Origin of the sequence: Aquabacterium sp. G14 (assembly GCF_037482285.1) — a bacterium.
GTDB lineage: Bacteria > Pseudomonadota > Gammaproteobacteria > Burkholderiales > Burkholderiaceae_C > Aquabacterium.
Genome location: NZ_JBBEYB010000007.1, coordinates 1 through 55,437 on the forward strand (window position 1 = coordinate 1; position 55,437 = coordinate 55,437).

54 protein-coding genes and 3 pseudogenes (1 of these 57 only partly in view) are annotated in these 55,437 nt (G+C 62.7%); 36 read left to right on the forward strand and 21 right to left on the reverse strand.

Annotated elements, in window-relative coordinates; genetic code table 11:
* The first annotated feature begins 86 nt into the window (after positions 1-86).
* Together WIT60_RS09070 and WIT60_RS09075 are read left to right on the forward strand one after the other, a co-directional pair.
* The gene (locus WIT60_RS09070; RefSeq protein WP_103826989.1) at positions 87-1,043 is read left to right on the forward strand and encodes an IS1595 family transposase; all 957 of its coding nucleotides are present in this window, start codon (positions 87-89) and stop codon (positions 1,041-1,043) included.
* A 155-nt stretch (positions 1,044-1,198) separates the two neighbouring features.
* Positions 1,199-2,245 carry an integron integrase gene (locus WIT60_RS09075; protein WP_339583624.1) on the forward strand — a complete coding sequence of 349 codons (1,047 nt, stop codon included), beginning with the start codon at positions 1,199-1,201 and terminating at the stop codon, positions 2,243-2,245.
* A gap of 21 nt (positions 2,246-2,266) precedes the next feature.
* On the opposite strand, the gene ybiB is transcribed toward WIT60_RS09075, so the two are convergent.
* The 3 genes and pseudogenes from ybiB to WIT60_RS09090 all read right to left on the reverse strand — a co-directional run.
* On the reverse strand, positions 2,267-3,238 hold the full coding sequence (ybiB, locus tag WIT60_RS09080) for a DNA-binding protein YbiB (protein WP_339583625.1): 972 nt from the start codon (positions 3,236-3,238) through the stop codon (positions 2,267-2,269).
* 56 nt (positions 3,239-3,294) lie between these two features.
* A complete protein-coding gene (locus WIT60_RS09085) occupies positions 3,295-6,168 on the reverse strand; it encodes a nitrate reductase (protein WP_339583626.1) in 2,874 nt (957 codons plus the stop codon).
* A gap of 485 nt (positions 6,169-6,653) precedes the next feature.
* A pseudogene (locus WIT60_RS09090) lies at positions 6,654-7,853 on the reverse strand (NAD(P)/FAD-dependent oxidoreductase); the annotation flags it as partial.
* Positions 7,854-8,031: 178 nt separating this feature from the next.
* Here WIT60_RS09090 and dcd point away from each other — a divergent pair.
* From dcd to WIT60_RS09110, 4 genes are all read left to right on the forward strand, one after another.
* Entirely contained in the window at positions 8,032-8,601 is a 570-nt protein-coding gene (gene dcd, locus WIT60_RS09095; RefSeq protein ID WP_339583628.1) for a dCTP deaminase, read from the forward strand.
* Positions 8,602-8,838: 237 nt separating this feature from the next.
* Positions 8,839-9,234 carry a DUF1801 domain-containing protein gene (locus tag WIT60_RS09100; RefSeq protein WP_339583629.1) on the forward strand — a complete coding sequence of 132 codons (396 nt, stop codon included), beginning with the start codon at positions 8,839-8,841 and terminating at the stop codon, positions 9,232-9,234.
* Positions 9,235-9,281: 47 nt separating this feature from the next.
* Complete coding sequence (locus WIT60_RS09105; protein ID WP_339583630.1) at positions 9,282-10,139, forward strand: 3',5'-nucleoside bisphosphate phosphatase; 858 nt, start codon at positions 9,282-9,284, stop codon at positions 10,137-10,139.
* A gap of 63 nt (positions 10,140-10,202) precedes the next feature.
* Complete coding sequence (locus tag WIT60_RS09110) at positions 10,203-10,832, forward strand: L-threonylcarbamoyladenylate synthase (protein ID WP_339583631.1); 630 nt, start codon at positions 10,203-10,205, stop codon at positions 10,830-10,832.
* Here WIT60_RS09110 and WIT60_RS16885 read toward each other — a convergent pair.
* Positions 10,793-11,209: a glutaredoxin family protein gene (locus WIT60_RS16885; RefSeq protein WP_445207681.1), complete on the reverse strand. Its 417-nt coding sequence runs from the start codon at positions 11,207-11,209 to the stop codon at positions 10,793-10,795. The two genes, WIT60_RS09110 and WIT60_RS16885, sit on opposite strands and share 40 nt — an antisense overlap.
* A complete protein-coding gene (gene plsY / locus WIT60_RS09115) occupies positions 11,206-11,850 on the reverse strand; it encodes a glycerol-3-phosphate 1-O-acyltransferase PlsY (protein WP_339583632.1) in 645 nt (214 codons plus the stop codon). The genes WIT60_RS16885 and plsY overlap by 4 nt, the downstream gene beginning before the upstream one ends.
* 162 nt (positions 11,851-12,012) lie before the next feature.
* Between plsY and WIT60_RS09120 the strand changes: the two genes are divergently transcribed.
* The 9 genes from WIT60_RS09120 (at position 12,013) to WIT60_RS09160 (ending at position 19,143) form a co-directional block, all read left to right on the forward strand.
* Complete coding sequence (locus WIT60_RS09120; RefSeq protein WP_339583633.1) at positions 12,013-12,759, forward strand: hypothetical protein; 747 nt, start codon at positions 12,013-12,015, stop codon at positions 12,757-12,759.
* 148 nt (positions 12,760-12,907) lie between these two features.
* Positions 12,908-13,945: an AI-2E family transporter gene (locus WIT60_RS09125; protein WP_339583634.1), complete on the forward strand. Its 1,038-nt coding sequence runs from the start codon at positions 12,908-12,910 to the stop codon at positions 13,943-13,945.
* Positions 13,946-14,007: 62 nt separating this feature from the next.
* Entirely contained in the window at positions 14,008-14,775 is a 768-nt protein-coding gene (locus WIT60_RS09130) for an HdaA/DnaA family protein (protein ID WP_339583635.1), read from the forward strand.
* Positions 14,772-15,440, forward strand: coding sequence for an HAD family hydrolase (locus WIT60_RS09135; protein WP_339583636.1), 669 nt, complete (start codon positions 14,772-14,774; stop codon positions 15,438-15,440). The genes WIT60_RS09130 and WIT60_RS09135 overlap by 4 nt, the downstream gene beginning before the upstream one ends.
* A complete protein-coding gene (gene pcnB, locus WIT60_RS09140; RefSeq protein WP_339583637.1) occupies positions 15,437-17,017 on the forward strand; it encodes a polynucleotide adenylyltransferase PcnB in 1,581 nt (526 codons plus the stop codon). The genes WIT60_RS09135 and pcnB overlap by 4 nt, the downstream gene beginning before the upstream one ends.
* Positions 17,014-17,598: a 2-amino-4-hydroxy-6-hydroxymethyldihydropteridine diphosphokinase gene (gene folK, locus WIT60_RS09145; protein ID WP_339583638.1), complete on the forward strand. Its 585-nt coding sequence runs from the start codon at positions 17,014-17,016 to the stop codon at positions 17,596-17,598. Before pcnB ends, folK begins: the two co-directional genes overlap by 4 nt.
* A gap of 331 nt (positions 17,599-17,929) precedes the next feature.
* Positions 17,930-18,142 carry a 30S ribosomal protein S21 gene (gene rpsU / locus WIT60_RS09150; protein WP_007833691.1) on the forward strand — a complete coding sequence of 71 codons (213 nt, stop codon included), beginning with the start codon at positions 17,930-17,932 and terminating at the stop codon, positions 18,140-18,142.
* A gap of 134 nt (positions 18,143-18,276) precedes the next feature.
* Entirely contained in the window at positions 18,277-18,723 is a 447-nt protein-coding gene (locus WIT60_RS09155) for a GatB/YqeY domain-containing protein (protein WP_339583639.1), read from the forward strand.
* A 66-nt stretch (positions 18,724-18,789) separates the two neighbouring features.
* The gene (locus WIT60_RS09160) at positions 18,790-19,143 is read left to right on the forward strand and encodes a protein tyrosine phosphatase family protein (RefSeq protein WP_339583640.1); all 354 of its coding nucleotides are present in this window, start codon (positions 18,790-18,792) and stop codon (positions 19,141-19,143) included.
* Positions 19,144-19,216: 73 nt separating this feature from the next.
* Here the strand turns inward: WIT60_RS09160 and WIT60_RS09165 are convergent, their stop codons facing one another.
* A complete protein-coding gene (locus WIT60_RS09165; RefSeq protein WP_339583641.1) occupies positions 19,217-19,711 on the reverse strand; it encodes a YbaN family protein in 495 nt (164 codons plus the stop codon).
* 97 nt (positions 19,712-19,808) lie between these two features.
* The gene (pmbA, locus tag WIT60_RS09170) at positions 19,809-21,197 is read right to left on the reverse strand and encodes a metalloprotease PmbA (RefSeq protein WP_339583642.1); all 1,389 of its coding nucleotides are present in this window, start codon (positions 21,195-21,197) and stop codon (positions 19,809-19,811) included.
* Positions 21,198-21,239: 42 nt separating this feature from the next.
* On the opposite strand from pmbA, the gene yjgA reads away from it, so the two are divergent.
* The 4 genes from yjgA to WIT60_RS09190 all read left to right on the forward strand — a co-directional run bounded on the left by yjgA (position 21,240) and on the right by WIT60_RS09190 (position 24,424).
* On the forward strand, positions 21,240-21,827 hold the full coding sequence (gene yjgA, locus WIT60_RS09175) for a ribosome biogenesis factor YjgA (RefSeq protein WP_339583643.1): 588 nt from the start codon (positions 21,240-21,242) through the stop codon (positions 21,825-21,827).
* Positions 21,824-22,447, forward strand: a complete 624-nt coding sequence (mog, locus tag WIT60_RS09180; RefSeq protein ID WP_339583644.1) for a molybdopterin adenylyltransferase — start codon at positions 21,824-21,826, stop codon at positions 22,445-22,447. The genes yjgA and mog overlap by 4 nt, the downstream gene beginning before the upstream one ends.
* A 78-nt stretch (positions 22,448-22,525) precedes the next feature.
* Positions 22,526-23,611, forward strand: coding sequence for a phosphotransferase family protein (locus tag WIT60_RS09185; RefSeq protein WP_339583645.1), 1,086 nt, complete (start codon positions 22,526-22,528; stop codon positions 23,609-23,611).
* Positions 23,612-23,653: 42 nt separating this feature from the next.
* Positions 23,654-24,424, forward strand: coding sequence for an SDR family oxidoreductase (locus WIT60_RS09190; RefSeq protein WP_339583646.1), 771 nt, complete (start codon positions 23,654-23,656; stop codon positions 24,422-24,424).
* Between the two features lie 114 nt (positions 24,425-24,538).
* On the opposite strand, the gene cysE is transcribed toward WIT60_RS09190, so the two are convergent.
* Both cysE and WIT60_RS09200 read right to left on the reverse strand, forming a co-directional pair.
* Positions 24,539-25,333 carry a serine O-acetyltransferase gene (cysE, locus tag WIT60_RS09195; protein ID WP_339583647.1) on the reverse strand — a complete coding sequence of 265 codons (795 nt, stop codon included), beginning with the start codon at positions 25,331-25,333 and terminating at the stop codon, positions 24,539-24,541.
* Positions 25,334-25,464: 131 nt separating this feature from the next.
* A complete protein-coding gene (locus WIT60_RS09200) occupies positions 25,465-26,205 on the reverse strand; it encodes an RNA methyltransferase (protein WP_339583648.1) in 741 nt (246 codons plus the stop codon).
* Positions 26,206-26,384: 179 nt separating this feature from the next.
* Between WIT60_RS09200 and WIT60_RS09205 the strand changes: the two genes are divergently transcribed.
* From WIT60_RS09205 to WIT60_RS09215, 3 genes are all read left to right on the forward strand, one after another.
* Positions 26,385-27,407 carry an inositol monophosphatase family protein gene (locus WIT60_RS09205; protein ID WP_339583649.1) on the forward strand — a complete coding sequence of 341 codons (1,023 nt, stop codon included), beginning with the start codon at positions 26,385-26,387 and terminating at the stop codon, positions 27,405-27,407.
* Between the two features lie 118 nt (positions 27,408-27,525).
* On the forward strand, positions 27,526-30,240 hold the full coding sequence (gene mutS, locus WIT60_RS09210) for a DNA mismatch repair protein MutS (protein WP_339583650.1): 2,715 nt from the start codon (positions 27,526-27,528) through the stop codon (positions 30,238-30,240).
* Positions 30,237-31,064, forward strand: coding sequence for a proteasome-type protease (locus WIT60_RS09215; protein ID WP_339583651.1), 828 nt, complete (start codon positions 30,237-30,239; stop codon positions 31,062-31,064). The genes mutS and WIT60_RS09215 overlap by 4 nt, the downstream gene beginning before the upstream one ends.
* Before the next feature lie 19 nt (positions 31,065-31,083).
* On the opposite strand, the gene WIT60_RS09220 is transcribed toward WIT60_RS09215, so the two are convergent.
* On the reverse strand, positions 31,084-31,812 hold the full coding sequence (locus tag WIT60_RS09220) for a lysophospholipid acyltransferase family protein (protein WP_339583652.1): 729 nt from the start codon (positions 31,810-31,812) through the stop codon (positions 31,084-31,086).
* A 176-nt stretch (positions 31,813-31,988) separates the two neighbouring features.
* On the opposite strand from WIT60_RS09220, the gene pyrG reads away from it, so the two are divergent.
* The 4 genes and pseudogenes from pyrG to WIT60_RS09240 all read left to right on the forward strand — a co-directional run.
* Entirely contained in the window at positions 31,989-33,644 is a 1,656-nt protein-coding gene (gene pyrG, locus WIT60_RS09225) for a CTP synthase (protein WP_339583653.1), read from the forward strand.
* Between the two features lie 41 nt (positions 33,645-33,685).
* Entirely contained in the window at positions 33,686-34,540 is an 855-nt protein-coding gene (kdsA, locus tag WIT60_RS09230) for a 3-deoxy-8-phosphooctulonate synthase (protein ID WP_339583654.1), read from the forward strand.
* A gap of 76 nt (positions 34,541-34,616) precedes the next feature.
* Positions 34,617-35,900, forward strand: coding sequence for a phosphopyruvate hydratase (gene eno, locus WIT60_RS09235; protein ID WP_339583655.1), 1,284 nt, complete (start codon positions 34,617-34,619; stop codon positions 35,898-35,900).
* Between the two features lie 122 nt (positions 35,901-36,022).
* Positions 36,023-36,493, forward strand: a pseudogene (locus WIT60_RS09240) (transposase); the annotation flags it as partial.
* A gap of 29 nt (positions 36,494-36,522) precedes the next feature.
* On the opposite strand, the gene WIT60_RS09245 reads toward WIT60_RS09240, so the two are convergent.
* The 8 genes from WIT60_RS09245 to merT all read right to left on the reverse strand — a co-directional run bounded on the left by WIT60_RS09245 (position 36,523) and on the right by merT (position 44,180).
* The gene (locus WIT60_RS09245) at positions 36,523-39,489 is read right to left on the reverse strand and encodes a Tn3 family transposase (protein ID WP_001138070.1); all 2,967 of its coding nucleotides are present in this window, start codon (positions 39,487-39,489) and stop codon (positions 36,523-36,525) included.
* Positions 39,490-39,491: 2 nt separating this feature from the next.
* The gene (locus WIT60_RS09250; RefSeq protein WP_003124096.1) at positions 39,492-40,052 is read right to left on the reverse strand and encodes a recombinase family protein; all 561 of its coding nucleotides are present in this window, start codon (positions 40,050-40,052) and stop codon (positions 39,492-39,494) included.
* Positions 40,053-40,182: 130 nt separating this feature from the next.
* Complete coding sequence (locus WIT60_RS09260) at positions 40,183-41,172, reverse strand: DUF3330 domain-containing protein (RefSeq protein ID WP_003132006.1); 990 nt, start codon at positions 41,170-41,172, stop codon at positions 40,183-40,185.
* Complete coding sequence (gene merE, locus WIT60_RS09265; RefSeq protein WP_003132004.1) at positions 41,169-41,405, reverse strand: broad-spectrum mercury transporter MerE; 237 nt, start codon at positions 41,403-41,405, stop codon at positions 41,169-41,171. The genes WIT60_RS09260 and merE overlap by 4 nt, the downstream gene beginning before the upstream one ends.
* Positions 41,402-41,767: a mercury resistance co-regulator MerD gene (gene merD / locus WIT60_RS09270; RefSeq protein WP_000995360.1), complete on the reverse strand. Its 366-nt coding sequence runs from the start codon at positions 41,765-41,767 to the stop codon at positions 41,402-41,404. Before merD ends, merE begins: the two co-directional genes overlap by 4 nt.
* Before the next feature lie 17 nt (positions 41,768-41,784).
* Entirely contained in the window at positions 41,785-43,470 is a 1,686-nt protein-coding gene (gene merA, locus WIT60_RS09275) for a mercury(II) reductase (RefSeq protein ID WP_003156770.1), read from the reverse strand.
* Between the two features lie 71 nt (positions 43,471-43,541).
* On the reverse strand, positions 43,542-43,817 hold the full coding sequence (gene merP / locus WIT60_RS09280) for a mercury resistance system periplasmic binding protein MerP (RefSeq protein ID WP_003131987.1): 276 nt from the start codon (positions 43,815-43,817) through the stop codon (positions 43,542-43,544).
* 12 nt (positions 43,818-43,829) lie between these two features.
* Positions 43,830-44,180 (reverse strand): mercuric ion transporter MerT, encoded by a 351-nt coding sequence (merT, locus tag WIT60_RS09285; RefSeq protein ID WP_003131974.1) that lies wholly within the window; start codon positions 44,178-44,180, stop codon positions 43,830-43,832.
* A gap of 71 nt (positions 44,181-44,251) precedes the next feature.
* Between merT and merR the strand changes: the two genes are divergently transcribed.
* The 6 genes and pseudogenes from merR to WIT60_RS09315 all read left to right on the forward strand — a co-directional run bounded on the left by merR (position 44,252) and on the right by WIT60_RS09315 (position 48,194).
* On the forward strand, positions 44,252-44,686 hold the full coding sequence (gene merR, locus WIT60_RS09290) for a mercury resistance transcriptional regulator MerR (RefSeq protein WP_003131969.1): 435 nt from the start codon (positions 44,252-44,254) through the stop codon (positions 44,684-44,686).
* 33 nt (positions 44,687-44,719) lie between these two features.
* A pseudogene (locus tag WIT60_RS09295) lies at positions 44,720-45,727 on the forward strand (IS1182 family transposase); the annotation flags it as partial.
* Between the two features lie 95 nt (positions 45,728-45,822).
* The gene (gene ftsB, locus WIT60_RS09300; protein WP_339583656.1) at positions 45,823-46,134 is read left to right on the forward strand and encodes a cell division protein FtsB; all 312 of its coding nucleotides are present in this window, start codon (positions 45,823-45,825) and stop codon (positions 46,132-46,134) included.
* Positions 46,134-46,793 carry a nicotinamide riboside transporter PnuC gene (pnuC, locus tag WIT60_RS09305; RefSeq protein WP_339583657.1) on the forward strand — a complete coding sequence of 220 codons (660 nt, stop codon included), beginning with the start codon at positions 46,134-46,136 and terminating at the stop codon, positions 46,791-46,793. Before ftsB ends, pnuC begins: the two co-directional genes overlap by 1 nt.
* Positions 46,790-47,431, forward strand: coding sequence for an AAA family ATPase (locus tag WIT60_RS09310; protein ID WP_339583658.1), 642 nt, complete (start codon positions 46,790-46,792; stop codon positions 47,429-47,431). Before pnuC ends, WIT60_RS09310 begins: the two co-directional genes overlap by 4 nt.
* On the forward strand, positions 47,418-48,194 hold the full coding sequence (locus tag WIT60_RS09315) for a pseudouridine synthase (RefSeq protein ID WP_339583659.1): 777 nt from the start codon (positions 47,418-47,420) through the stop codon (positions 48,192-48,194). Before WIT60_RS09310 ends, WIT60_RS09315 begins: the two co-directional genes overlap by 14 nt.
* Positions 48,195-48,198: 4 nt before the next feature.
* Here WIT60_RS09315 and hslO read toward each other — a convergent pair whose 3' ends face one another.
* Entirely contained in the window at positions 48,199-49,182 is a 984-nt protein-coding gene (gene hslO / locus WIT60_RS09320) for an Hsp33 family molecular chaperone HslO (protein ID WP_339583660.1), read from the reverse strand.
* A gap of 6 nt (positions 49,183-49,188) precedes the next feature.
* On the reverse strand, positions 49,189-49,725 hold the full coding sequence (locus WIT60_RS09325; RefSeq protein WP_339583661.1) for a gamma carbonic anhydrase family protein: 537 nt from the start codon (positions 49,723-49,725) through the stop codon (positions 49,189-49,191).
* A 193-nt stretch (positions 49,726-49,918) separates the two neighbouring features.
* On the opposite strand from WIT60_RS09325, the gene yaaA reads away from it, so the two are divergent.
* Positions 49,919-50,695, forward strand: a complete 777-nt coding sequence (gene yaaA, locus WIT60_RS09330) for a peroxide stress protein YaaA (protein WP_339583662.1) — start codon at positions 49,919-49,921, stop codon at positions 50,693-50,695.
* A 111-nt stretch (positions 50,696-50,806) separates the two neighbouring features.
* Here the strand turns inward: yaaA and WIT60_RS09335 are convergent, their stop codons facing one another.
* Positions 50,807-52,210, reverse strand: a complete 1,404-nt coding sequence (locus tag WIT60_RS09335) for a DEAD/DEAH box helicase (RefSeq protein WP_339583663.1) — start codon at positions 52,208-52,210, stop codon at positions 50,807-50,809.
* Positions 52,211-52,495: 285 nt separating this feature from the next.
* Between WIT60_RS09335 and dnaX the strand changes: the two genes are divergently transcribed.
* The 3 genes in view from dnaX to recR are tightly spaced (at most 39 nt apart) and all read left to right on the forward strand, a layout consistent with a single transcriptional unit that may run on beyond the window.
* Positions 52,496-54,592 carry a DNA polymerase III subunit gamma/tau gene (gene dnaX, locus WIT60_RS09340; RefSeq protein ID WP_339583664.1) on the forward strand — a complete coding sequence of 699 codons (2,097 nt, stop codon included), beginning with the start codon at positions 52,496-52,498 and terminating at the stop codon, positions 54,590-54,592.
* 39 nt (positions 54,593-54,631) lie between these two features.
* On the forward strand, positions 54,632-54,958 hold the full coding sequence (locus WIT60_RS09345) for a YbaB/EbfC family nucleoid-associated protein (protein WP_339583665.1): 327 nt from the start codon (positions 54,632-54,634) through the stop codon (positions 54,956-54,958).
* Positions 54,959-54,971: 13 nt separating this feature from the next.
* A protein-coding gene (recR, locus tag WIT60_RS09350) for a recombination mediator RecR (protein ID WP_339583666.1) crosses the window boundary here: on the forward strand, positions 54,972-55,437 show its 5' portion. The gene runs 122 nt beyond the window's last position; the window shows 466 of its 588 coding nt (coding positions 1-466); it begins with the start codon at positions 54,972-54,974; the stop codon falls past the right edge of the window.

The following is a 55,437-nucleotide window of genomic DNA, read 5'->3' on the forward strand; positions in this document are numbered from 1 at the left end:
CCTGATTAGAAACCTGCCTCAGCGAGGCTCACCCCATGAGCTTGTGACTCACTAATCTGTGGTCTTCTTACAGTGGGGTGAGCACCATGGCCTTCAACCAGATTCAGTTCCAGCACGGCATGTCGATTCCGGAATTCCTTCGTAGCTTTGGCACCGAGGCACAGTGCGCCGAAGCGATCAAGGCCGCGCGCTGGCCTGAGGGATTTCGCTGTCCGCGCTGCTCCAGCAGTGATCACTATGTGGTCGGCCACGGTGTCCGTAAGCTCTTCCAGTGCAATGGCTGTCGGCATCAGACCTCCCTGACCGCAGGCAGTCTCATGGCACACACCAAACTGCCCCTGACGACCTGGTTCTTGGCCATCTACCTCATCAGTCAGGCCAAAACCGGCCTGTCTGCCCTGGCGCTCAAGCGTCAGCTTGGCGTGAGCTATCCCACTGCCTGGCTGTTGCATCAGAAGATCAACCGGGCCATGGCCTCGCAAGACGCCACCCACCAACTCAGCGGCACGGTGCAACTCGATGACGCTTACCTCGGAGGCGAGCGCACAGGCGGCAAAGTCGGTCGGGGCTCCGAGAACAAGGTCCCCTTTGTCGCGGCTGTCTCGGTCAATGATCACGGGCATCCGATGTTCATCAAGCTCAATGTGGTCAGAGGGTTCACCTCTGAAGCGATCAGCAAGTGGGCCAAGTCCAATCTGGCACCGGGCACCAGCGTGCACAGCGATGGTTTGGCCTGCTTCAGTGCGGTGGCCGATGCCGGTTGCCTTCACCTCCCGATGGTGGTCGGCTCCCTCAAGCCGCGCGACCTGCCCAGCTTCAAGTGGGTCAACACCGTGCTGGGCAATCTCAAGACCACGTTGGCCGGAGCCTTCCATGCCCTGAACTACCGCAAGTACGCCGAGCACTACCTTGCTGGCTTCGCCTACAGGTTCAACCGCCGCTTCGATCTGCGTGGTCTGGTCGCAAGTCTCATCGTCGACGTCGTGAGAGCAAAGCCCATCAAGGAAAAGACGGTCAGGTCGCATGCTGAGGCACGTTTCTAATCAGGACTGAAATTAGACAACCCGACTCTAACTTGCACGAGCGGTCTTCTTCCATCGCTCTTCGGAGGGGCGACAACGGCTTCCCCCAGAGGCACCATGTCGTTATGCGTATCTTTTGCCTGCATGCCCACGCTCATTAGCCCGCCTAAATTTCCATGTCAGAGCACATCACCACCTCAGCGCCAGCATACCTGAGCGCGCTTTCAGACTCAGGCGCAACGTCACAGCAGCCCCACGCAAATCGGGGCCCTAAACTGCTTGACGCTTTGCGCACACAGTTGCGGGTCATGCACTACGCAATCCGTACCGAAGATGCCTATGTCGATTGGGTGCGGCGCTTCATTTTGTTTCACGGCAAGCGGCACCCGCGTGACATGGGGCCCAAAGAGGTGGCTGAGTTTCTCAGTCACTTGGCGGTCGCAAGAAGCGTTTCAGCCTCTACCCAAAATCAAGCCAAAGCGGCGATACTCTTTTTGTACCGTCACGTCTTGGGTGCAGAATTGCCCTGGATGGATGACGTGGTCATCGCCAAAGTCCCGCAGCGCTTGCCCGTGGTGCTCACCACGCGCGAAGTTCGCAATTTGTTGCAGTCACTCAGCGGCACATCCTCCCTGATTGCCTCATTGCTTTACGGCACAGGTATGCGTCTGATGGAAGGGTTGCGGCTCAGGGTCAAGGACATTGACTTCGAACGCCGCGAGATCGTGATCCGGGAAGGCAAGGGCAGCAAGGACCGGGTAACCGTTCTACCGGAAAACCTGATCGAGCCACTGCAGCAGAGGTTGAGGAAAACCCAGAGGTTGCATCAATCAGACCTTGACGAAGGTTTTGGCGAAGTTCATATGCCGGATGCACTACAGCTCAAATACCCGAAAGCTGGACGAGCTTGGGGATGGCAGTATGTGTTTCCCAGCCAGGTTCGCTCGGTCGATCCGCGGTCTGGGGTTGTCAGGCGCCACCATTTCGGTGAGCAGGCAGTTCAGCGAGCGGTTGCCGGCGCTGCCCGGCTGGCCGGCATTGATAAGCCGTGCTCCCCCCACGTCCTACGTCACAGTTTTGCGACGCACATGCTCCAAGCCGGGTATGACATCCGTACGGTGCAAGAACTCCTCGGGCATGCCAATGTCGCCACCACGCAAATCTACACCCACGTGTTGAACAAAGGGGGGCGAGGCGTACTCAGCCCCCTTGATCAGCTGTGAACCCAACCCTGACCGAATCGCTCACTCCGCGTTGAGGCTCTGCAAACTGGCGACGAGGCAATCGGCTTGCGCCGCAATCGATGCGGGCATGGACTGACGGCCCACAGCCACGGCTTGCACATATGCGGCAGTCTCGCTGGCGTCGCGGCTACTGGGCAAATCAGGCAATTCGGTCAGCACGCCATCTTCTGGCGCCCGGCTCAATGCCGTAGACATACACCCGCGCAAAAACACGTCAAACCGCGGTTGCCGGCGAGCATCGGCCACAGGTTCGCCCTCGGTTCCACGCATCAGCAAGGCGTTGGCCTGGGTCAATTGCAGGTAGTCGGTCAGCGACAAAGCGTATTCGGGGTGTGTGTGGTTAACGACCTGAATGCTTTTGACGCCTTGGGAAGCATGAGCTTCAAACGGATTCAACAACTTGGCCACGGTGTGCCCCGGGTTGCGCAGCCCGATGGTCCAGCGCACCGCTAGCAGCTGGGACAAGGGCTGGCACAGGTGTCCCAGGTCCATGAAAGCAGGCAGGCCGTCGCGCCAGGCGCGCGCCAAGTCGTGATCGTTGCTGACCACAGGCAAGCCAGCCTGTTCAAACACCTGGGCAGTCGTTACACGCGTCGGATCTTTGGCCAGGCCGTGAACGAGAACCTTCACACCGCGCTGCGCCAGTGCTTGGGCCAGCAAAGCGGTCAGGTTGGGCAATTTGCGAGCGCCGTTGTAAGACGGCAGACTCACCACCCCGATCTCACTTTGCTGCGCCACCTGGCTGGACTCCTCCAGGGGCAAGCACCGCTCATGAGTGACCTGTACAAAGCCTTGCAACTCTTCTGCGGATTCGCCCTTGATGCGCATGGCGAGGCAAAACGCCCCGATCTCCAGATCGGTCACAGCCCGGTCCAGCACCTGAGAGAACAGATCACGCGATTGCTCGGTGTTGAGGGGGCGGGCGCCGTCTTTGCCGCGGCCGATGACCTTGATATAGGAGGCGATGCTCATGATGTGAGGGAACGTTGACCTTTCATTATCCCGCGCATCAGTCCTTTGACTTCAACTCATGCCACCACGCTCGCCCGTGTCTCCGCTGCGGTGTCCCTGACCAATTTACGCAAGCTCGGAATGCAGGAGCCGCAATTGGTCCCGCACTTCAGGTTGCTCTGCAGCATAGCCAGCCGTGCGTTGGCGTCACCCTCGCACGTTTTCAGCACACTCACGATCTGAGGCTCGGTCACATTGAAGCAGGTGCACACCTGCGCGCCCTGCGACTCGATGGCGACCGGGGGAACCGGACCAGGCACCAACAGGGCACGCCCGTACCCGTCTGCGAGCATTTCTTCTTGCAGCAGGGGGCGTATCCAGGCTTCAGAGCGGATGTCTCCGGTCATGACAAAGGCACCAAGACGCAAGCCATCGGCACACCGCTCCATGCGCATCAGCCTGCGTTGTGATCGGGCCTTGTCTTGGTAGCGCAGCAGGTCCACACCCGTCACACCCATGTGCTCGGTGAGTTGGGTGATGAGGTCATCGCTGACAGGCTCGGCATGCGCGGCACGGAAGAGCAGGCCAACTTTGCCTTCAGCATGTGGCTCGCGACCGAAAGGGACACAGCTGCTGAAGGTGAACTGGCGCATCAGCGGCTTGATGGCTTCACGCACAGTCAGTGCCTCAGCCTCGGACAGCCACGCCACCGCCAGCACACGCCAGGGCAGGTGTGCCGGGGTGATGTGAACCGCTGCGTGCTTGAGTTCTGGTTGGCGCGAGGTCGGACACGATGCCGAATTGGTCAATGCGTTCACACCGGAGGTGACTTGCCCCCGGTCATCTTGACCACTCAGAAACTCTTGCCCCCAGTGCATGGCAATGAACGCCTGCATGGGCTTCACGGAGTCCGAGGCCCTGACGGGAATGTGCATCTGGCCCCGGCGGGAAGCCACCCGGACCATGTCGCCGTCTTGCAGTCCGAGTCGCTGCATGTCTTGCGGGTGCAAATCCATGGCCGGCTCGCTCACGTGCCCAAACAAACGCCCCAAGGTCCCCGTGCGGCTCATGCCATGCCACTGGTCGCGCAACCGGCCTGTGTTCAGGCTGAACGGGTACTGCGCATCAAGAGGGTCGGCCACCGGTTCGCACTGCACGGCGGCAAACTTGGCACGTCCACTGGCTGTGGGGAATTTGCCGTCGGTGTACAGGCGTGCGGTGCCATGCTGTGCGCCTTCCGGCATCGGCCACTGCTGCGGCCCGATCGTTTCAAGGATGCGATAACTCAAGCCGGTGATATCGAGATCGCGTCCGCGAGTGGTTTCACGGTGCTCATTCCAGATCGATTCGGCGCTGTCATAGGGGAACAAGGTGGCCTGCCCGTGCCGATAGGTGGCGGTGCGCTCGGGCAATCGGCGCTCCAGGCGACGCGCGAAATCAGCAAAGATCGCCCAGTCCTGCCTGGCCTCCCCGGGCGGCGTGATCGCAGGCCTCACACGGCTGATGCGTCGCTCGCTGTTGGTGACGGTGCCGTCCTTTTCGCCCCAACTTGCAGCCGGCAGCAGCAGGTCGGCATACGCGCAAGTTGCCGTGGTGGCGTAGGCCTCTTGCACAACCACAAACTCGCATTGGCTCAGGGCGCGCCGCACGGTGGCCTGGTCAGGCATGGACTGTGCCGGGTTCGTGCATGCAATCCACAGGGCCTTGATTTCGCCACGCGCGGCGGCCTCGAACATCTCCACGGCCGTCAGGCCGGGCTGGGCTGGTACGTCCTGCACGCCCCACAAGGCCGCCACCTCTGCGCGGTCGTGCGCATGACGCAGGTCTCGGTGCGCGCTCAGCAGCGTGGCCATGCCGCCCACTTCGCGACCGCCCATGGCGTTCGGCTGTCCGGTCAGCGAAAAGGGACCGGCGCCTGGCTTGCCGATCTGGCCTGTGGCCAGATGCAAATTAATCAGCGCAGCATTTTTGTCCGTGCCGCGGCTGCTTTGGTTCAAGCCTTGGCAATAGAGGGACAGTGTCGGGGTGTGCCCACCAAACCACCGTGCGGCTTGAATCAGATCAGCTTCGGCAATGCCGCACGTGCGGGCCACCACCTCTGGTGTGTAGGCGCGCACCACATCTTGCAGTGCCTCAAAGCCCTCGGTGTGGCGTGCCACGTAGTCCAGGTCCAGCAGAGCCTCGTGCATCAACACATGCAGCATCCCATGAAACAAGGCCACGTCCGTGCCAGGCAGGATGGGCAAGTGCAGGTCTGCCATCTCGGCGGTTTCGGTGCGGCGCGGGTCCACCACCACCAGCTTCATGGATGGGTTGGCCTGGCGCGCATCTTCGATGCGACGGAACAGAATGGGGTGGGCGTAGGCGGTATTGGCGCCTGCGATGAAAATGGTTTGTGCGTGCTGGAAGTCGTCGTAGCACGCGGGGGGCGCATCGCTCCCCAAGGTGGCCTTGTAGCCCGTCACGGCACTGCTCATGCACAGGCGGGAGTTGGTGTCGAGGTTGTTGGTGCCGATCAATCCTTTCACCAGTTTGTTGAGCACGTAGTAGTCCTCGGTCAACAACTGCCCCGAGCCATAAAAGGCCACGGCCTGTGGTCCATGGGCGCGTATGACCTCGGCGAACTTGTCGGCTGCCTCCTCCAAGGCCGTTTCCCAAGCAATCGGGGCGGCATCGCCACCGCGTTGCTCGCGGCGCATGGGCGTGAGCAAACGCACCTGCTGCTGTACGGATGGCGCTGCGGTGAGGTGCAGGGTGCTACCCTTTGTGCACAGTCGACCGAAGTTGGCGGGGTGTTGTGGGTCGCCCTGCACGTTGACGATCCGTCCCTCAGGTGTCGACTCGATCAGCACGCCACACCCGGTTCCGCAATAGCAGCAGGTGGCGCGCGTGGTGTGAAGCGTGGCAGGGCTTGCTGGGCTCATCTCGTACTCGTGGTGATTCATGCGCATTCGGTCAGGCGTTCGATGGTGTGCTCAGCTTGTCCAAGCTGCCCCGACAGGGTGGCCTGCAAGCGCCGCCATAAGGCAAGCCGTCCGGCCTGATCCCGAACGATCTTGTTATGAATATGGGCCAGTCCCACACGCCCGACGTAGCGTGCCGCGTGCTCCTGATACTGACCCTCCTCCCGATACAGTTGCAAGAAGGCGCCCGCGTAGGCCAGCGCCTCGTCCGCCGTCCTGACCTCGGCCAACAGGGTGCCCATTGCGGCGGGAGGCCCCTCCAGACCGGGTACGTGCAGCGCCCACCCGTTGCGGGAGCGCGCCACTCTGACCTCCTTGGCGCACGCATCGGCGCATTGGCGCATCAATTCCGCCAGATACCCCATCTCATTGGGGGCGGCTGCTTCGTCGTCTGCCGTCGGCATCGCGCCTGCGGTGGCTTCATCTGAGGATGCAGGCTCACTCACAGGCTCCGGCGTTGCCGATGCCCCAGCGCCAAACATCAGCATGTCACGGCGATCCCGAATGGACACGCCTTCACGGATCAGCTGGAAGTAGTAGCTGCCATCAGCCGTATCGCCGTACATGCAGGCACCCACCAGCTTGTCGCCCTTGATGACCAGCTTCTTGTAAACGGCGCCGAAAGGGTCCGACAAGACGATCTCCTCTGTGCCTTCGCCGCCTACAAAGTCCCCAGCCGAGAACAGGTCCACCCCGGTGACCTTCAGCTTGGTCGATGTTTGCGACCCGCTGTACCTGCCAATGCCAAACAGCGCCAGATGGTTCGCGCACACCTTGCCTTGCTCAAACAACGGCGCCACCAGCCCATACGCCACCCCACGGTGGGATGCGCACTCGCCCACAGCGTAAACACGCGGATCGGTGACGGACTGCATGGTGTCTGTCACCACAATGCCTCGGTTGCAGTGAATGCCGATGGCCTCGGCCAGCTCCGTATTGGGGCGCACACCGGCCGCCATCACGACGAGGTCTGCGGGTACCTCGCTCCCGTCCTTGAACCTGACGGCTTTGACCCGGCCATCTGCATTGCCCACCAACTCCTGGGTCTGTCCGCCCATCCGGAACTTCAGGCCACGCTCCTCCAGCGCACGCTGCAGCAGTTGCCCAGCGACCTGATCGAGCTGCCGCTCCATCAACACGCCCGAGATGTGCACAACCGTCACGGACATGCCCCGAATCATCAATCCGTTGGCCGCCTCCAACCCCAACAGACCGCCACCGATCACCACGGCATGCCGGTGAGTGCGGGCGGTCTCGATCATGTAGTTCGTGTCGGCGATGTCGCGGTAAGCAATCACGCCCTCCAGATCCCTGCCCGGCAGAGGAGGGATGAAAGGATTCGAGCCCGTGGCCAGCAAGAGCCGGTCGTACTCTGCCTCGATGCCATCGGCCGTGGTCACCAAGCGGCGCTGGCGATCCACCTGCACCACCTTCTGCCCTGTGTGCAAGGTGATCCCATGATCTCGGTACCAGGACAGAGGATTCAGCACGATCTCGTCCAGCGTTTGCTCGCCGGCCAACACCGGTGAAAGCAAAATCCGGTTGTAGTTCGGATGCGGTTCAGCACCGAACACGGTGATCTCGTACAAGTCCGGCGCAAGCTTTAGCAGCTCTTCGAGCGTGCGGACACCGGCCATGCCGTTGCCGACCATCACCAGCTTCATCTTCTTCATGCGAACACTCCGTCAGCGGATATGGTTCTTGTTGTTCGCGATGAGAAGCATGAACCAGGCCAGCCCAAGGGCCTGTCACTGCACAAAATAGTGCGTCTCGCACAACCGTGGTGCCCAGATGCCACTCGGGGCCTGGTCACAGATCAAGCACAATCACGCCTGTGAACAAGGAGATTGCATGAGCATCAAATCAGACCGCTGGATTCGCCGCATGGCTGAAGAACACGGCATGATCGAGCCCTTCGAGCCCGGCCAGATTCGTCAGTCGGCCGACGGCCAGAAAATCGTCAGTTACGGCACCAGCAGCTACGGTTACGACATCCGCTGCGCCCCCGAATTCAAGGTCTTCACCAACATCCACTCGACAGTGGTCGATCCGAAGAACTTTGACGAGAAGAGTTTTGTGGACATCAACAGCGATGTCTGCATCATCCCGCCCAACAGTTTCGCGCTGGCCCGCACCGTTGAGTACTTCCGCATCCCGCGCAACGTGCTCACCATCTGCCTGGGCAAGAGCACTTATGCACGCTGCGGCATCATCGTCAACGTCACCCCCTTCGAGCCCGAGTGGGAAGGTTACGTCACCTTGGAGTTCAGCAACACGACGCCGCTGCCTGCCAAGATTTACGCTGGCGAAGGCTGCGCGCAGGTGTTGTTTTTCGAGAGCGATGAGGTCTGCGAAACGAGTTACCGTGACCGAGGTGGCAAATACCAAGGTCAAACAGGCGTCACGCTGCCCAAGACGTGACATGATCCGCCTCAGACCGGCAGCGCCCGACACAGACGTGGGGTTACCGCCGGTCACATAGAATCCGGCCCGGGATAACCCTTGGTTGCCCCGTCCCGGATCCGCTCGGGCTCATACAAAAAAATTCCAGAAGGAAATCGCACGGGCAGCGCACTCACGGCCGAGCTTTTAGCTCATGGGAGGGGGTGAGCGCGCGAGGATGTCATTCGTTGTACCCCATTTTGCTGAGCACCCCCGATGCGCCGACCGCTCCAATCTCCTGCGTTGATCAACGCTTTTTACGACAGCCTGCGACCCGAACAGCGCGAAACGGCCATGGCCATGCAGCGTGCGATCTTGTCGGCTGCGCCCCACCTGCGCCCAGAGGTGAAATGGGGCAACCTGTGCTTCATGAACGAGCACGAGAACGTGATGGCCATTGCGCTGTTCAAGATGAACGCCCACCTGCAGATCTTCAACGGGGTGGCGCTGGTGCCCGAATTCCCTGAACTGGAAGGGGCGGGCAAGGGCATGCGGCACATCAAGTCGCGCTACCGCCAGCCGGTCAACGAACAACTGGTACGTGAACTGACCTTGGCCAGCCTCCAGGCCGCCGCGGCTTACGCGCGCCGTGCTTCTCAGCGGTGGGGTTAATGCGGCAGGGTTGCACCTGTGGCAACCACCCTTGCTAGCATCTCCCTATGCACAGCCTCAACGCCGACCTCCACTGCCACTCCAATGTGTCGGATGGCACCCTGTCGCCAGAAGCGGTGGCGGCTCGGGCGCATCAAAATGGCGTTGAACTGTGGTCGCTGACCGATCACGACGAGATCGATGGTCAAGACCGGGCGCGTGATGCCGCTCATCGCCTCGGCATGAGCTACCTGAGCGGGAGCGAGATCTCGGTCACCTTTGCCGGGGAAACCGTGCACATTGTGGGCCTGGGCTTTGACACTCGACACCCAGATTTGGTGCAAGGGCTCATCGCAACGCGCGGTGGACGTGAGCAGCGTGCCCGCAACATGGCGGCTGATCTGGAGCGCGTAGGGGTCCGAGGCGCCTTCGAAGGCGCTTTGAAGTACGTCGGTAACCCTGACTTGATTTCTCGTACCCATTTCGCGCGCTACATGGTCGAGATCGGGCTCTGCAAGGAGCTGCCCGATGTGTTCAAACGCTACCTGACGGAAGGCAAGCCCGGATATGTCAAGCATCGGTGGGCCAAGCTGGGCGATGCCGTGCGCTGGATCACCGAGGCTGGCGGCGTGGCCGTGATCGCTCATCCGGGTCGCTACGACCTCACGCCAAACGAAGAGTACGCGCTGTTCACCGAGTTCAAGGCGCACGGCGGGCAGGGCGTAGAGGTGGTGACCGGTAGCCACACTGTGCCCGAGTACCAGAAATACGCCGACCTGGCATGCGAGCTCGACCTGCTCGCCTCACGCGGTTCCGACTTTCACGACCCTAGCGAGAGCCATACAGACCTGGGCACCTTGCCCCCCTTGCCCAAGCGCGTGACGCCCGTCTGGGAGGCCTTGACGCACCGCATCCAGCGCCCCTGAAGCCGTCACGCGACGGATGCCGGCACTCGTCAGTCGCGCCATAAAGCGGTAGGCTGTACGGCTATGGCTCAATTCTTCGAAGTTCACCCCATTCAACCCCAGGTTCGCCTGCTCAAGCAGGCCGCGGACATCGTGTCCAAAGGGGGCGTGGCCGCCATTCCAACCGACTCCAGCTACGCACTGGTTTGTCGCCTTGATGACAAATCTGCCGTCGATGCGCTTCGCAGAGTCCGCGGGGTGGATGATCGCCACCTGCTGACCTTGCTGTGCCGGGATCTGTCCGAACTGGCCACGTATGCCCGCGTCGACAACCAGCAGTACCGGTTGTTGAAACTGGGCACGCCTGGCCCCTTCACCTTCATCCTGGAGGCCACCAAAGAAGTCCCGAGAAGGGTGTCTCATCCCTCTCGCCGCACGATTGGCCTGCGCGTACCCGACCATCCCGTCTGTCAAGGGCTGCTCGAGCACATGGGCGAACCGTTGTTGGCCACCACCCTGATCCTGCCCGACCACGATACAGCGCTCAACGACGCTGAAGACATCCGTGAAGCACTCGACAAGCGCATTCAGGCCATCGTGGACGCAGGGGCATGTTCAATGATGCCAACCACGGTGATCGATCTCAGCAAGGGCGGTGAGCCGGAGGTGGTTCGTCAGGGGCGGGGCGACCCCGCATTGCTGGGTCTGAGCTGACGCGGCTCGGTTTGCAGCGCAATAGCCAGCCACTGCGCGTCAAAACCCAGTTGCCAATGCCCATTGACGTGGAGCAGCGGGACACCTGGGGCACCCTGCGCCTCAAAGTTGGCTCGGCAGGCTGCATCCTGATCAATATTGCACTCACGCCAAGGTATGTCATGCCCATTCAGCCATACCCTTGCCTGGGCACAGTAAGGGCAGGTGTTGGTGGTGTACATGGTGATCTGGCCAGGCTGAGCGACAACTCTCACCGCTTCGGCCTGACGCTCCTGTCGCCACCAGGTCCACCCCTGCATCCCACCCGCCACCAACACGAGCAGAGCGGCCAATCCCATCCAGGATGGACGATTGCCTGCACCTGGTGTCGATGTCATTGAGGTTCGACCGGCGTTGGGGGCTTGGCTTTTTGGCCGAGCTTGCTTTCCTGGCCGGCGAGCAACTTGCGAATATTGGCCTCATGCCGCCAGATCAGCAGGGCGCTCATCACGATCACGCCGATGCTCAGTGGCCCAAAGCCCCAGCCAGCGATCTGCACGATGGGCGCAGCCACTGCGGCGGACAGCGAGGCCAGTGACGAGTAGCGAAACACCACTGCCATGCCCAGCCACACCAGCAGCACAAGCCCCCCCAGTGCCGGAGAGAAGCCCAGCAACACGCCCGCGGCCGTGGCGACACCCTTGCCCCCTTCAAACTTGAAGAACACGGGCCACAAATGCCCCAGGAAGGCTCCCAAGCCCACCAGCGTCACAACGGCTTCGTTGAGGCCCAACTGCAACGCCAGCACCACCGGCACATAGCCCTTCAAGGCATCGAAGACCAGGGTCAGGATGGCAGCCCCCTTGTTGCCCGAACGCAGCACATTGGTGGCCCCCGGGTTGCCGGACCCGTAACTGCGGGGGTCGGCCAAGCCAAACAGGCGGCTCACGATCACAGCGAACGACAAGGAGCCGATCAGGTAACCGAACACCGCACCCGCGATGCACAGCCAAAGAGGGTCAAAGCTCGACAAATTCATGCTTGAAAGACAAAGATCGCAACAACCCGCCAGTGTAGTGGGTGCGTCACCCGCACCGTTGCGCCCCCGAATGTGTGGCGGGTTTCTCCCATGCCGACATTGCATGCCGCTCAGCACAATCGCGCCGAATTCTCACCATTGATCACACACAGTCTTGACGTCATGATTTCCTACGAGCAGCCCAAACTCTGGCAACGCCCCTGGGTCATGGCCCTGACGCTGGGAGCCTTGGTGGCCCTGCTCTCGGCGTGGTGGGCAACCGAGGGCGAGTCAGCGCCATCACAGGAAGCCGCCGTTCAGGTCAATACCGTTGTACGCAGCGACATCGGCTTGCCGGATCCAGCCCAAGTCCTGACTGCGCCTCTACCTGATGACGGCTCACGTCCAGCCGACTTCACTGAGGCCGAGTGGGCAACGCTTCGATCCGCCACGGCAGACGAAGCGCAGCCCGAGCGTGAGCTTGGCCGCCTGGTCAGCTATCTGCGCTTCCAGAAAGGCTTTGCACAATGGCAGCGCCTTCAGGACTCTTCCGATGTGGCCGCGCGCCACCGATTGGCAGAGCAGTTGCTGACCCAGTTGCCTGAGCGTGTGCGTCAAGGTGAGATGGGTGCGGGCGAAGCCACCTTGCTCCAGCAAGCGCTCATCACTGACCTGGAAGTCGATGAAACGCGCAGGCAGCAACGCTTGAGCTTGGCTCAGACCGAACTGCTCCAGGCCGCGCCCACCGTGGATGCAGCGCAACAGGCTCGCGTCGAGGCGCAACGCAACGAATACAAACGTCGGGAAACCGCCATCGTGGCCGACTACCAATCCAGGCCTGAAGGGCAGCGCAACCCTGCGCAGCTCGAAGCAGCCCTGGAAGAGGCGCGCCGCGCTGTCTACCAGAAGGGTGACGGGGCGTCCAACTGACCCCCTGCACCAGGGGCAATGTGCTCCTTGAGCATGTCACTGAACGTTGTGTGCGCACCCGGTGTGCGCTGGCAGCAGGGGAGGTCGATAGAATCCCCGCCAGATGAACGACATTTCACTCCCGTCTTCCGCCCGGTGGCTTTGGGGCTTGGTTGCTGCCGTCCTTGCCGCGCTCGTCTGGTGGCATGCGGCCATCTTGCTGCCGTTTGTGGTGAGCCTGATCCTTGCCTATGTCTTGAGGCCCGCTGTTGATGCCTTGACGGCCCGCCGTTGCCCTCGGGCATTGGCTGCCTCGCTCTGCTTGCTCGGGGTCGTGCTCGCCGGTGTGGTCGTGTTTGTGTTGCTGGTCCCCATCGTCTCCCAGCTTGCACCCATGTTGAGAACGCAACTGCCTGATCTCCTGGTCGGGTGGTGGCTGCAGATCGCGCCGCATCTCGTGCAGTTGGGCCTGCCGGTTCCGACCAGCCTGAACGAGGTCAAGGCTGAGTTGATGGACTTGCTGCACAACCACGGTGCCGCCTGGGGCGCAACACTCTGGGAATCCCTTGTCGTCGGTGGCGGTAACTTGATGAACCTCCTGGGATTGGCACTGTTGATCCCGATGCTGGCTTTTTACTGGCTGATCGACTGGGAGCGGGTCATGCCACCTCTGCGTGATCTCGTCCCGCACCGCTGGCGCGCTGCGGTCAGTGAGTTCATGGACGAGGCGGACGACCTGTTGGGCCAGTACCTGCGTGGACAGCTTTGGGTGATGCTGATCTTGGCGGCCTACTACAGCGTCGGGCTCATGTTGTTCGGTTTCGACCTGGCGTTGCCCATTGGTGTGTTCACCGGCTTGGCGGTCTGCATTCCGTACCTGGGTTTTGGCCTTGGCATGGTGCTGGCCCTGCTGGCGGGCGTGCTTCAGTTCACCGCTGCGGGCGACAACCTGTGGGTGCCACTCATCGGTGTGGCCGTGGTCTACGGGGCAGGGCAGTTGATCGAGAGCTTTTTTCTCACCCCACGGCTCGTCGGAGAGCGCATCGGTTTGCATCCGCTGGGCGTCATCTTTGCGCTCATGGTGTTCGGCCAGTGGCTGGGCCTGTGGGGCTTGCTCGTTGCGTTGCCCTGTGCTGCATTGCTCACTGTGCTGGGGCGGCGCCTGCTGCAGGCGTACCGGCAAGGTGCTTTTTTTCTGACCGAATGATGTTGTTTCCGAGTGCGACCCGGCCCGACGAAGGCGCCGACCGCCCTTCATCTGGGCCCCTCATGCGACAGATCCCATTGGATCTGGGGCCCTCGGATGTACTGGGGCTGGACGAGTTCATTGAAGGCCGAAACGCCGAAGCCCTGAATTGGCTGCGCGCCTGGCCGGAGGTGGAGGGGCCACGCTCGCCGGCATACTTCTGGGGCGGGCAGGGGGCAGGCAAGACGCACCTGCTGCGAGCGATGATCGAGCCAACCCTGGCGCGCGGCTGGGGGGTCATCTGGCTCAACGCGCACACCTGCCAGATGTGGGACGCCGTCACGCCTGCCACACCCACGCTGGCTCTCATCGACGAATGCGAGGCGCTCGATGCCCACCATCAGCATCTGGCCTTCAACCTGTTCATCGAGTCGGCATCCTCGCAAGCGGCGCAGGCTGCGCGTGCCCAGGTGCCTCAGCAGACTTCGCTTTTGCCTGAGGCCGAGACAGAGGACGCCGCAGCCGGCCCGCTCTACATCATGGCAGCGGGTGCCACACCGGCGGTGGATTTGCCTGTGCGCGATGACCTGCGCACCCGCCTGGGCTGGGGGCTCACCTTCGCCCTGTCTCCGCTCGACGAAGACGGCCTGCGCGCCGCCTTGCAACGCGAAGCCAGGCGCCGCGGCATGAATCTGGGCGACGATCTGGTGTCCTACCTGCTCACCCGCTACAGCCGCGACCTGGCTTTCCTCATGAACCTGCTTGACCGTCTGGACCGCTATGCCCTGGCCGAGCATCGCGTGTTGACCGTTCCCTTGCTGAAACAAATGCTGGCCGCGGAGACCCCATGAACCTGTGCCTGTTCGACCTTGACCACACCCTGTTGCCGCTCGACTCCGACCACGAGTTCGGCGAGTTCCTGATCCGCCAGGGCCTGGCCGACGGCGACGCCTACCGCCAGACCAACGACGGCTTCTACCAGCAGTACTGCGAAGGCACCTTGGTGCTGGCCGACTACATCCGCTTCACCACCAGCGTGTGGCGCCAGATGGACGAAGCCGCCCAGCAGGCGCTGCAGCAGGCCTTCATGGAGCAGGTGATCTACCCGGCCATGCAACCTCAGGCGCTGGAGCTGGTCGAACAGCACCGCGCCCAGGGCGACCTGATCTCCATCGTCACCGCCACCAACGAGTTTGTCACCCGTCCGATCGCCGACGCCTTCAACGTCAGCGACCTGATCGCCGTGCGCCTGGTGCGCGATGGGACAGGGCGCGTCACCGGTGAAATCGATGGCGTGCCATCCTTCCGAGAAGGCAAAATCACGCGTGTGGAACAATGGCTGTCCGGCATGGGCCGGCAGCTGAGCGATTTCGATCGCGTCAGCTTCTACAGCGACTCCCCCAACGACCTGCCCCTGCTGGAGCGTGCCAACGATCCGGTGGCCACCAATCCCAGCCCGGCGCTGGAGGAAGTGGCCCGCGAACGCGGCTGGCGCATCCTTAGACTGTTTGCATGATCAAGAGCTTCATAGACAAGATTCTGGGCAAAGACCCGGCCAAAAAGCGCAGCCCCGCATCGGGCGGCCGCGCTGCCAAGGCGCCCCGCATCCCGGTCGGCAAGCGTGTGGACGTCCCACAAAGCGAGCATGGCATCGACCCCAGCCTGGTCGATGACCGCGCGCGCCGCGTCGTCGAAACCCTGCAGGACGCCGGTTACGAGGCCTACATCGTCGGCGGTGCCGTCCGCGACCTGATCCTGGGCCATCGCCCCAAGGACTTCGACGTCGCCACCAACGCCACCCCCGAACAGGTCAAGAGCCTGTTCCGCCGCGCCTTCATCATCGGCCGACGCTTCCGCATCGTGCACGTCGTCTACGGCCGCGGGCGCGAGAACGAAGTCATCGAGGTCTCCACCTTCCGTGCCTATCTCGACGCCAACGCCGCCGAGCAGGTCACCGGCAACGAGAAGACCTCACGCAAGGAATTGGCCGACAAAAGCCACGTGGTGGACGCCAGCGGCCGTGTGCTGCGTGACAACGTCTGGGGCCCGCAAGACCAGGACGCCGCGCGCCGAGACTTCACCGTCAACGCCATGTACTACGACCCACACACCGGCGTCGTGGTCGACTACCACGGCGGCATCAAGGACGCCAAGAAGCGCGTGCTGCGCATGATCGGTGACCCGGAAACCCGCTACCGCGAAGACCCGGTGCGCATCATCCGCGTCGTACGCTTTGCTGCCAAGCTGGGCTTCGAGATCGAGCCCAAGACGCGCGAGCCGCTGCGCGACATGGCCGAGTTGCTGAGTAACGTACCGCAGTCGCGCCTGTTCGACGAAATGCTCAAGCTGCTGCAGACCGGCCATGCGTCGGCCTCGCTCGACCAGTTGCGCAAGCAAGGCCTCGACAAGGGTGTGTTCCCGATTCTGGACGCCGTGTTTGACGAGGTGCGTCGCCATCCCGGCCGTGACCAGTTCGTGAAACTGGCCCTGGACGACACCGACCGCCGCGTCGCCGAAGGCAAGTCCGTCGCGCCCAGCTTCCTGCTCGCCTGTCTGCTGTGGCACGACGTGCTGGAACACTGGAGGCGCAACCAGGCCCAGGGCGAGCCGCCATTCCCGGCACTGCAGTCGGCCACCGATGCCGTTTTCAACGCCCGCATTGGCGACATTTCCGGCCGCGGCAAGCTCGCCGCCGACATGCGCGAAATCTGGACCATGCAGCCGCGCTTTGAGCGTCGAGTGGGCAACGGCCCCTTCACCTTGATCGAGCAGCCTCGTTTCCGCGCCGGTTTCGACTTCCTGCGTCTGCGTGCCCAGGCCGGTGAAGCCGACGCGGAATTGGCCCGCTGGTGGGAAGCTTTCTCGTTGGCCGACCACGAGGAGCGCAAGGACCTGCTCGATGCCGCCCGCAAGCAAGAGGCTGGCAAGCGTCAGGCCCGTGCGTCGGTCCCGGCAGCCACACGCCGTGCGCCCGCCGCGAGCGACGCTGAAGTCAGCCTGGACGATGCCGCCCCCGCCAAGAAGCGCCGCCGCCGCCGTCGCAAGCCGGCCGGGGAGGGCGGTGGTGCGGCAGGCGGTGGAGCCGCCGAGTGACTGCCGAAGGGGCTGACTTGCCCCCGGTGACCTCGGTCGCCCGTGACGTCCATGAGGCCGCCCTGTCGGCCGTGCCGCGCTTTCGCGCCTGCATCGGCATGGGAGGCAACCTCGGTGACGTGCGTGCCCATTTGCGCGCGGCCCTTTCGGGCCTGAGCACACTGCCGGGCACCACCGTGGAGGCGGCGTCCTCGCTCTACCAGACCCGACCTGTCGATGCCACCGGCCCCGACTACCTCAACGCCGTAGCGGTGCTGCAAACCGCGTTAGGGCCGCGCGAGTTGCTCGGCGCCTTGCACGCTCTGGAAGCCAATCGCGACCGTGAACGGCCCTACCTGAACGCCCCGCGCACCCTCGACCTGGACCTGCTCTGTCATGGCGATGCCCGGCGGAGCACCCCCTTCATCACCGTGCCTCACCCTCGCATGACGGGTCGTGCGTTTGTGCTGGAGCCCCTGCTGGAGGCGCTGGCGACGCTGCCGCCTGATCCTGGCACGCCTTTGCCGCCTTTGCCAGATGCGTCCGAACGCACCACACTGGCGCGCAATCAGGGCATCGTTCGCCTGAATGAACGTCTCTGATCGGGTTTTTTCGGGGGTGAAAGGCTGCAATTTGCCAAAACCCTGGAATAACCATCGAATACAGAGTAGAATCTCAGGCTTTGTTGGTGGGGCTTGTTGCATGTTTGCAAAGAAGTCCGCCAGTTGAGCGTGTTCAGCAACGCTGTGCACACCGAGACAGGTCAGCCCGTATCCATCCGCGAATTCCGGACGTGGAACACGGGATCGGGCCCAGACCCTGGTGGCAGCGTGATGCAGATCTCTCCAGATCTTGTGTGGCGTACTGAATGGGCGAGGCTGGTGGCCATGTACTGGCCCTGTTGAATGCATTCATCCTGAAAGTGAATTTGTAATGACGACCATCCGTGTCAAAGAAAACGAGCCGTTTGACGTTGCCCTGCGTCGCTTCAAGCGCACCATCGAAAAGCTGGGTCTGCTGACCGACCTGCGCGCCCGTGAGTTCTACGAGAAGCCCACGGCTGAACGCAAGCGCAAGAAGGCTGCCGCCGTCAAGCGCCACTACAAGCGCGTGCGCAGCATGCAGCTGCCCAAGAAGCTGTACTGATTGCTTCTTGATTGTCTGACTTTCGCCTCTTGCCGCAAGGCAACAGGCATGCAGGTCAAGACCAAAGCCCGCGCGGGGACGCCCATGCGGGCTTTTGCTTTTTTTGACACGGATTTTTGACACGGGACTTCACCATGAGCCTCAAGCAACGCATCACCGACGACATGAAGGCCGCCATGCGCGCCAAGGAAGCCGAGCGCCTGAACACCATCCGCATGCTGCTCGCAGCCATGAAGCAAAAGGAAGTGGATGAGCGCGTGGAGCTGGACGACCCCATGATCGTCGCCATCGTCGATAAGCTCATCAAGCAGCGCAAGGACGCGGCCCAGCAATACGAAGCGGGCGGTCGCCAGGACCTGGCTGACAAAGAAAAGAGCGAGATCGTGGTGCTGGAGGAGTACTTGCCTCAGCGTTTGAGCGCCGATGAAGTGGCCGCCGCGGTCAAGGCCATCGTGGCCGAGTTGGGCGCCTCGGGCCCTGGCGACATGGGCAAGGTCATGGGTGCCGTCAAGCAGCGCTTGGCGGGTCAGGCCGACATGGGTGTGGTGTCTGCCGCCGTCAAGGCCGCGCTGGCTGGTTGACCCCAGCGGCAACGCAGGGGCCGATCGAAGGCACAATCCAAACTCTCACCGTATGAAAGCCCGACCATGAGTGATTCCGTGCCCCTGCAAGCCATTGCCGAAGATGTGTACACCGCCCCGCAACTGACCCCGGAAGCCATGGCTTCGGCAGCTGAAGCGGGTTTCAAGGCTGTACTGAACAACCGCCCGGACTTTGAAGGTGGTCCAGACCAGCCGACCAGTGCATCCATCGAAGCGGCAGCCAAAGCAGCAGGTTTGGCCTACGCCCACCTGCCAGTGCAGGGTGGCTATCAGTCCCCTGAGGAAATCGCCCAGTGCGCTGAGTTGCTCAAAACGCTGCCGCGCCCCTTGCTGATGTTCTGCCGCAGTGGCGCACGTTCGACCAAGCTGTATCAGCAGGCCATGTCGCTGGACGACTGAGATGTGAGCCGACGACGGTCAACGCAGACCGGCGTGATCGTCGTCCGCCATCATGCGTGACGCCGTGAGGCGCTCAATGCGATGGTTGCGGTTCAGGGCGAGTGGCAAGATAGGCGCACAGCCCAACTAAGCCGGCACCGATACCCCAGGTCAATGGCCTGGAGCCCAATGCGACAGCCGTGAAGGCGCCGCTGACCGAGATGCCCGCAATGGCAGCGACCTTGCCCCGTCGCGTGATCTGCCGTCGCTCGACCCACAACCGCAAACTGCGCCCATACCGAGGGTGGCCTAGCAGACGCTCACGCAACGCAGGATCCCCCTTGCCGTAGGCCCACACGCCCATGAGCAGGAACACCGTGGTGGGCAAGACCGGCACAAACGCGTTGACCAGACCGATCAGCACACACAAGCCACCCACTGTGCGCCAGGTCCGCTGCAGGGCGCGCTCACTCCAATCTGCCTGAGCCCCGAACGCGGGCAAAGGACGGATGCCGTGACCGACCTGGGCCGGCATGCGATGCAAGGAGCGCTGCGCCATGGAATGATCTCCCACAAGGATGGCTGTCATGCCATTGTCATGCCCTTGTGGTGTCTTGGAAAGCAAAATAGGGCCATTTCGGCCCTATCTGCGTGATTTGCACGATCAATCGCGTGCGTCGCCGCGCTCAATGCCCGGCGATCTTCATTTTCTCGATCAGCACCGAACCGACCGTCTTGCTGCCATAGGTGTAGGCATCCGCACCGACGGCCACGATCTGCTGGAACATCTCGCCCAGATGACCGGCAATCGTGATCTCGTGGACCGGGTAGGCAATCTTGCCGTTCTCGACCCAGTAACCGGCGGCCCCGCGCGAGTAGTCGCCCGTCACGTAGTTCACGCCCTGGCCCATCAACTCCGTCACGAACAAGCCGGTGCCCAGCTTCTTCAGCATGGCCTTGAGGTTGTCCTTGGGGTCGGTGAGCTTGCTGCTCAGAACCAGATTTTGGGAGCCGCCCGCGTGGCCGGTGGTGTGCATGCCCAACTTGCGGGCAGAGTAGCTCGACAAGAAGTAGCCCTGCACGACGCCGTTCTTCACCACCTTGCGCTTGCGCGTCAGCACGCCTTCATCATCGAAGGGGGCGCTGCCCTTACCCTTGAGGATGTGTGGGTCTTCCAGGATGTCGATGTGCTTGGGGAAGATGGGCTTGCCCAGGCTGTCGACCAGGAAGGTGGCCTTGCGGTACAGGGCGCCACCGCTGACGGCCTGCACAAAACCGCCCAGCAAGCCAGCGGCCAGCGTGTTCTCGAACAGCACCGGCACCTCGCAGGTCGCAATCTTGCGAGACTTCAATCGCGACAGGGCGCGCTCGGCGGCGTAACGGCCCACCGCTTCGGGCTTGGCCATGTCACGGGCATCGCGCTCGGACGTGTACCAGAAGTCGCGCTGCATGTCGTTGCCACGGCCAGCAATGGGTGAAACCGACAGCGAATGTCGGGAGCTGGCGTAACCACCGCGGAACCCGCGGCTGTTGCCGGCCCAGAAGTGCGACTGTTGGGCAGAGACGCCCGCGCCCTCAGAGTTGGTGATGCGCGGATCCACCGACAAAGCAGCCTCTTCGCAGCGGCGCGAGAGCTCGGCGGCGCCCTCGGCGTCGATCGCCCAGGGGTGAAACAGGTCCAGATCGCGCTTGGCCTGGCGCGGCGTGGCCAGGTCTTCGGCATCGGGCAGGCCGGCCGCAGGGTCTTCCGCGGTGTAACGCGCAATGTCGTAGGCTGCGCGCACCGTTTGCTCCAGCGCCTGCGGTGAAAAGTCCGAAGTGCTTGCGTTACCGCGGCGCTGCCCCAGGTACACCGTCACGCCGATGGTCTTGTCGCGGTTGCGCTCAACGTTCTCGAGCTTGCCTTTGCGCACGGACACCGACAGGCCCATGCCTTCCGAAACCTCGGCCGCGGCGTCCGAAGCGCCCAGTTTCTTGGCCATGCCCAGCGTATCTTCGATCAGTTGCTGGAATTGTTCGCGGCTGTAGGCGAAGCCATTGGGCTTCTCGGAAGACTTGCTGGATTTGACGGCCATGTTGTGGTTTGTGAATGAGTGCACCCGTATCATAGCGAGGACATGAATTCGAAACATTCCCACTCCTACGACGGGTACGATCCCGAGGACGATCAAGACGACCGTCCGCCCAGCAAAAGCATGCTCAAGCGTGCCAGTCAGGAACTGCAGGCCTTGGGGCAGCAGTTGCTGGACATGCCTGACAGCCGGCTGATCGAGATCGACATGCCCGAACGGCTGCGCGACGCCCTGGCCGACTACAAGAAGACCCGCTCCTTCGAGGGCAAGCGCCGCCAGTTGCAGTTCATCGGCAAGGTGATGCGTGAGGTTGACTCCGAGCCTTTGCGCGAAGCCGTGGCCCAGTACCAACTGGGGCATGCCCACAATGCCTTGGCCTTGCACCAGGCCGAGCGCTGGCGCGCCGAGCTGATCGCCGATGACAAGGATGCCGTCACCCGCTGGGTCGCCGACTTCCCGGACACCGACGTGCAGCAACTGCGCACCCTGATCCGCAATGCGCGCAAGGATGCCTCGCTGGACCCGGAAAAGCGCAATGGCCGGGCGTTTCGCGAGCTGTTCCAGTTCATCAAGCGCGCCATGGAGTCGCAGGACGACGAGGGCGGGCCGGCAGGGCAGGGCGACGACGCATGAGTGACACGCCCGCCTACGAGTTGGACCTTGTTCGCATCGGCGTCGTGTCCATCAGCGACCGCGCCAGCAGCGGCGTCTATGAAGACAAGGGCCTGCCCGCCTTGCAGGATTGGCTCGGGCGGGCCGTGCGCAACCCGATTGAATGGGTGCCACGACTGATCGCCGACGAGCGTGACGTCATCGCCAACACTTTGCGTGACTTGGTCGACAACGCCGGGTGCCATCTGGTGCTGACCACAGGCGGCACCGGCCCTTCACCGCGCGACGTGACGCCCGAAGCCACACTGGACGTGGCCGACAAGGAAATGCCTGGCTTCGGTGAGCAGATGCGCCAGATCAGCCTGCGATTTGTGCCCACGGCCATTCTGTCGCGCCAGACGGCGGTCATCCGCAAGCAGGCACTGATCCTGAACTTGCCTGGACAGCCCAAGTCGATTGCCGAAACACTGGAAGGGCTGAAGGATGCGGGCGGTCAATCGCTGGTGCCGGGCATCTTTGCGGCCGTCCCTTACTGCATCGATTTGATTGGCGGCCCGTACATCGAAAGCCGCCCGGAGGTGTGTGCAGCATTCCGGCCGAAGTCGGCCATCCGGCCCTCAGGTCATGCGCCCCACAAATGAGTGCAGATTCAGATAATTCATTTGATTCATTGAGGGCGGCTTTCTACACTCCTTGATCCAAAGAGGAGACCCCCGCCCATGAGCGACGTCAAGAACGACACACTGATCGACCATGCCGGCCAGGTACGCGCCGGCGAAGAGGTGGACCTGGCAAAAGTCACGGCCTACCTGAAGGCGCAGGGCCTGGACCTGCAGGGCGAGCCCGAGCTGCAACAGTTCCCCGGTGGCGCGTCCAACCTGACCTATCTGGTGCACTATGCCAACCAGGATCTCATCCTGCGCCGCCCACCGTTCGGCCACATCGCCAAGTCTGCCCACGATGTGGTGCGCGAGGCGGTGATCATGCGCCAACTCAAGCCCGTGTACCCCAAGGTGCCCGAGATCTTCGCCATCTGCGAAGACACGGATGTCATCGGTGCGCCGTTCTATGTGATGGAGCGCCTGGTGGGCGTCATTCCCCGCCAGAACCTGCAGCCCGAGTTGGGCCTGGACGAAGCCAAGACCCGCCAGCTTTGCCTGAACGTGCTCGACACCCTGATCGACCTGCACAAGCTCGACCCCAAGGCCGCCGGCCTGGACAGCCTGGGCAAGGGCGAAGGTTATGTTGCGCGTCAGGTCGAAGGCTGGAGCAAGCGTTACCGTGCCGCGCGCACCGACGACGTCGGTGATTTCGAAGTGGTCATGCAATGGCTGCATGACAAGCAGCCCCAGCAGGAAGTGGCGATCAGCCTGATCCACAACGACTTCCGCTTCGATAACGTCGTGCTGGACGTGAACGATCCGCTCAAGGTGATCGGCGTGCTGGACTGGGAAATGGCCACCCTGGGCGACCCGCTGATGGACCTGGGCAGCTCGCTGGCGTACTGGGTGCAGGCAGATGACGACAAGTTCATGCAGGGCTCGCGTCGCCAGCCGACCAATGCGCCCGGCATGCTGACCCGTGAGGAAGTGATCCGCTACTACGGTGAGAAGACCGGCTTCAGCGTCGCGAACTTCGACTTCTACACGGTGTATGGCCTGTTCCGCCTGGCGGGCATCGCCCAGCAGATCTACAAGCGCTTCAAGGAAGGCAATGCCCGCAACCCGGTGTTTGCGACCTTCGGCCCCTTCGTGAAGTACCTGGAACAACGCTGTCTGGGCATCATCGCCAAATCGGCCCTGTGAACCCCGCGTCCTGCCATTTCATCGCATCCTGAGATTCCCAAAATGAGCATCCCCAATACGTTCGATCTATCTGGCAAGATTGCCCTGGTCACAGGCTCCAGCCGCGGCATCGGTGAGGCCATCGCCCGCCTGCTGGCCGCCCACGGCGCGCACGTCATCATTTCCAGCCGCAAGGCCGAGCCCTGCGAAGCCGTAGCGGCCTCCATCCGCGAAGCCGGTGGCAAGGCCTCGGTCCTGGCCTGCCACGTGGGCGAGATGGAGCAGATCGACGCGACGTTCAAGGCCATCGAACAGCAGTTTGGTCGCCTCGACATCCTCGTCAACAACGCCGCGACCAATCCCTACTTCGGCCACATCACCGACACCGATCTGAGTGCTTTCCAGAAGACGGTGGATGTGAACATCCGCGGCTACTTCTTCATGTGCTCGGCCGGTGCCAAGCTCATGCACAAGAACGGCGGCGGCTCGATCATCAACATCGCCTCGGTCAATGGTGTGATTCCAGGCATGGCCCAGGGCATCTACTCCATCACCAAGGCCGCGGTGATCTCGATGACGCACGCCTTCGCCAAGGAGTGCGCCCCGATGAAGGTGCGCGTGAACGCCATCCTGCCAGGTGCAACGGACACCAAGTTCGCTTCGGCCTTGACCACCAACGATGCCATCTTGAAGATGGTCATGGCGCACACGCCGATGAACCGTGTGGCAGACCCGTCGGAGATGGCCGGCGCGGCGCTGTACCTTGCTTCGGACGCGGCCAGTTACACCACGGGCACTTGTCTGAACGTGGACGGCGGCTACCTGCTGGCCTGATCGGCGCAGTGGCGCAACGGCGCCATCGGCAAGCGATAACTTGCCCGCACCAAACAAAACGGGGTCCTGATGGACCCCGTTGCCATTGAGCCGCCCGATTCAGCCGGCTGCGCTTCACACCAGCTTGTTGAGCCCGTCCGCGTCAAAGCGCTCGGTCTTTTGCGCATCGTCGGGCATGCAGTCGCGTCCGGCCTGGGTCTGGGCACAGTCGGCCAGCTTTTCAATTGCGCGCCACAGCTGGGTGATCTGGTGCTCGTGCCCAGCGGCGTGGTCGATCAGGCCTCGCAGCGCTTGCGACAAGGGGTCGTCACCGCCGGTCATGCCATAGGCCGAGAAGCCCATGCGGGCAGCAGCGGCCTCACGCTCGGCCTGCTTTTCATCGACCACCGCTTGCTTGACGATGATGCGCGCGGGGTTGCCCACGGCCGTGGCACCTGCAGGCACCTCTTTGGTCACCACGGCGTTCGAGCCCACGCGGGCACCGTCGCCCACCGTGAAGCCACCGAGCACCTGCGCATTGGCGCCGACGATCACGCCCTTGCCCAGCGTCGGGTGGCGCTTGGTGCCTTTGCTCAAGGACGTGCCACCCAGGGTCACGCCCTGGTAAATGGTGCAGTCATCGCCCACGATAGCGGTCTCACCCACGACCACGCCCATGCCGTGGTCGATGAACACGCGGCGGCCGATCTGCGCGCCGGGGTGGATTTCGATGCCCGTGAAAAAGCGCGACCAGTGCGAGATCCAGCGCCCGAGCCACTTCAAACCATGCGTCCAGCACCAGTGTGCGCCACGGTGGAAGGTGAGGGCGTGCAAGCCGGGATAACAGGTCAGCACCTCCCAGGCGGTGCGTGCCGCGGGGTCACGTTCCAGGATGCAGGCAACATCTTCTCGCAGTCTGGCGAAGAGCATGAGGTGGCTTATTTGTTTTTCGTATCAGGGTCTGCCAGTGTAGCGGGCGGCAGAAACATCGCACGGTGAAGGGGCAGCCGTCGCCGGGCTCCTTGTTTCGCATCAAAAAGGGCAACACCAGGTGCCGCGCATCAATCTCTGCATCGGTCCAGAATGGCCTTGGCCATGCCGCGCAGCACATGGATCTCCTCCTGACGCAACTCCGCGCGGTTGAGCAACTGGTTCAGGCGGGGCATGAGCTTCTTGGGCGCCTTGGGGTCGAGAAAGTCCAATGCAACCAAGGCCTGCTCCCAGTGTTGCAAAGCACCTTGAACGGCCTTGCCGTCGGCCAGATCCGGGCTGGGCGTGCGCGACTGCACCGGAAAGCCGCCCAAGGCCTGGCGCCACTCGTAGGACAGCAACTGCACAGCCTGCGACAGGTTCAAGGAGCCGTAATCCGGGTTGGTGGGAATGCTCAACACCGCGTGGCAGCGGTACACGTCTTCATTGGCCATGCCATAGCGCTCGCTCCCGAACACGAAGCCCACGCGCTGTGCCGGCTCCTGCTTGGCCAGCGCCGCCAGACCTTCCCGCGGCGTGAGGGTAGGGGGGCCGAAGTCGCGCGGCGTCATCGCTGTGCCAATCGCATACGTCACGCCATCCAGCGCCTCCGCCAGGGTGTCCACGATGCGGGCGCGCACCAGGATGTCGGCCGCACCGCTGGCCATGGCCACGGTCTCTTCCTGGATCAGCACGTCCGCAAAGCGGGGCCGCACCAGCACCAGATCAGAAAAGCCCATCACCTTCATCGCCCGCGCGGTGGCCCCCACATTGCCTGGATGGCTGGTGCCGATCAGGATGAAACGGGTGGGGTCTGTGGTGGATTCGGTCATGACGCAGGGGGAGTCCGTGAAAAAGGGGATGCAAAAAATACGGGCCTTCTATAGAATTATCGTTTCCCCTCGCTCTTTGATCACCGCTGCGCCCCTTCCCGCTTGCGAACAGCTTGTCTGTGCGCGGTGGTCAACTGCTTACCCGGTCCGTTTGTCGGCCCGGTTTCCAAGGTCAAACCATGTCGCAAACCCTGCATCCCATGCTCAATATCGCCATCAAAGCTGCCCGCGCAGCCGGGGCGATCATCAACCGGGCATCGCTCGACATCGAGCGCCTCCAAGTGGTCGCCAAGTCGCACAACGACTTCGTGACCGAGGTGGACAAGGCAGCAGAAGACGTGATCATCGCCACCTTGCTCGAGGCCTATCCCGGCCACGGCATCCTGGCGGAAGAGTCGGGGCGTGCCCATGGTGCCAAAGACAGTGACTTCGTCTGGATCATCGATCCGCTCGACGGCACCACGAACTTCATCCATGGCCTGCCCGTTTACGCGGTGTCCATCGCCTTGGCGTTCCGCGGCCAGGTGCAGCAAGCCGTGGTGTACGACCCCAGCCGCAACGACCTGTTCTACGCCTCGCGTGGCAAGGGCGCCTACCTGAACGACCGCCGCATCCGTGTGTCCAAGCGCACACGCATGCTCGAAGCCCTGATCGGCACGGGCTTCCCCTTCCGCAAAGGCGACAACTTCCAACGCTACATGAAGATGTTCGAGGACGTCATGGTGCAGTGCGCCGGCCTGCGTCGCCCGGGTGCGGCTTCGCTGGACCTCTGCTACGTCGCCGCGGGCTACTACGACGGTTTCTTCGAGACCGGCCTGAGCCCATGGGACATCGCCGCAGGCTCGCTGATCATCACCGAGGCCGGTGGTCTGGTCGGCAACTTCACGGGCGAACCCGACTTCATGTACCAGCGCGAAATCGTGGCGGGCACGCCCCGCATCTACGGCCAACTCGTCAAGACGCTGGCACAGTACACCCGCGTCATCCCTGAGGAAGTCAGCCCGCTGGACGGCGCTGCTGAGGAAGAGGATGAAAGCGATCCGGAAGACGACGCTCTGATCGCCTCGCTGCAGGAAGCCGAAGACGCCGCCCAGGCTGCCAAGCTGGCCGCCAACGGTGAAGACAAGCCCAAGCGCACGCGCATCACGGCCGCGGCCAAGGCCGCCGAAGACCGTGGCGACAAGGACGCCGCACCTTTCTGAGCGCCGCGACCGCCGTCGTCACAAAGGGCCGCAAGGCCCTTTTTTCTTGCCCGTCGCTGGCCGGCAGCGCTGACATACACTTTCGGCCCAGGCGCATTGGCGCGCCTTTGATCGCCCCATGGACCAAGCACGCACCGTTTCTCCCGCGCAGGACTTTTCTGGCCATACGCCCATGATGCAGCAGTACCTGCGCATCAAGGCCGAGCACCCGGACACCCTGGTGTTCTACCGCATGGGTGACTTTTACGAGCTGTTCTACGACGATGCCCGCAAGGTCAACCGCCTGATCGACATCACGCTGACGGTGCGCGGCCAGTCGGCCGGTGAGCCCATCGTGATGGCGGGGGTGCCCTTTCATGCGCTGGACACCTATTTGTCCAAGCTGATCAAGCTGGGCGAATCGGTGGCGATTGCCGAGCAGGTGGGCGAGGTGGGTGCCAGCAAAGGCCCGGTCGAGCGCAAGGTGGTGCGGGTCGTCACGCCCGGCACGCTCACCGACACCGAGTTGCTCAGCGAACGCGCCGATGCATTGCTGCTGGCCGTGGTCATGAGCAAGCGTGGTCGCCATGCCGAGCACGCGGTGCCCTGCGGGCTGGCGTGGTTGGGTCTGTCCAGCGGCAAGCTGGGCGCCACCGAATGCACGGAACGTGAACTCGCCAGCTGGCTGGCCCGCTTGCAGCCCGCCGAAATTCTGTTTGACCGCGAGCGCGTGCCTGCCACCCTCCAGCCCCTGCTGACCCAAAGCACGCGCAGCGTGGCCATGACCAGCCGGCCCACCTGGCAGTTCGACAGCGGCCTGGGTCTGCGCAAGCTGTGCGAGCAACTGCAAGTCAGCACCCTGCAAGGCTATGGCGCACAAGACCTCACCCTGGCCCACGCCGCGGCGGCGGCCTTGCTGAGCTATGCCGAGCATACGCAGGGCAGGGCGCTGTCCCACGTCAGCTCGCTGGAGGTTCCTCGCAGCTCCGAGCTGCTCGACCTGCCGCCCGCCACGCTGCGCAACCTGGAGCTGACCCAGACGCTGCGAGGTGAAGACTCGCCCACCTTGTTGTCGCTGCTGGACACCTGCCGCACCGGCATGGGCAGTCGCGCTTTGCGCCAATGGCTGACCCAACCGCAGCGCGACCGTGCCACGGCCACGGCACGGCACGACGCCATCGCCTGCCTGCTGACACCTGCGCAACACGACCAGGGCTACGACGCGCTGCGGGAAGCCCTGCGCCAGATGAGCGATGTCGAGCGCATCACTGCCCGCATCGCCCTGCGTCAGGTACGCCCGCGCGAGCTGGCTGGCTTGCGCGATACCTTGTTGGGCCTGCCGCTGCTGCGCGAACGCGTGCCCGATGGCGCACCCTTGCTCGCCCAACTGCACACCGCCTTGCAGCCTGACGCGCTCATCGCCCAGCGCCTGCAGGCCATGCTGATGGAGACGCCCGCCGTTCTGGTACGCGATGGTGGCGTCATCGCCACCGGCTTCGACCCGGATCTGGACGAACTGCGCGCCATCTCCGAAAACTGCGACGCTTTCCTGCTGGAGTTGGAAACCCGCGAACGCGCCCGCACCGGCATCCCGAACCTGCGCGTGCAGTTCAACAAGGTGCATGGCTTCTACATCGAGGTCACACAGGGCCAGGTCGACAAGGTGCCGCTGGACTACCAACGCCGCCAGACCCTCAAGAACGCCGAGCGCTTCATCACCCCGGAGCTCAAAGCCTTCGAAGACAAGGCCCTGTCTGCGCAGGAGCGTGCATTGGCCCGCGAGAAGTTCCTGTTCGAGCAGTTGATCGACTTCCTGCAGGCCCACATCGCCCCGCTGGGCGCCTTGGGCCGTGCCCTGTCGTCGCTGGATGCGCTGGCTGCCTTGGCCGAACGCGCTGCCACCCTGGGCTGGACCCGTCCCGAGTTCAGCATCCATCCCGGCATCGAGATCGAGAAGGGCCGCCATCCGGTGGTCGAAGCCCGCCTGATGGAAACTGGTGGCGCCGCCTTCATCCCCAACGACTGCCGTTTCGACGTCAACCGCCGCATGATGATCGTCACCGGCCCGAACATGGGCGGTAAATCGACCTTCATGCGTCAGGTCGCCCTGATCGTGCTGCTGGCCGCTGTGGGCTCCTACGTGCCGGCCGCGTCGTGTCGCCTCGGCCCCATCGACGCCATCCACACCCGCATCGGCGCGGCCGACGACCTGGCCAACGCCCAGTCCACCTTCATGGTGGAGATGACCGAAGCCGCTGCCATTGTGCACGCGGCCACCGAGCAGTCCCTGGTGCTGATGGACGAAGTGGGGCGTGGCACCTCCACCTTCGACGGCCTGGCCCTGGCCGGTGCCATCGCCAGCCACCTGCACGACAAGAACAAGTCCTTCACCTTGTTCGCCACCCACTATTTCGAGCTGACCACATTGCCGGAAAAGCTGCCGCGCGCACTCAACATGCACGTGGGCGTGGCCGAAGCGGGCGACGACATCATCTTCCTGCACGAGTTGCAACACGGCCCGGCCAGCCGCAGCTATGGGGTTCAGGTGGCCCGCCTCGCTGGCATGCCCCATTCCGTGATCAGACAAGCGCGTTCGACGCTGGAATCCCTGGAGGCACATCAGCGTCAATCCGATGACCAGATCGACCTGTTCGCCCAGGTGGAAGCACCTGGCCTCGATCTGGATGCGCTTGCGGCCCAGGGTGGCCCGCTCCTTGCTGACAACGCGGGAGAAGCGATGACCCCGGCCGAGGCACAAACCTTGTCCTTGCTGGCGAGCATCGACCCGGATGCCTTGACCCCTCGTGAAGCCCTGGATGCACTTTACAAACTCAAATCGGTGATTTCGTCATGACCTACTGTGTGGCCATGCGGCTCAATGCCGGCCTTGTCTTCCTGTCCGATTCACGCACCAATGCGGGGCTCGATCAGATCAGCACCTTCCGCAAGATGACCATTTACGAGCGCGAAGGTGATCGTGTGCTCGTGCTCCTGTCGGCCGGCAACCTGGCCATCACCCAGGCGGTGAAACAGGTGCTGGGCAGCGAAACGATCGAAGGCCCACAGGGTGAGGCGATCACCATCTGGAACGCCAAAAGCATGTTCGATGTCGCGCGCATCGTCGGCAGCGCAGTGCGCAAGGTACACGCACGCGATGCCGATGCACTCAAAAAGCACGGCATCGACTTCAACTGCAACTTGATCATCGGCGGACAGATCCAGGGCGAGACCATGCGCCTGTTCAACGTCTACGCGGCCGGCAACTTCGTCGAGGCCGGCATCGATGGCGTCTGCTACTTCCAGATCGGTGAATCCAAGTACGGCAAGCCGGTGATCGACCGCGTCGTCACCCCCGATACGCCCCTGCAGGAAGCGGCCAAATGCGCACTGATCTCGATGGACTCCACGCTGAAGTCCAACCTGTCGGTGGGACTGCCGCTGGACCTGATGGTCTACGAGGCCAACTCCCTTCAGGCCAACCAGGTCATCAACATCGACGAGTCCAACGCCTACTTCCGCATGATCCGCTCGAGCTGGGGTCAACGGCTGCGCGATGTGTTCGACTCCATCCCTGACCCCACCTGGGACAAAGACGCCAATGGCGTCCAGACACCAGCCGTAGCGCAGCAATCTCAGGCGATGAATCCGCTCAACAAGATTGCCGGCCCCAACGGCTGAGGACGTGAACCACTGACGCTCAGCGCTTCGTGGTCCCGGCCTCTCGGTCCAACTCGTCGATACAGGCCGCCATGCGAGCATGGCAGTCGGCGAGAAGCTTCGGGACATCATCGATGCTCAGACCTGTTGTCGGGATCGGTGGCAAGGAGCGGATGATGATGTTGCCGCTGTGCCAGCGATTCAGTTTCATCCCACGCACATAGTTGTTGCTGCAAATCGGGATGATGGGAACGCCGGCGTTGATGGCCATCAGGAAAGCACCTTTCTTGAAGGGCTGCAGGCCCTTGCCATGCCCCCGAGTGCCTTCGGCAAACACCCACAGCGACATGTCCTTGTGCTGCAGGGTGTCGGTCGTGGTCAGCATCGCTTTTTTGGCCTGCACCGCGTTGCCACGATCGACCAGCACATTGCCCGCCAGCCAATAAAGCTGACCAAACAGCGGGATCCATTTCAGGCTCTTCTTGCCCAGGCTCACCGTGCGGCGAGGCACCGTCAAGCCAAACACCATCAGGTCATAGTTGGAGATGTGGTTGGCGACGATCACGGCCGAGCGCACATGGTCCCGCACGGTGTCGTCTTCCAACTTGACCCGCAGCCCCAGAATCCACATGGCGGGAACCGCGTAGACCCGAGCACACAAGCGGCTGTTGTCTGGGTTGAATGGGCGACACAGGCCAATCAGCAAGCCCACCACACTGGCGATCACAAAGTGCACGGCCAGCAACAACATGCGCAACAAGAACAACACGGACTCTCCTGACTGGAGCCAGAAGGGCTCCGCGATCTGGCGCGGATTATGCGCTGACGCATGAGCCCCCCGGAACCAATTCCGTGCACCAATCCACGTCGGGCAGCAGCCCAAAGCACCTATAATGCCTCTTTACCACCGCAGCGTTCCTCGTCAAGACGAACGCTTATGCGCACATGACCAAGTTTGTCTTCGTCACCGGCGGTGTGGTGTCCTCACTCGGTAAGGGCATCGCCGCTGCGTCACTGGCCGCCATCCTCGAATCCCGTGGCCTCAAAGTCACCCTGATCAAGCTGGATCCGTACATCAACGTCGATCCGGGCACGATGTCGCCGTTCCAACACGGCGAAGTCTTCGTGACCGAAGACGGCGCTGAAACCGACCTCGATCTGGGCCACTACGAGCGCTTCATCACCACGCGGATGAAGAAGGCCAATAACTTCACCACCGGCCAGATCTACATGAGCGTTCTTGAAAAGGAACGCCGTGGTGATTACCTGGGCAAGACCGTTCAGGTCATCCCCCACATCACCAACGAGATCCAGGACTACGTGCGCCGTGGCGCGGGCGTCGGCACGCCCGATGCTGTCGACGTGGCCATCGTGGAAATCGGCGGCACCGTTGGCGATATCGAGTCACTGCCTTTCATGGAAGCTGCCCGTCAGCTGAGCCTGAAGGTCGGCCCGAGCAACGCCGCCTTCGTGCACCTGACCTACGTGCCCTTCATCGCGGCCGCAGGCGAGCTGAAAACCAAGCCCACCCAGCACACCGTGCAGAAGATGCGCGAAATCGGCATCCAGCCTGATGCGCTGCTCTGCCGTGCTGACCGCGCCATCCCGGCTGACGAACGCGAAAAGATCTCGCTGTTCACCAACGTGCCCGAGTCCGGCGTGATCTCAGTGTGGGACGCCGACACCATCTACAAGGTGCCGCGCATGCTGCACGAGCAGGGCCTGGACAACCTGATTTGCGCCAAGCTGCAACTGCAGACCAAGCCGGCCGACCTGTCTCGTTGGGACAAACTGGTGCACGAGGTCGAGCATCCGCAAGGCACCGTCACCATCGCCATGTGCGGCAAGTACACCGACCTGTCGGACTCGTACAAGTCGCTCAACGAGGCGCTGCGTCATGCAGGTATCCACAACCACGTGCGCGTCCAGATCGAATACGTCGATTCAGAGACGCTCAACCCCGACACCGTCAGCGCCCTGGCTCAGTACGACGCCATCCTGGTACCCGGCGGCTTCGGCAAGCGCGGCGTGGAAGGCAAGATCTGCGCAGCCCAGTTTGCGCGTGAAAACGGCATCCCTTACCTGGGCATCTGCCTGGGTATGCAGGTGGCCACCATCGAGTACGCCCGCCACAAGGCCGGCCTGACCGATGCCAACTCCACCGAGTTTGAGCCCAACACCCCTCACCCTGTCATCGCCCTGATCGACGAGTGGCTGGATGCAGACGGTACCGTACAAAAGCGCGATGCCTCGTCCGACCTGGGTGGCACCATGCGTCTGGGCGCCCAAAGCTCTGACGTCGCCCCGGGCACCATCGCCCACGACATCTACGGCCCCGTGGTGAGCGAGCGTCACCGCCACCGTTATGAGGCCAACGAGCGTTATCTCGACAAGCTGCGCGAAGCCGGTCTGGTCATCTCGGCCATCACCCAGCGCGAGAAGCTGACCGAGATGATCGAGCTGCCCAAGACGGCTCACCCCTGGTACGTCGGTGTGCAGTTCCACCCCGAGTTCAAGTCGACGCCATGGGACGGACACCCGCTGTTCATCGCCTACATCAAGGCTGCGCTGGACCATCAGGCCGCCGTCAAGAAGGCCTGATCGGCCACGCATCGCGAGAGCATCGCTGAAGGATACTGACCATGAAACTCTGTGGCTTTGACGTTGGCCTGAACCACCCCTTCTTTCTGATCGCCGGCCCCTGCGTGGTCGAGTCCGAGCAGTTGCAGATGGACACCGCCGGCACGCTCAAGGAAATCACATCCGAGCTGGGCATCCCGTTCATCTTCAAGTCGAGCTACGACAAGGCCAACCGCTCCAGCGGCACGTCCTTCCGTGGCCCGGGCATGGAAAAGGGTCTGGAGATCCTGGCCAAGGTCAAGCGCGAGCTGAATGTACCCATCCTGACCGACGTGCACTCTGAGGCCGAGATCCCGGCCGTGGCCGCCGTGGTCGATGTGCTGCAGACGCCGGCTTTCCTGTGCCGCCAGACCGATTTCATCCACGCGGTCGCGCAGTGCGGCAAGCCAGTGAACATCAAGAAGGGTCAGTTCCTGGCCCCGGGCGACATGAAGAACGTCATCGACAAGGCCCGTGCCGCTGCGCGCGCTGCCGGGCTGAACGACGACAATTTCATGGCCTGCGAGCGTGGCGCCAGCTTTGGCTACAACAACCTGGTGTCCGACATGCGCTCGCTGGCCATCATGCGCGAGACCAACGCCCCCGTCGTGTTCGACGTGACCCACTCGGTGCAGTTGCCGGGCGGGCAGGGCACATCGTCGGGCGGTCAGCGCGAGTTCGTGCCCGTGCTGGCGCGTGCCGGTGTGGCCGTGGGCGTGGCTGGTCTCTTCATGGAGACCCACCCGGATCCCGCCTGTGCGATGTCCGACGGCCCGAACGCCGTCCCGCTCAAGCACATGAAGGCGCTGCTGTCGACGCTGGTCGAACTCGACCGCGTCACCAAGAAGAACGGCTTCCTGGAAGCCAACTTCAACTGACCCCATACAATCGGCGGCCTGCAAAAGCGAGCCGCCTTTTCGCTTTTCAAACTATCTATCTTTTGAGGAATCCCAGATGAGCGCCATCGTTGACATCATCGGCCGCGAAGTGATCGACAGCCGCGGTAACCCCACCGTCGAATGCGACGTCCTGCTGGAAAGCGGCGTCATGGGCCGTGCTGCCGTGCCGTCGGGCGCCTCCACCGGTTCGCGCGAAGCGATCGAGCTGCGTGATGGCGACAAGAGCCGCTACCTGGGCAAGGGCGTGCTGAAGGCCGTTGAGCACATCAACACCGAAATCGCCGAAGCCGTGCTGGGCCTGGACGCTTCCGAGCAAGCCTTCCTGGACAAGACCCTGATCGACCTCGACGGCACCGAAAACAAGGGCCGCCTGGGCGCCAACGCAATGCTGGCCGTGTCGATGGCCGTGGCCCGTGCTGCCGCTGAAGAAGCCGGCCTGCCCCTGTACCGCTACTTCGGCGGCATGGGCGCCGTGCAACTGCCCGTGCCGATGATGAACGTCATCAACGGTGGCGCACACGCCAACAACAACCTCGACCTGCAGGAATTCATGATCCTGCCGGTGGGCGCGCCCACTTTCCGTGAAGCCCTGCGTTACGGCGCCGAAGTCTTCCACGCCCTCAAGAAGATCCTGCACGACAAGCACATCAGCACTGCTGTGGGCGATGAAGGCGGTTTCGCTCCTTCCGTGGCCAGCCACGAAGAAGCCATCCAGCTGATCCTGCAAGCCATCGAAGCCGCCGGCTACACCGCTGGTGAACAGATCGCCCTGGGCCTGGACTGCGCCGCTTCCGAGTTCTACAAGGACGGCAAGTACCACCTGGAAGGCGAGGGCCTGACCCTGACCGCCGAACAGTGGACCGACATGTTGGCCACCTGGTGCGACAAGTACCCCATCATCTCGATCGAAGACGCCATGGCCGAGGGCGACTGGGATGGCTGGAAGCACCTGACCGAGCGTCTGGGTAAGAAGGTTCAGCTGGTGGGTGACGACCTGTTCGTGACCAACACCAAGATCCTGAAAGAAGGCATCGAGAAGGACATCGCCAACTCGATCCTCATCAAGATCAACCAGATCGGCACCCTGACCGAAACGTTCGCCGCCATCGAAATGGCCAAGCGCGCTGGCTACACCGCCGTGATCTCGCACCGCTCGGGCGAAACCGAAGACAACACGATCTCCGACATCGCGGTGGGCCTGAATGCTGGCCAGATCAAGACCGGTTCGATGAGCCGTTCGGATCGCATGAGCAAGTACAACCAGCTCCTGCGCATCGAAGAAGACCTGGGTGACGTGGCTGTGTACCCTGGCCGCAGCGCTTTCTACAACCTGCGCTGATCTCGGTTCGCGCCGCCTGAGCCTCCCAGCAGAGGTACAGCACTCACCAACGGGGCCTTAGGGCCCCGTCAGACTGCTGACAAAGTCCCCGCTGGTCGGGGACTTTGTGTTTGAATTTCGGGATGCTCAAGCCATCGCATCCCAAGCAGAGTGAACTGGAGATGGTCACGATCGAGGAGTTGGTTCCCAAGGACCACTTGCTGCGATTGATTGACCGCCACATTGACTTCAGCTTCATTCGAGCCAGGACCGAACACCTGTACTGCAGCGACAACGGCCGACCTGCCCTCGATCCGGTGGCCTTGTTCAAAATGCTGCTGATCGGCTACCTGTTCGGGGTGCGCTCTGAGCGCAGGCTCATGCAAGAGATCCAGGTCAATGTGGCTTACCGCTGGTTTGTCGGCTTGAACCTGACCGAGCGCGTACCCGATGCATCGACCCTCTCGCAAAACCGGCGCCGCCGTTTTGCGGGCACCGGCATTGAGCAGGACATCTTTGATGCGATCGTCGCGCAGGCGATCGAGCATGGCCTGATCGGCGGGCAAGTGCTCTACAGCGACAGCACGCACCTCAAGGCCAACGCCAACAAGGGGTCGCCTCAGAAAACGGAAAATAAAGCACGCTAAGCCGGTTGCAGCGGTCGTAGCGGCCTGAACTTGCCCGCGCCGATCTTGGCGCTGCTGCGCCAGAGGTAATCGCCGGTGAGGTTGATGTGCTCCCAACCGAGCGGCGACAGGTACTGCAACAGCGCGTCATCAACGGCATGGCCGTTGCCACGCAGCGCGTGCGCAGCCCGTTCCAGATAGACCGTGTTCCACAACACGACGGCAGCCGTTACCAGATTGAGGCCGCTAGCCCGGTAGCGCTGCTGCTCGAAACTGCGGTCGCGGATTTCACCCAGGCGGTTGAAAAACACTGCCCTGGCCAGCGCATTGCGCGCCTCGCCCTTGTTCAGGCCGGCATGCACGCGGCGGCGCAGTTCCACGCTTTGCAGCCAGTCCAGGATGAACAGCGTGCGCTCGATGCGGCCCAGCTCGCGGAGCGCCACGGCCAGGCCGTTCTGGCGTGGGTAGCTGCCGAGCTTTCGGAGCATCAGGGAGGCCGTCACCGTGCCCTGCTTGATCGAGGTGGCCAGCCGCAGGATTTCGTCCCAATGGGCGCGGACGTGCTTGATGTTGAGCGTGCCGCCGATCATGGGTTTCAGCGCGTCATAGGCGGCGTCGCCCTTCGGGATGTAGAGCTTGGTGTCGCCCAGGTCGCGGATGCGCGGCGCGAAGCGGAAGCCCAGGAGGTGCATCAGGGCGAAGACGTGATCGGTGAAGCCCGCCGTGTCGGTGTAATGCTCCTCGATCCGCAAGTCGGACTCGTGGTACAGCAGGCCGTCGAGCACGTAGGTCGAATCGCGCACGCCGACGTTCACGACCTTGGTGTGAAATGGCGCGTACTGGTCAGAAATGTGGGTGTAGAACGTCCGCCCTGGGCTGCTCCCGTATTTCGGGTTGATGTGGCCGGTGCTCTCGGCCTTGCTGCCGGTGCGGAAGTTCTGGCCGTCCGACGATGAGGTGGTGCCGTCGCCCCAGTGCTCGGCGAAGGGATGGCGGAACTGTGCGTTGACCAGATCGGCCAGCGCCGCCCCGTAGGTTTCGTCGCGGATGTGCCAGGCTTGCAGCCAAGCCAGCTTGGCGTAGGTCGTGCCGGGGCAAGACTCCGCCATCTTGGTCAGGCCCAGGTTGATCGCGTCGGCGAGGATCGTGGTCAGCAACAGGTTCTTGTCTTTGGCCGGGTCGCCCGATTTCAGATGCGCGAAATGCCGAGTGAAGCCCGTCCATTCGTCCACCTCCAGCAGCAGTTCGGTGATCTTGACGTGCGGCAGGATCATTGCCGTCTGGTCGATCAGCGCTTGGGCGGTGTCGGGTACCGCCGCGTCGAGCGGCGTGATCTTCAAGCCTGACTCGGTGATGATGGCGTCCGGCAGCTCGTTGGCCGTCGCCATACGGTTGACGGTGGCAAGCTGTGTTTCCAGCAGCGTCAGCCGGTCGTTCAGGTACCGGTTGCAGTCGGTGGCCACGGCCAGCGGCAATTCGCTGGCCTGCTTGAGGCTGGCGAATTTCGCGGGCGGCACCAGGTAGTCCTCGAAGTCCTTGAACTGGCGCGACCCCTGCACCCAGATGTCGCCGGAACGCAACGCGTTCTTCATCTCCGACAGCGCGCACAGTTCGTAGTAGCGCCGGTCGATGCCGGTGTCGGTCATGACCAGCTTCTGCCAGCGCGGCTTGATGAACTCGGTCGGCGCGTCGGCGGGCACCTTGCGGGCGTTGTCGCTGTTCATGCCGCGCAGCACCTCGATGGCGTCGAGCACGTCCTTCGCGGCGGGAGCGGCCCGCAGCTTGAGCACGGCAAGGAATTCCGGCGCGTAGCGGCGCAGCGTGGCGTAGCTTTCGCCGATGCGGTGCAGGAAATCGAAGTCCTCGGGCTGCGCAAGCTTCTGCGCTTCGGTGACGCTCTCGGCGAAGGCATCCCAGGACATGACGGCCTCGATGGCGGCGAACGGATCGCGGCCCGCCTGCTTGGCCTCGATCAGCGCCTGGCCGATGCGGCCGAACAGCCGCACCTTGGCGTTGATCGCCTTGCCGGACGCCTGGAATTGCTGCTGATGCTTGTTCTTGGCGGCGTTGAACAGCTTGCCCAGGATGCGGTCGTGCAGGTCGATGATTTCGTCGGTGACGGTGGCCATGCCCTCGATGGCAAGCGCCACCAGGGTGGCATAGCGTCGCTGCGCCTCGAACTTGGCCAGGTCGGCGGGCGTCATCTGGCCACCCTCACGGGCGATCTTGAGCAGGCGGTTCTGGTGCACCGACCGCTCGATGCCAGAAGGCAGGTCGAGCGCCTGCCACGCTTTGAGGCGTTCGATGTGTTCCAGCATGTGCCGCGAATTCGGTTTGACGGGCGATTGGCGCAGCCAGGCCAGCCAGGTCGTTTTGCCGTTGTCCCGACGCTTGAGCAGATCGTCGAGGCGGCGGCGATGCGCGTCCGACAGCGGTTCGGCCAAGGCATCGTAGATGCGCCGGTTGGCTCGGGTGATTGCTTCGGCGCTCGCCCGCTCGACGGCGTTGAGGGCAGGCAGAATGACCGACTGCTGCCGCAGGTGCTCGATCAAGGTGCTGGCCAGCACGATGCCCTTGTCGGTCTGCAAGGCCATCTCGGTCAGCAACTGGACGGCCTGCCGGTAGTGGCCCATGGTAAAGGGCTGGAAGCCGAACACCGTTTGCAGTTCGACCAGGTGCTCGCGCCGGGTCTGCTCCCGCTGCCCGTATTCGTCCCAGCTTTCGACGCTGACCTTGAGCTGGTCGGCGACCAGTTTCAACAAGGGCGGAAACGGCGGCTCATCGACGCCCAGGATGACACCAGGAAAGCGCAGGTAACAGAGCTGCACGGCGAAGCCCAGCCGGTTGGCCGGGCCGCGCCGCTGCCGGATGATGGAGAGGTCGGTTTCGCTGAACGTGTAGTGACGGATCAACTCATCCTTGGTGTCCGGCAACGCCAGCAGGCTTTCGCGCTCGGCGGCGGACAGGATTGAACGACGTGGCATATTTACTGATCCGTTCTCAAGTATTGATACAGGGTTTCGCGACTGATTCCGAATTCACGAGCCAGCTTGGTCTTTTGCTCGCCAGCCTCGACACGTTGGCGCAGTTCGGCAATACGCTCAGACGACAGGGATTTCTTCCTGCCACGGTAGGCCCCGCGCTGCTTGGCGAGCGCGATGCCCTCGCGCTGCCGCTCGCGGATCAAGGCGCGTTCGAACTCGGCGAACGCGCCCATTACCGACAGCATCAGGTTCGCCATCGGCGAGTCCTCGCCGGTGAAGGTCAAATGCTCCTTAAGGAACTCGATGCGTACGCCGCGCTGGGTGAGGCCCTGCACCAGGCGGCGCAGGTCGTCGAGGTTGCGCGCCAGACGATCCATGCTGTGCACCACGACCGTGTCGCCTTCGCGCACGAAGGCGAGCAGCCGTTCCAGTTCGGGCCGCCGTGTGTCCTTGCCCGACGCCTTGTCGGTGAACACTTTATCCACCTGGATCTGTTCGAGCTGCCGTTCTGGGTTCTGGTCGAAGCTGCTGACGCGGACGTAACCGATGCGCTGACCGTGCAAGGTATCCTCCTGAGGGAAATGTGTCAGGAAGAAATCTATGACCCTTGACGGCGTATGTCAATCAATTCGGAAGGCAACTCTATTCTGACGATTTAGCGCCGGATGGTCTGACGCCAAGTTAGGGTATGCCTCAATCTGACGGTAGCGAGTCGCAGGCGTTCGGATCGGCATCGGTTTCGTTCCCTGTCTTGGCACGCGCTTCGAAGCGTTGATAACACTCCAACCCGCAGAAGTGCTCGACGTATTCCGCGCCTTCCGGGGTGAAGGCGGCATCGAGCGGGATTTCCTTGCAGCACACGCAGCAACTGGTGGTGGTCGAGTCACTTGCATTCATGGTGGCACCCCTCCATTGACTGACGAAGACGGCGAATGCCGCCGCCGGCATTGGCTTCGCGAACAGGAAGCCTTGTCCTGTGTCGCAGTCCGCTTGTCGCAATAGATCAAGACTCGCCGATGTTTCCACGCCTTCAGCCACCACATCCATGCCCAGCCCGTGCGCAAGCTGAATCACGGTGTGCACGATGGTTTGGTCGCGGCGGTCGTTGGCGAGCCCGGCGACAAACGATTGGTCGATCTTGAGCGTGCTGATTGGGCAGCACTTCAGATGTTGCAGACAGGAATACCCCGTCCCGAAGTCATCGGCGGCGAAGCGCACACCGATCTGCCGCAAGGCGTCCAGGGCGGGGAAGATCGCCGGATCACCAAACGCGACCGATTCGGTCAGCTCGATTTCGAGATACTCGGCGGGCAACTCGGCATCAGCCAGCACGCCCTTTACCCACCCGTCGAAGTCCGGTCCCACTTGGCTCGCCGAAACATTGACGGCCAGCCGGAACGGTCGCCATGCCAGCATTCGCCAGTCACGCATCTGGCGGCAGGCTTCGCCCAGCACCCAAGCGCCGATTTCAGGCATCAGGCCGGACGATTCGACCACGGGCAGGAACTGGCCCGGTGGCAATAGTCCAAGCGTCGGATGACGCCAGCGCAACAGGGCTTCCGCGCCGACAATCCCACCACTGCGCAGATCGACGACGGGCTGGTAGTGCAGTTCAAGCTGCCCGCGCTCGACCGCTTGGGCCAGTTCCGGCGTCGTCCATCCATCCGGCCGGAAAGCGCTCATTCTCTTTCCCTGAATGCCCGCAACGCCCGCGACAGGGACAGAAGGAACAGGCCGGTCAAACCGAGCGCCGCGATGACCCAATGCTCGCCGAGGAAAGCACCGGCGGTTGTGCCGGCCAGCACGACAGCGAGGATGGGCAGGTGGCAGGGGCAAGTCAGCACAGCCAGTCCGCCCCACAGGTAGCCGGTGATCGGTTTGTGCGTCTCGGACGGCAAGCGCTCGGGGTTGTTCATGGCAGACTCTCCGCGTGCTGTGCCGGCTCGGTCGGCAGGGTGGCCAACTGCACTTCCAGATCGGCCAACGCTTCGCGCCGACGCTCGACGAACTGACGCAGCAGGGCAAGCTGCGCGGCCGCTTCGTCGCCGTCCGCCGCATCCAGCGCCCGGCACAGCCGCGCCAGCGCGTCGAGGCCGATGCCCGCCTCGAAGGCCGCCCGCACGAAGCACAGCCGTTGCAAGGCGGCGTCATCGAACAAGCCGTAGCCGCCTGGTGTGCACGCCACCGGGCGCAGCAATCCGCGCAGCAGGTAGTCGCGCACGATATGCACGCTCACCCCGGCATCAAGAGCCAGCCGGGACACCGTGTAGGCGTTCATTGAACACCTCCTTTTTCTCACCCGGCGCAGCAGGAAAGCTGCTTCACATCCTTGTTGAAGGTCTGCGCCGCGAGCTTCAACCCCTCGACCATCGTCAGGTAGGGGAACAACTGGTCGGCCAGTTCCTGCACCGTCATGCGGTTGCGAATGGCCAGAGCCGCCGTCTGGATCAGTTCACCCGCTTCCGGCGCGACCGCCTGTACGCCGATCAGCCGATGGCTGCCTTCCTCGATAACCAACTTGATGAAGCCGCGTGTGTCGAAGTTGGCGAGCGCACGCGGCACGTTGTCCAAGGTCAAGGTGCGGCTGTCGGTCTCGATCCCGTCGTGGTGGGCTTCCGCCTCGCTGTAGCCCACGGTCGCCACTTGCGGATCGGTGAACACCACGGCCGGCATTGCGGTCAGGTCGAGCGCCGCATCGCCGCCGGTCATGTTGATCGCGGCACGGGTGCCGGCCGCTGCCGCCACATAGACGAACTGCGGCTGGTCGGTGCAGTCGCCGGCCGCGTAGATGTTCGGGTTGCTCGTGCGCATGCCTTGGTCGATGACGATGGCACCTTGCGCATTGACAGTGACCCCCGCTGCGTCCAGCGCGAGGCTGCGCGTGTTCGGTGTCCGACCGGTGGCAACCAGCAGTTTGTCGGCGCGCAATTCACCGTGCGTGGTGGTCAGCACGAATTCACCGTCCATATGGGCGACCTGGCTGGCTTGCGTGTGCTCCAGCACCTCGATGCCCTCGGCACGGAAAGCGGCTGTCACCGCCTCGCCGATGGCCGGGTCTTCACGGAAGAACAAGGTATTGCGCGCCAGGACCGTGACCTTGCTGCCCAGCCGGGCAAAGGCTTGCGCCAGCTCCAGCGCCACCACCGACGAGCCGATTACGGCAAGGCGTTCGGGAATGGTGTCGCTCGCCAGGGCCTCGGTGGAAGTCCAGTAGGGTGACTCTTTCAAGCCCGGAATCGGCGGGACCGCCGGGCTGGCACCCGTGGCGACCAGGCAGCGGTCGAACATCACGACGCGCTCGCCACCCTCGTTCAAACGGACGGTAAGGCTCTGGTCGTCCTTGAAGCGCGCCTCACCGTGCACAACGGTGATGGCCGGATTACCGCCCAGGATGCCTTCGTACTTGGCGTGCCGCAGTTCGTCGACGCGGGCCTGCTGCTGGGCCAGCAGCTTACTGCGGTCAATCGTAGGCACAGTTGCCGCAATACCGCCATCGAACGGGCTTTCCCGGCGCAGATGGGCGATGTGGGCGGCGCGGATCATGATCTTGGACGGCACACAGCCGACATTGACGCAGGTGCCGCCGATGGTGCCGCGCTCGATCAGCGTGACCTGCGCGCCTTGCTCGACGGCCTTCAGCGCCGCCGCCATCGCGGCTCCACCGCTGCCAATGACCGCTACCTGCACCGGGGGCTCGTTGCCACTGTGCTTTTCGGCGGCGGCCATCCATCCCCGCACCTTGTCGAGCAGTCCGACGCGGTTGTCCGCCAGTGGCGCATCGGCTAGCGTTGCCTTGTAGCCCAGTCCGGCCACGGCGGCAGTCAGCGCGTCCGGCGATGTGCCCGGCACGATGGCGAGTTGCGCTGTGCCCTTCGGATAGGACACCAGCGCCGACTGCACGCCTGGCACTTTTTCCAGCGCTTCCTTGACGTGCGCCGCGCACGAGTCGCAAGTCATGCCGGTGATTTTTAGATGGGTCATGCAACAGATCCTTTATCGTTTGTGGCGCCAGACAATGACGTCCGTTGTGCTGCGGTGCCGTTTTCAGTGACTCACTGCTTGACGCTGGACGGATAGCCCGCGTCTGCGGTTGCCTTGGTCAGCTTCTGCACGCTGGTCTTGGCATCGTCGAAGGTGACGACCGCTTGGCGTGTCTCGAAAGTCACGTCAACTTTGCTGACGCCTTCGACCTTGGAAATCGCCTTCTTGACAGTGATCGGGCAGGCGGAGCAGGTCATGCCCGGTACGGACAGCGTGACGGTCTGGGTGGCGGCCCAGACGGGGGCAACAACGGCGGCGAGGGCGAGGGAGGCAAACAGTTTCTTCATGGTGAACTCCGATCAGTAGAAAAATGGCATGACGTAGGGAAATCCGAGCGCGACCAGAACCAGCGCGGCCACGATCCAGAAAATGAGCTTGTAAGTAGCTCGCACTTGGGGAATCGCGCAGACCTCACCCGGTTTGCAGGCCGCTGCCTGCCGGTAGATGCGCCGCCAGGCGAAGAACAACGCCACCAGCGCCACGCCGATAAAGATGGGGCGATAGGGTTCCAACACCGCCAAGTTGCCGATCCAAGCGCCGCTGAACCCCAAGGCGATCAGAACCAACGGCCCGAGGCAGCAAGCCGAGGCGAGGATGGCGGCAAGCCCTCCAGTGAAGAGCGCGCCGCGCCCGGTTTTTGGTTCAGACATGCGCTTGTCCTTTCGAATTGAAATTGGATAGCGTAACCTTACTTCCGTACTCATGTACGGAGTCAAGCGATATGGAAAACAATTTGGAGAACCTGACCATTGGCGTTTTCGCCAAGGCGGCCGGGGTCAATGTGGAGACCATCCGTTTCTATCAGCGCAAGGGCTTGTTGCTGGAGCCTGACAAGCCCTATGGCAGCATCCGCCGCTATGGCGAGGCGGATGTAACGCGGGTGCGCTTCGTGAAATCAGCCCAGCGGCTGGGCTTCAGCCTGGATGAGATCGCCGAGCTGCTGCGGCTGGAGGATGGCACCCATTGCGAGGAAGCCAGCAGTCTGGCCGAGCACAAGCTCAAGGACGTGCGCGAGAAAATGGCTGACCTGGCGCGCATGGAGGCCGTGCTGTCTGAGTTGGTGTGCGCCTGCCATGCGCGAAGGGGGAACGTTTCCTGCCCGCTGATCGCGTCACTACAGGGTGGAGCAAGCTTGGCAGGTTCGGCTATGCCTTAGCGTGCTTTATTTTCCGTTTTCTGAGACGACCCCAACAAGAACCGCTTCGTGGTGCACGAGGTCGAGCAAAAGCCCGTGGCTTACCTGGCAGAGCTCGATGCGGCCATTGACGTTGATCGAGCCCAGCATGGCAAGCCCCCACTCAAGCCCCGTGACGAGGTGGTGCAGACAAAAGAGATCAAGGTCAGCACGAGCGACAAGGATGCGGGTTACATGACCCGAGAGGGCAAACCGCAAGGCTTCTTCTACCTGGATCACCGTACCGTTGACAGCCGCCACGCGCTCATCACCGATACCCATGTGACACCGGGCAACGTGCACGACAGCCAACCCTATCTGGGGCGACTGGATCGTCAATGCGAGCGCTTTGGGCTCACACCCTTGGCAGTGGGGCTTGATGCAGGTTACTTCACGCCGATGATCTGCAACGGACTCGAGCAACGGGGTGTTTACGGGGTCATCGGTTACCGCCGCCCCAATCACCAAGATGGCTACCTCTACAAGCGTGAGTATCACTACGACGCCCAGCGCGATGGCTATGTCTGCCCGCAAGGGCAGTTCCTGCCGTACCGCACCACCAACCGAGTGGGTTACAGGGAGTACCGATCAGACCCCCATCAGTGTCGAGACTGTCCGTTGAGGGGGCAATGCACCAAGAGCGCCAACTTCACCAAGGTGCTGGTTCGCCACGTGTGGGATGACGCCAAAGAGCGAGTCAACGGCCATCGGCTGACACCACAAGGCAAGAAGATCTACGAGCGCAGAAAAGAGACCGTCGAGCGCAGCTTTGCAGACGCCAAGGAGTTGCATGGCCACCGATATGCCCGATTCCGCGGTCTGGAGAAAGTGCGCGCGCAATGCCTGATGGCTGCGGCCGCGCAGAACATCAAGAAGATCGCCAGGCTGCTGGCGCAGCTTCTATGGCCCCTGCAAGCGCTCAGCAAGACGATCACAGCCATCATCTTGGCGCAGATCGAGCAGGCCGCGCCCCAAACGCGCATCACAGGCTCAGCGAGCAGATTCGCGCTCGCGACTCCATAAACAACAAACCCGGCCTGAAAAGACGGGGTTTGTCAGCAGCCTGACGGGGCCTTAGGGCCCCGTTTTTCATGCTCAGCTGCATGGATAATGTGAACATGCGTGTCGCAACCCTGATCCTCTTGGCTTTGCTTGCTGTGGTGCATGCTGAACTTTGGTTCGGCAAGGGTGGGGTGCCGCGTGTCATGACCCTGCGCACAGAGCTCGAAGCACAGCAAAAGGCCAACGCTGTAGCCCAGACCCGCAATCAGCAACTTGCCGCCGAAGTGCGTGATTTGCAAGAAGGTCTGGAAATGGTGGAAGAAAAGGCCCGCACCGAGTTGGGTATGGTCAAGCCTGACGAGATCTACGTCCAGATGACCAGCCAGTTGCCGCAAGTGTCGCCAGTCCCGGCAGCCTCCAAACCCTGATGCTGACCTCCGACATTTTGAGCGGGTGGATTGCCTGGGCTCAGCCCTTGCTGCAGCCTTGGTGGACTGCCTGGGGCGTCCCGGTCAGCTATCTGGAAGCCGTCGCTTTTGTCCTGTCGCTGTGGATGGTCGCTTGCAACTTGCGCGTGAACCCACTGGGCTGGCCTTTGGCCATCGGTAGTTCCGTGTTGTACGGCATCTTGTTTGCGCATTACGGCTTGTATGGCGAGGCAGGCCTCCAAGGTGTGTTTGTGGCCATGGCTTTTTGGGGCTGGTGGCAGTGGTTGCGGGGCGTCGACGCCCAGAATCAGACGCTGAAGGTTCGATCGCTCTCCATGCGTGGACGCTGGGCAGGTTTGCTGGCACTGCTGATCTTGTGGCCATTGCTGGGCTGGCTGCTTGATCACATCACCGACTCGACGGTGCCTTACGGAGATGCCTTGCCCACGGCCGGCAGTCTGATTGGTCAGTGGTTACTCGGCCGCAAATGGGTGGAGAACTGGCCCTGCTGGCTTGCCGTCAACCTGGTCAGCATGGCACTGTTCGCGTACAAGGAGCTTTGGCTCACGGTCATCTTGTATGGCATCTTTGCCGCCTTGTCGTTACTGGGATGGCAGCAGTGGCTGAGCCTGGCGGCCCATGGCAAGGCTCGCGCATGAGCTCTCATGTGATCGCCCTGGTGGGTGCGGAAAGCACCGGCAAGACGACGGTGGCGCGAGAAGTCACGCGGGTCCTCACCGGTCGCGGCATCGATGCCGTGATGGTCCCAGAAGCCCTGCGTGACTTCTGCATTCAGCACAGGCGCACGCCGCTTCAGCACGAACAGGCAGGCATCGCTGCGGAACAGTCGAGACGCATTCACGAGGCGGCCCAACGCCACAGCGTGGTGTTGGCTGACACCACTGCGTTGATCACAGCCATTTACAGCGACTACATCTTCAACGACCGTAGCCTGTATGAGGTTGCGCTACGTGATCATGCTCTGGCTGACCTGACCTTGCTGACTTCGCTGGACCTCGGATGGACCGCCGACGGCACCATTCGTGACGGCCCACATGCGCAGGAGCCGGTTGATCAACTCATCCGACAGGCCTTGCAGCAACATCAGCTTCCTTACAACGTGGTGGCAGGGCGGGGTGTCGCGCGAGTGCAGCATGCGCTTTCAGCCATTGAGCACCTGATGGATGCACCTCAACGCCAGTTACGCGCCGCCAGCAGTCCCCGTTGGCGCTGGTATTGCGACAACTGTGACGACGGTGAGTGCGAGCAGCATGGCCTGGGCGATGGCAGACCTTGACACACCCCAAACCGTGATGAACGGGCCGCTGCACATACTATGGCGCGATGATCGCTTGGTGGCAGTGCACAAGCCAGCTGGTTGGCTGGTCCACCGTACTTGGCTGGACGCACATGAGACCCGCTTTGTCATGCAAACCTTGCGCGACCAACTGGGCCAGCATGTGTATCCCGTTCATCGTCTGGACAAAGGCACATCAGGCGTGCTGCTGATGGCCCTGGACCCCGAGGCTGCACGCGCCGTGACAGCCATGTTCGAGACACGTCTGCCGCGCAAAAGCTACGTGGCGATGGTTCGTGGTTGGCCACCGGCACATGTGAGGGTCGACCACGCCCTGAAACCAGATGACGCACCGCAGGACACCGAGCCCCAGCAAGCCGTGACGTGCTTCCAGCGTTTGGCTGTGATGCAAATCGACGTGCCAGTGGATCGCTACCCTAGCACCCGTGTCGCCTTGGTCAAGGCCCACCCGGAAACGGGCCGTCGCCATCAGATTCGGCGTCACCTCAAGCATTTGGCACATCCCATCATTGGTGATGCGACGCACGGCAAAGGAGCGCACAACCGATGGTGGGCAACGCAACTACAACAACAGCGGCTGTGGCTACACGCACAGCAGTTGAGCCTGCCTCACCCCGTCACGGGTGAATGGCTGCACCTGGTCTCTGATTGTCAGGACCCCAGGCTGAATGCCGACTGGTGCCAGTTGCTGAACGGCTGGCCTTGGCAATGGGATGAGGCCACGACCATCGGCCCTCCCTGAACGATCACTGCAGCCGCGTCGAACCCGGTGGGGTGTCAGCGGCGTCGGTGAACAACTCTCCGGCATCGATCGGGTCAAAGTGGTATTGCTCGCCACAGAAGTCACACCCAATTTCAACTTGGCCCTGTTCGGCAATGATGGACTCGACCTCTTCCTGCCCCAGGCTGCGCAGCATGCCGGCCACTCGCTCGCGAGAGCAGGTGCACGCAAACCGAGGCCCACTGGCGCCTTGCTGAGGCTCGAAACGGCGCACGTCTTCTTCCCAGAACAGCCTGCGAAGAATGGTGTCTGCATCGAGCGTGAGCAATTCTTCCTGCTTCAGCGTGGACGCCAAGTGTGCAATGCGCGTGAAGGCATCGTCCAACTCCAGGTCCTCAGCGCTGCGAGCCCCCTGCGCGAGGTTGGCCTCACCTTCCACAGGGAGCCGCTGGATGAGCAATCCGGCCGCCACCTCGTCGTTGGCCGCCAGCACCAGCTTGGAGTCCAGTTGCTCAGACTGACGCATGTAATGCTCCAGCACCTCACTGAGGTCGTGCAAAGGATGGTTGCGCTCGTCATTGAGCGGGACCACACCCTGGTACGGACTCTGTCCTGGCAGGCGATCTTTCGGGTCGAGTGTGATGGCGCAGCGCCCACGGCCGTTCACATTCACCATGACCTCAAGGGGCAGGCGTCCGGTGTCGGTTGCAGGAAGGTCACCCACCAGCTTGGCCGTGGTTCTGAAAGCCAAATCAGGCTGCACCTCGGTGACAGCTAGCTTGACCGGGCCTTCGCCGAACACCTGCAGGACGACCGCGCCGTTGAATTTGATGTTGGATTGCAGCAGGACACCCGCTGCGCTCATTTCGCCCAAGAGGCGGCGCAGCGGCGCTTCGAAAGGCCCCGCCGATTCGCGCCGACGCAGCACTTCCTGCCAACCGTCGGTCAGGCGCACCAGCATGCCGCGCACCGGCAGGCCTTCGAACAGAAACTTGTGCAATTCACTCATGAAAACTCATTCTTTCGGCGCGTCGATTCGCACCATGTCGGTTCGATATTGGGCCGATTTGGTCACATACAAGGCCGTGCCCATCTGCATGCGCGTGATGTCAGCCTCGCTCAGGGGGCGAACGGCCTTGGCGGGCGAGCCCATGATCAGCATGCCGTCTTCAAACACCTTGCCTTCGGTCACCAGCGCACCGGCCGCCACCAGGCAGTTCTTGCCAATGACGGCGCCGTTGAGCACGACAGCCTGGATGCCGATCAGCGAACCATCGCCAATGGTGCAGCCGTGCAGCATGGCCTGATGGCCGACAGTGACGTTGGCACCAATGGTGAGCGGAAAACCGAAATCGGTGTGCAGCACAGACGACTCTTGCACGTTGGAGTTCGTGCCGACCACGATGGGCTCGTTGTCACCGCGCAAGGTCACGTGCGACCACACACTGCTGCCCTCGGCCAGGAACACCTCACCGATCACGTCTGCCGATTCGGCAACATAGGCACTGGGATGAATCTGGGGTGCCTTGTCCTTGATGCGATAAATGGCCATCTTGATCACGAGCCCAAGGCCCGCCTGTCGGCAGTAGAGAAGTCCTGATTTTATGTGGGCTGACGTCTTTTGTGCGGTTCACTGCCTTTGCCAGTACGCTGCCATGCCGCAAGCAGGGCAGGCGACAATGTGACGAAGGCGTTTATGTCATAGTGACCAAGGTTGTGCCACTTTTTGACCCATTGTTGCCAAGATGCTGTTCCTGCTGTCCCCGGCCAAGAGCCTCGATTACGACACCCCGGCCACCACCGATCGCCACACGTTGCCGCAGTTCATCGACGAATCTGCGGCCTTGATCGAGGTGCTGCAACCCTACACGCCAGCCCAGATCGCTTCCTTGATGGACCTGAGTGATGCGCTGGCCACGCTGAATGTGGCCCGCTACGGTGCATGGAGCCGCACCTTCAGTGCCGACAACAGCAAGCAGGCGGTGCTGGCTTTCAACGGTGATGTGTACGAAGGTCTGGATGCGGGCAGCCTCTCACAGGCCGACCTGGATTGGGCTCAGACCCATGTAGGCATCCTCAGCGGGCTGTACGGCATCCTGCGCCCACTGGACTGGATGCAGCCTTATCGCCTGGAAATGGGAACCAAATTGCCCAACCCGCGCGGCAAGGACCTGTACGCCTGGTGGGGCGACACACTGGCGGAGCACCTGAACCAGCAACTGGCAGAGCAAGGTGACAACGTGATCGTCAACTTGGCGTCGCAGGAGTATTTCAAGTCGGTCAAGCGCAAGGCGCTCAAGGCCCGGGTCGTCGAATGCGTGTTCGAGGACTGGAAGGCGGGCAAGTGGAAGATCATCAGCTTCCATGCCAAGCGCGCCCGCGGCCTGATGGCCCGCTACGCGATCACGCACCGCGCCAAGAAGCCGGCCAACCTGCTGGGTTTCGATCTGGAAGGCTATGCCTACGATGCAGCGGTGTCCGAGCCTGATCGCTTGGTGTTCCGCCGCCGCTTGGAGGCGTAAAGCACTCCCCCTGGCAGGGTCGACGTGAGGTGCTCGGCCACCCAAAAAGCAAATCGGCCCCCGAGGGGGCCGATTTTTCATGGGCGAGGGCGCTGAACACGCCCCATCGCATCAGCGGCTGCGCGGACGCGAAGAGCCGCCAGAGCGGCCACCCGCGCCACCGCCGTTGCCGCCACCGCCGCTGCGCTGGCCCGAGCCCTGACCGCCGCCCTGACCGCTGCGGCCACCAGCCGAGCGCTGACCACTGCCGCCACCGGGGCGACCAGAGCCACCCGGGCGGCCCGAGCCACCTGAGCGACCGCCGCCCGAACGTGCGCCGGGCGCGCCACCAATGGTGCGACGGCCCAAGAGGATCGGCTCAGGCCGCTCATTGGGGTCTGGCTCGAAGCCAGGAACCACTTCGCGCGGAATGCTGCGCTTGATCAGTTTCTCGATGTCGGCCAGGAAGCTGTTTTCGTCCACGCACACCAGGGAAACGGCTTCGCCTTCGGCGCCGGCACGACCAGTGCGACCAATTCGGTGCACGTAATCTTCGGGCACATTGGGCAACTCAAAGTTCACAACGTGGGGCAACTGGTCGATGTCGATGCCGCGCGCGGCAATGTCGGTCGCCACCAGCACCTGCAATTCGCCAGTCTTGAACTCGCTCAAGGCACGGGTGCGGGCACTCTGGCTCTTGTTGCCGTGGATGGCCATGGCGGTGATGCCTTCCTTCTCCAGGAACTCCACCAGGCGGTTGGCGCCGTGCTTCATGCGCGTGAACACCAGCACCTGGTGCCAGTTGTTCTCCTTGATCAGGTGCGCCAGCAGATCCTTCTTCTTGTCGCGACCGACCGGGTGCACTTTTTGGGCGATGGTCTCGGCGGTGGTGTTGCGACGGGCCACCTCAATCACCTGCGGCGAATTCAGCAAACGCTCGGCCAGGGCCTTGATCTCATCCGAAAAGGTGGCCGAGAACAGCAGGCTCTGCTTCTTCGCTGGCAAGATGGCCAGCACCTTCTTGATGTCATGGATGAAGCCCATGTCCAGCATGCGGTCGGCTTCGTCGAGCACGAAGAACTCGATTTTGCTCAGATCGAGGTTGCCTTGCTGATGGTGATCCAGCAGGCGACCCGGCGTGGCCACCAGCACGTCGATGCCATTGCGCAGGCCTGACAGCTGCGGGCCCATGCCCACACCACCGAACATGACCATGGACTTGATCGGCAGGTACTTGCCGTAGACGCGCACACTCTCTTCGACCTGGGCGGCCAGCTCACGCGTGGGGGTGAGGATGAGCGCACGGATGGCGCGTTTGCCCTGCGTGACGGGGGGCGGTGTGGTGCTCAGCTTGTGCAGCAGGGGCAGGGTGAAGCCAGCGGTTTTGCCGGTGCCGGTCTGGGCACCAGCCAGCAAATCGCCGCCAGCGATGACGGCCGGAATGGCCTGCTTCTGAATGGGGGTAGGAGTGGTGTAGCCAGTTTCGGCAACAGCTTTCAACAGAGGCTCGATGAGCCCCAGGCTTTCAAACGACATGAGATCTTTGCCCTCGGGAGGGTGAGAAGGTGACTGCACTCGCGGGGTTCGGGCCAGAACGTTGCGAGTCAAGCAAGTGGCAATGTGGTGGGGGAGTCAAACGCCGCGGTGCGGGGACAAGACCACCGCTAGCCGGCAGAAGCAGGTTGGAGCCAGCACAACGCGTGGCGGTAAACGAACGGAACGGTTGGAGGGAGTGGCCCTGTTGCCCGTCGTATCCAGACCTGAGCTTGATGATACCCCGCATGGCCGAAGTTTGGGGCGGGGAGCGCCTAGAATCTGCGCATGAATTCAATGGTTCTCGCCCGCAAATACCGTCCCAGAGGCTTTGACAGCATGGTTGGCCAGGGGCATGTGGTCCAGGCTCTGGGCAACGCGCTCACGCAACAGCGTCTGCACCATGCCTACCTGTTCACCGGGACTCGGGGTGTGGGCAAGACCACGGTGTCACGGATCCTGGCCAAATCGCTCAACTGCGTGGGGCCTGACGGGCAGGGCACCATCACGGCCTCACCCTGCGGTCAATGCCAGCCTTGCCGCGACATCGACGCAGGGCGCTTTGTCGACTACGTCGAGCTGGACGCGGCGTCCAACCGTGGCGTGGAAGAGATCTCGCAGTTGCTGGAGCAGGCGGTTTACAAGCCGGTGGTGGGGCGCTTCAAGGTCTACATGATCGACGAAGTGCACATGCTGTCGAACACGGCCTTCAACGCCATGCTTAAGACGCTGGAAGAGCCGCCGGAGTACCTGAAGTTTGTCTTGGCCACCACCGACCCCCAGAAGGTGCCGGTGACGGTGTTGTCTCGTTGCTTGCAATTCAACCTGCGGCCCATGGCCGTTCAGACGGTGCAAGAACACCTGGCCCACGTGCTGCAAATTGAGCAGATCGAGTTCGATCCAGGCTCTCTGCGTCTGTTGGCACGCGCGGCACGCGGCTCGATGCGTGACGCCATGTCACTTGCCGATCAGGCGATCGCCTTTGGCAGTGGCAGGTTGGAAGAGGGCGCTGTGCGTCAGATGTTGGGCGCCGTCGATCGACAGCATGTGCAACGCATCATCCAGGCTGTCGCCGCCGGTGACGGAGCAGGCTTGGTTGCCGCAGTCGACACCTTGCGTGAGCTCGGCCTGTCTGCATCCGGCACGCTGGAGGAATTGGCCACGGCCTTGCAGCGCATGGCCGTCTGCCACGCTGTGCCACAAGCCATCACCTCCGACGACCCGGACGAAGCCACCTGGCAAAGTCTGGCGCCCCTGCTCGCGCCTGATGAAACCCAGCTGTTTTACAGCTTGTGTCTGCAAGGTCGCGCCGAATTGGCGTTGGCCCCGGACGAGTACAACGGCTTACTGATGCTGTTGTTGCGCTTGCTGGCCTTCAAGCCCGGACACAGCTACGGCGCGACGGGGAGTGCCCCGCCCCCAAAAGCTGAAGGCTCGGTCGCGCAGCCCGCGCAGACCGGGCCCTCCACGGACTCCAATTCGCAGCCAGTCCCTCAGGTTGAGACGCAGGCCGCCCCTGTGAAGGTCGCTCCAGCTGCACCCGCTGCTGCCTTGACAGCGCGCCCGGCCGTGCCTTCACCCGCGGTGCAACCCTCCGTGCGTGAACAAGCCAGCGTCAGCGCTCCAGCGCGTGCGCCAGAGGCCGCCATTCCGCCTTCGCAGCGAGCTCAGGTGCCGTCGCCCGTCCCATCCACGCGGCCCGTGCCGACTGAGCGCATCTCCAGCGCACCGAGCGCGAGCCAAGGCACAGCACCTTGGGACGATTTGCCTCCGGAGGCGGATCCCTCGCTGGCTGAGCACGATGCAGCCTCTTGGGCCGAAGCCGAGGACGACCTGTCACCGCCGGCTGACTTCGACCGACCGGAGCCTCCCGCTGCCTTTGAAGAGACACCGTCGCCTGCGCACACGTCACAGCCCGTCGTCGCACGCACAGTCCCATCACTGACCTTGCCGCCTCCTGGCAGTGATCCGCTGTCGGACCGCTGGGCCGAGATCGTCGGCCAGTTGCAATCTCGTGGCTTGGTCGCGGCCTTGGTGCGCGAGCTGGCCATCCAGGCGCAATGCATCGCACAGGAAGAAGGTGCAGCGCACAGTCTGTGGCGCCTGCAGGTCGAACGCGAAAGCCTGCGCACAGACAACCTGCGCGATCGCCTTGCCCAAGCGCTGTCCGAGTTATTGGGACGCGAGGTCCGTCTGGAGTTGGAGCGCGGCGCCGCCTTCAACACACCCGCCCAGCGCGACCTGGTCGCCCGAGAACTGCGCCAACAACATGCCGAACAGTTGATCAGCAGTGATCCACTGGTTCAACAGCTCATGAAACAGTATCCCGGCGCACGCATCGTGCCGGGCTCCATTCACCCCTTGGCGGATCAAGCCGGCAACTGATCCGGTGACAATCACGCTTTGCACAAGAAAGGATGAGCCATGCTCAAAGGACAACTCGCAGGCTTGATGAAACAAGCCCAGCAAATGCAGGACAACCTCAAGAAGGCACAGGACGAACTGGCCAACATCGAGGTGGAAGGTCAGTCGGGCGCGGGCTTGGTGAAGGTCGTCATGACCTGCAAGAACGACGTCAAGCGCGTGACCATCGATCCCAGCCTGCTGGCCGATGACAAAGACATGCTGGAAGACCTCGTGGCCGCTGCATTCAACGACGCCGTGCGCCGTGCCGAAGCCACCAGCGCCGAGAAAATGGGCAAGCTGACGGCAGGCATGCCCATGCCACCCGGCATGAAGTTCCCCTTCTGATCGGTAGCGCGTCATGGCGGACCCCGCGCTCGACGCGCTGATCGATGCGCTGCGCTGCTTGCCCGGCGTAGGCCAGAAGTCGGCACAGCGCATGGCCTTTCATCTGCTCCAGCACGATCGTGCGGGCGCGGCAAAGTTGGCTCGCGCAATCGACACCGCGGTGTCCGAAATCGGGCATTGCCGTCGATGCCACACTTTCAGTCGCGCAGAGGTGTGCGATGTGTGCCTGGACGACACCCGAGACCCGCACCTGCTCTGCGTGGTGGAAACACCCGCAGATCAAGCCGCGCTTGAGCGCACTGGCAGTTACAAAGGCCAGTACTTCGTGTTGCTAGGACGCTTGAGCCCACTTGATGGCCTGGGTGCCCGTGACATTGGTTTGCCAGCACTGCTCGAACGTGCCAGCGATGGCAAAGTCAGCGAAGTGATTTTGGCGACCAATTTCAATGCCGAGGGTGAAGCCACCGCGCATGTGTTGG

Bases quoted from the DNA above. Each gene is read 5' to 3' on its own strand.
- WIT60_RS09070 (WP_103826989.1), top strand. From the start codon at position 87: ATGGCCTTCAACCAGATTCAGTTCCAGCACGGCATGTCGATTCCGGAA.
- WIT60_RS09075 (WP_339583624.1), top strand. From the start codon at position 1,199: ATGTCAGAGCACATCACCACCTCAGCGCCAGCATACCTGAGCGCGCTT.
- ybiB (WP_339583625.1), bottom strand. From the start codon at position 3,238: ATGAGCATCGCCTCCTATATCAAGGTCATCGGCCGCGGCAAAGACGGC.
- WIT60_RS09085 (WP_339583626.1), bottom strand. From the start codon at position 6,168: ATGCGCATGAATCACCACGAGTACGAGATGAGCCCAGCAAGCCCTGCC.
- dcd (WP_339583628.1), top strand. From the start codon at position 8,032: ATGAGCATCAAATCAGACCGCTGGATTCGCCGCATGGCTGAAGAACAC.
- WIT60_RS09100 (WP_339583629.1), top strand. From the start codon at position 8,839: ATGCGCCGACCGCTCCAATCTCCTGCGTTGATCAACGCTTTTTACGAC.
- WIT60_RS09105 (WP_339583630.1), top strand. From the start codon at position 9,282: ATGCACAGCCTCAACGCCGACCTCCACTGCCACTCCAATGTGTCGGAT.
- WIT60_RS09110 (WP_339583631.1), top strand. From the start codon at position 10,203: ATGGCTCAATTCTTCGAAGTTCACCCCATTCAACCCCAGGTTCGCCTG.
- WIT60_RS16885 (WP_445207681.1), bottom strand. From the start codon at position 11,209: ATGACATCGACACCAGGTGCAGGCAATCGTCCATCCTGGATGGGATTG.
- plsY (WP_339583632.1), bottom strand. From the start codon at position 11,850: ATGAATTTGTCGAGCTTTGACCCTCTTTGGCTGTGCATCGCGGGTGCG.
- WIT60_RS09120 (WP_339583633.1), top strand. From the start codon at position 12,013: ATGATTTCCTACGAGCAGCCCAAACTCTGGCAACGCCCCTGGGTCATG.
- WIT60_RS09130 (WP_339583635.1), top strand. From the start codon at position 14,008: ATGCGACAGATCCCATTGGATCTGGGGCCCTCGGATGTACTGGGGCTG.
- WIT60_RS09135 (WP_339583636.1), top strand. From the start codon at position 14,772: ATGAACCTGTGCCTGTTCGACCTTGACCACACCCTGTTGCCGCTCGAC.
- pcnB (WP_339583637.1), top strand. From the start codon at position 15,437: ATGATCAAGAGCTTCATAGACAAGATTCTGGGCAAAGACCCGGCCAAA.
- rpsU (WP_007833691.1), top strand. From the start codon at position 17,930: ATGACGACCATCCGTGTCAAAGAAAACGAGCCGTTTGACGTTGCCCTG.
- WIT60_RS09155 (WP_339583639.1), top strand. From the start codon at position 18,277: ATGAGCCTCAAGCAACGCATCACCGACGACATGAAGGCCGCCATGCGC.
- WIT60_RS09160 (WP_339583640.1), top strand. From the start codon at position 18,790: ATGAGTGATTCCGTGCCCCTGCAAGCCATTGCCGAAGATGTGTACACC.
- WIT60_RS09165 (WP_339583641.1), bottom strand. From the start codon at position 19,711: ATGACAGCCATCCTTGTGGGAGATCATTCCATGGCGCAGCGCTCCTTG.
- pmbA (WP_339583642.1), bottom strand. From the start codon at position 21,197: ATGGCCGTCAAATCCAGCAAGTCTTCCGAGAAGCCCAATGGCTTCGCC.
- yjgA (WP_339583643.1), top strand. From the start codon at position 21,240: ATGAATTCGAAACATTCCCACTCCTACGACGGGTACGATCCCGAGGAC.
- mog (WP_339583644.1), top strand. From the start codon at position 21,824: ATGAGTGACACGCCCGCCTACGAGTTGGACCTTGTTCGCATCGGCGTC.
- WIT60_RS09185 (WP_339583645.1), top strand. From the start codon at position 22,526: ATGAGCGACGTCAAGAACGACACACTGATCGACCATGCCGGCCAGGTA.
- WIT60_RS09190 (WP_339583646.1), top strand. From the start codon at position 23,654: ATGAGCATCCCCAATACGTTCGATCTATCTGGCAAGATTGCCCTGGTC.
- cysE (WP_339583647.1), bottom strand. From the start codon at position 25,333: ATGCTCTTCGCCAGACTGCGAGAAGATGTTGCCTGCATCCTGGAACGT.
- WIT60_RS09200 (WP_339583648.1), bottom strand. From the start codon at position 26,205: ATGACCGAATCCACCACAGACCCCACCCGTTTCATCCTGATCGGCACC.
- WIT60_RS09205 (WP_339583649.1), top strand. From the start codon at position 26,385: ATGTCGCAAACCCTGCATCCCATGCTCAATATCGCCATCAAAGCTGCC.
- mutS (WP_339583650.1), top strand. From the start codon at position 27,526: ATGGACCAAGCACGCACCGTTTCTCCCGCGCAGGACTTTTCTGGCCAT.
- WIT60_RS09215 (WP_339583651.1), top strand. From the start codon at position 30,237: ATGACCTACTGTGTGGCCATGCGGCTCAATGCCGGCCTTGTCTTCCTG.
- pyrG (WP_339583653.1), top strand. From the start codon at position 31,989: ATGACCAAGTTTGTCTTCGTCACCGGCGGTGTGGTGTCCTCACTCGGT.
- kdsA (WP_339583654.1), top strand. From the start codon at position 33,686: ATGAAACTCTGTGGCTTTGACGTTGGCCTGAACCACCCCTTCTTTCTG.
- eno (WP_339583655.1), top strand. From the start codon at position 34,617: ATGAGCGCCATCGTTGACATCATCGGCCGCGAAGTGATCGACAGCCGC.
- WIT60_RS09245 (WP_001138070.1), bottom strand. From the start codon at position 39,489: ATGCCACGTCGTTCAATCCTGTCCGCCGCCGAGCGCGAAAGCCTGCTG.
- WIT60_RS09260 (WP_003132006.1), bottom strand. From the start codon at position 41,172: ATGAGCGCTTTCCGGCCGGATGGATGGACGACGCCGGAACTGGCCCAA.
- merE (WP_003132004.1), bottom strand. From the start codon at position 41,405: ATGAACAACCCCGAGCGCTTGCCGTCCGAGACGCACAAACCGATCACC.
- merD (WP_000995360.1), bottom strand. From the start codon at position 41,767: ATGAACGCCTACACGGTGTCCCGGCTGGCTCTTGATGCCGGGGTGAGC.
- merA (WP_003156770.1), bottom strand. From the start codon at position 43,470: ATGACCCATCTAAAAATCACCGGCATGACTTGCGACTCGTGCGCGGCG.
- merP (WP_003131987.1), bottom strand. From the start codon at position 43,817: ATGAAGAAACTGTTTGCCTCCCTCGCCCTCGCCGCCGTTGTTGCCCCC.
- merT (WP_003131974.1), bottom strand. From the start codon at position 44,180: ATGTCTGAACCAAAAACCGGGCGCGGCGCGCTCTTCACTGGAGGGCTT.
- merR (WP_003131969.1), top strand. From the start codon at position 44,252: ATGGAAAACAATTTGGAGAACCTGACCATTGGCGTTTTCGCCAAGGCG.
- ftsB (WP_339583656.1), top strand. From the start codon at position 45,823: ATGCGTGTCGCAACCCTGATCCTCTTGGCTTTGCTTGCTGTGGTGCAT.
- pnuC (WP_339583657.1), top strand. From the start codon at position 46,134: ATGCTGACCTCCGACATTTTGAGCGGGTGGATTGCCTGGGCTCAGCCC.
- WIT60_RS09310 (WP_339583658.1), top strand. From the start codon at position 46,790: ATGAGCTCTCATGTGATCGCCCTGGTGGGTGCGGAAAGCACCGGCAAG.
- WIT60_RS09315 (WP_339583659.1), top strand. From the start codon at position 47,418: ATGGCAGACCTTGACACACCCCAAACCGTGATGAACGGGCCGCTGCAC.
- hslO (WP_339583660.1), bottom strand. From the start codon at position 49,182: ATGAGTGAATTGCACAAGTTTCTGTTCGAAGGCCTGCCGGTGCGCGGC.
- WIT60_RS09325 (WP_339583661.1), bottom strand. From the start codon at position 49,725: ATGGCCATTTATCGCATCAAGGACAAGGCACCCCAGATTCATCCCAGT.
- yaaA (WP_339583662.1), top strand. From the start codon at position 49,919: ATGCTGTTCCTGCTGTCCCCGGCCAAGAGCCTCGATTACGACACCCCG.
- WIT60_RS09335 (WP_339583663.1), bottom strand. From the start codon at position 52,210: ATGTCGTTTGAAAGCCTGGGGCTCATCGAGCCTCTGTTGAAAGCTGTT.
- dnaX (WP_339583664.1), top strand. From the start codon at position 52,496: ATGAATTCAATGGTTCTCGCCCGCAAATACCGTCCCAGAGGCTTTGAC.
- WIT60_RS09345 (WP_339583665.1), top strand. From the start codon at position 54,632: ATGCTCAAAGGACAACTCGCAGGCTTGATGAAACAAGCCCAGCAAATG.